Below are 57,671 nucleotides of genomic sequence, written 5' to 3'. Positions count from 1 at the left end.
GCGCTGAACCTCTGCCGCATGTCTGCCCGCGACATCGGCAAGTGGACCACCGGCGACGCCAGCGATCCGGCGATGCAAACCTTCAGCGAAGACCTCGGCATGACATCGCAGGCCACCATGGTCCTGCTGGAGGATCGCGACGGCCATGTGTGGGTCAGCACGAAGATGGGGCTGGATACCTTCCGCGACACATGGCTCTCGCGCATTCGTTTCCCCAAGCCCGAGGTGTACTTCGCCCTGGTCGAGGACGGCCAGGGACAAGTCTGGACCGGCACGGCCGCGCGCACCGCCTATCCCGACCTGCTGTGGAAGCTCACGCCCGACCCGGTCGCGCTGCCGGGCTTCGAAGGCGCGATCAACAGCGCCTACCGCGACACCGACGGATCGCTCTGGTTCGGTGGCAGCGGAACGCTGTGGCACAGGCACGGCGACACGATAGACACCATCGACCTTCCCGACGACGCGGCCGAGCGGCGGACGATCGTGCAGGCCATCGCGCGCGACGGCATGGGCCGCCTGTGGATTTCATTGCGGCTTCGCGGCGTGTACATGCGCACGGCCGGCGGCTGGTTGCCTGCGTCCACCATCGCGCCCTTCCCCGCCCTCGCGCCCGCCGTCATCCATGTCGATCCCGCCGGGAAGCCCTGGTTCGGCTACCTCGACGGCACGGTGGCCACGCTCGACGGCAACACGTTACGGCGATTCGACGCCGGCACCGGCATGGAACAAGGACCGGTGACCGCCATCGCCACCATCGGTGACCATCTCGTCGTGGGCTCGGAACACGGCCTGTCGTTCTTCGACGGCGACCGCTTCCGGCGCCTCACCGCGCAACCGGCGGACCGTTTCAATTCGATCACCGGCATCGTCCGCAGCAAGGACGGTTGCGTCTGGGCATATGGCATCGCGGGCGTGATCCGCTTCACTCCGCAGGCATGGAACGCCGCGCTCAGGCAGCCGAAGGTCCCCGTCGAAGTCCAGGTGCTGACGATGGAGGACGGTCTCGCCGGGCCGGCGCAGTTGGTGCGGCCGTTGCCGACCGCGCTCGCCGCCAGCGACGGACGCTTGTGGTTCGCCGGCTCGCAAGGCCTCGCATGGCTCGACCCTTCGGTACCGCCTTCCGTGCTCCCGCCACCACCGGTCGTCATCAAGTCGGTGGTCTCCGGTGCCACGACCTTCCAACCCGGCGAGACGGTGCGGCTGCACGACACTCGCGACCTCAGCGTCATGTACACGGCACTGGCCCCCGGGCGCCCACGCGGGCTGTCGTTCCGCTACAAGCTCGAAGATGCCGATGGATCGCCGCAGGATGCCGGCAACCGGCACGAGGCGTTGTACACCGACCTGCCGCCAGGCCAGTACCGCTTCTGGGCCGAGGCGTCCTATGACGGCCTGCACTGGTGCCGCTCGACACCGTTCGCGGTGATCGTGGCACCCCACCTGGTCGAGCGCACGCCGTTCAAGGTGCTCTGCCTGCTGGCCGCCGCGGGACTCGTGTGGCTCGCCCACCGCTGGCGCGTGCGCCTGCTGACGCAACGTCTGCGGCTGCGCCTGGACGAACGGCACGGCGAGCGCGAGCGCATCGCGCGGGAACTCCACGACACGCTGCTGCAAGGCGTGCAGGGCCTCATCCTGAAGTTCCAGGTGTTCGTCGACGGCCTGGCGAAGGAAAATCCGTCGCGCGCGGCGCTGGAGCACACCATCGACCGCGCCGAGGCGCTGCTGGTGGAAGGACGCGACCGGGTGAAGGGGCTACGCAGCCATGCTTCCGAGGAAGGCTCGCTCGAAGACCGCATCGCCGGCCTCGCCGATAACGTCGGCATTCCCGTGTACTTCGCCGTGCAGTACGGCGCACGGCGGCGCGCGGTGAATCCCGTGGCGATCGACGAGCTCTACAGCATCGTGCGCGAGGCCGTGATCAACGCCATGCAGCACAGCCATGCGCAGTCCATCCGCATCACCGTGGAGCATGCGCGGCGGGCGTTGAAGATCCACGTGAGCGACGACGGCGACGGCTTCACCGCCGTGCCGGACACACGCGATGACCGCAACGAGCACTTCGGGCTGGTCGGCATGCGCGAACGCGCGATGCGCATGGGCGGCAAGCTGAAGGTGCAGTCGGCACCACAGCGCGGAACACTCGTGACGGTGAGCATCCCGGCGCGGGTGGCTTACGCCGGCAACGGGCGAAAGAAGCGGTGAGGTCTAGGACTCGCGGGCCAGCCCGCTTCCCACCCGGTTTGCGTGAAGAAGCTCATTTGACCGGCTGGGTTTGCAGTACGGGGGCGTCGCCGATCACGTCGGTGCCCTGCGGCGGCACGAAGTTGAAGGTGTCGGCGGGCAAGGCGGCGTTACGCTGCCAACCCGCGAACTGGATCGTCGTGGTGTTGCCCAGCTGGTCCTTGAACACCATGCGGGCCAGGCCGCTGGCGTCGAAGCCGAGGTCGGCGTAGTCGAACTGCGGGTCCTTGCTGGTGGACTGCAGGCGCAGCCACTGCAAGCCATCGTGCTCGCCCATCTCGGCGACCTTGAAGTCCTTGTCCATCTGCGAGAGGTCGGTCAGCACGGTGAGCGGGCTCTGCGCTTCCTCGGTGCTCTGCTTGCGTACCGTGACCTGCTCGAGGTCGGGGTCGTACAGCCACACGCGGCTGCCGTCGGCGACGATCGTCTGCTTGTACGGCGCCGTGGTTTCCCAGCGGAACTGGCGCGGCGCCTGCAAGGCCATGGTGCCCGTGCTGGTCTTGCCCGGATCGCCATTGGCGTTGGCCATGGTCTGGCTGAAACGGCCGGACAACGAGTGCATGCCCTTGGCGAAGGCATCCAGTCGATCGCGCGCCGGGCCGGCGGCGAAGGTCGGCAGGCTCAGGAGGGACAGCGTCGCGGCGAGCAGCAGGCGTTTCATGGCGTGGTTTCCGTGGGTGGCGGCGCGATTGTCAGCGATCGGTCTCGAACAGCGACTTAAGCATGTCGATGGCTTCGCCCGGGGTGATTTCCCCGGCTTCCATCTTCTCGCTGATGTCGGCGATGGCCTTGCCGTCACGATGCCAGAACGGCGCGTCGCGCGTGGCCGTGTGCACCGGGCGGGCTTCCTGGCCCAGCACGGCGATCTCGGCGATCTCCGGCTGCTCGGCGAAGATGACTTCCAGGGCGTCGTCCACCCCGGCCGTGTGGCCTTGCGGGTAGTCGCGGGTCACGAAACAGGCGCGGCCGTCGTCGCTGCGCAGTTCCAGCCCCGGAATGGACGGGTTGAGTTCGAAGATGCCTTCGACCTCGTCGAGCACCTCGGCCGTGGGCACGAGGTCACCGGTGACGAGCAGGCCCCAGGGGCGCTGGCGAAGCGCGCCCGGCTTGATGGCGTTCATGCGGGATCAGTCCTTCGGAGGCGGCGGCGCGAGCACTTCACGGTTGCCGTTGTGCTGCGGCGCGCTGACGATGCCGTCCTGCTCCATCTGTTCGACGAGGCGGGCGGCGCGGTTGTATCCGATGCGCAGGTGGCGCTGTACGCCGGAGATCGAGGCGCGTCGCGTCTCGGTCACCACGCGCACCGCGCGGTCGTAGAGGGCGTTGTCGCTGTCGCTGTCGCCCTCCGCGTCCTGCGGCAGGCCGGAGTCGTTGATGATCTTGCCGTCGGAGGTCGACTGCACTTCCTCGAGCACGCCGTCGATGTAGTTCGGCGTGCCCTGCGCGCGCAACCATTCCACCACGTTGTGCACCTCGTGGTCGTCCACGAAGGCGCCGTGCACGCGTTCCGGCGTGGCCGTGCCCGGCGGCAGGTAGAGCATGTCGCCGTGGCCCAGCAGGGCTTCCGCGCCGGACTGGTCGAGGATGGTGCGCGAATCGATCTTCGAGGACACCTGGAAGGCGATGCGCGTGGGAATGTTCGCCTTGATCAGGCCGGTGATGACGTCGACCGAGGGACGCTGCGTGGCGAGGATCAGGTGCACGCCCGCGGCGCGCGCCTTCTGCGCCAGTCGCGCGATCAGTTCCTCGACCTTCTTGCCGACGATCATCATCATGTCGGCGAATTCGTCGATGATGATGACGATGTGCGGCAGCGGTTGCAGCGGTTCGGCCACCATGCCTGGCATGTCCGGGTTGGCGCGGAACAGCGGATCGAGCAGCGGCTGGCCGTTGTTCTCGGCGTCCTTCACCTTCTTGTTGAAACCGCCGAGGTTGCGCACGCCGACCGCGGCCATGAGCTTGTAGCGGCGCTCCATCTCGGCCACGCACCAGCGCAGCGCGTTGGCGGCTTCCTTCATGTCGGTGACGACCGGCGCCAGCAGGTGCGGGATACCCTCGTAGACGGAGAGTTCCAGCATCTTCGGATCGATCATGATCATCCGGACGTCCTTGGGGCTGGACTTGTACAACAAGCTCAGCACCATGGCGTTCACCGCCACCGACTTACCCGAACCGGTGGTACCGGCCACGAGCAGGTGGGGCATCTTGGCCAGGTCGGTGACCACGGCCTTGCCGCCGATGTCCTTGCCCAGGGCCAGCGCCAGGGGCGACTTCACCTGGTCGTAGCGTTCCGAACGCAGGATCTCGGACAGGTAAACGATCTGTTTCTTGGTGTTCGGGATTTCCAGGCCGATGACGTTCTTGCCCGGAATGACGTCGACCACGCGCACGCTGACCACGGAAAGGCCGCGCGCGATGTCCTTGTCCAGGCTGGACACCTGGCTGCCGCGCACGCCGGCCGCGGGCTCCAGTTCGAAACGGGTGATGACCGGGCCGGGATACACACCGACCACGCGGGCATCGACACGGAAATCCTTGAGCTTCAGTTCCACCTGGCGCGAGAGCACCTCGAGGGTTTCCTCGGAATAGCCCGGACCCTGCGGCGGCGCTTCGTCCAGCAGCGACAGCGGCGGGATCTCGCCGTCCATCGATGCGCCGGTGAACAGCGGAATCTGGTTCTCGCGGCTGGCACGCTCGCTCTTGACCACCATCGGCGCCGGCGTCTCGATGCGCACGGGCTCGCGTTTGGCCTGCTTCACCGCGTCGGCCTTCTTGACCACCTCGCGTTCGGCGCGGGCCGAACGGGCGGCCATCACGTCGGGCGCGCGGCGCATCTTGCCGCCGAACCAGCCGGCGACACGCATGACGATCTCGCCGGTGTTGTCCATCACGCGGAACCACGAGAGGCCGGTGGCGAGGGTCACGGCGATCAGGCACACGGCCAGCAGCAGCAAGGGCGCACCCTTGTCGCCGAAGGCGTTGTGCAGGCCATGCCCCACCCACTTGCCGACGATGCCGCCCGGGCCTTCCGGCAGCACGGTGGCATCCACGTTGAGGTAGACCAGAGCGGGCGCGGTGATGAAGAAAAAAACGAAGCCGATGAGCCGCAGCGACGGCTCCCAGGGCTGCACGTTGCGCTCACCGCGATGACGGATCACCTGGACCCCTAGCGCGAGGAGCAACAACGGAAAACCGTACGACACCAGGCCGAAGATGTACCGGAGCAGGTTGGCGATGTTCGCTCCGACCGCGCCACCGAAATTGGTGGCACGCTCGGCGACGCCCATGTGGCCCCAGCTCGGGTCCTGGTCGTTGTAGCTGAGCAAGCAGACGAGGAGGTAAAGGGCGAGCGGGACCAGGAGCAGTGCCCCGGCTTCGCGCAGGCGGCGCTTGAGCTCGTCGCTCAAGCCCTCCCGCTGGGCCTTGACCTGCGCCTTGGCCTGCTTCTTTACGACTTTCGCGCTACGCGCCACTAACGAACGACCTCGGTCCCGGTGTCCGGCATCATGCCATGCCCTGGAGGGCCGGATGCACGATCTTGCCGTTCTCGATGTTGATGCCCGCGGCCAGCGGGGCGTAGTCGCGCCACTCGTTGCCGGCGGCCAGGCGCTGCACGTACGGCAGGATGGCGGCCGAGATGGCGGTGGACGAGGTCTGCGGCACGGCGCCCGGCATGTTGGTCACGCAGAAGTGCGTCACGCCGTGGACGTCATAGGTGGGCTCCTTCCAGGTGGTCGGACGCGAGGTTTCGAAGCAGCCGCCCTGGTCGATCGAGATGTCGACGAGCACCGAGCCCTTCTCCATCGTCTTGACCATGTCTTCGGTGACCACGCGCGGCGCCTTGGCGCTGGGGATGAGCACGGCGCCGACGACGATGTCGGCGTTACGCACTTCCTCGGCCACCGACGACTCGTAGGCGTACAGGGCCGTGACATTCGGGCCCAGGGCCATCATCTCGGCCATGCGGTCCGGACGCTTGTCGAACACGACCACGTTGGCGCCCGCCGAGGCGGCCAGCGCCGCGGCGTTGCCACCGGCCGCGCCCGCGCCCAGCACCACGACCTTGCCGCGCGGCGTGGAAGCCATGCCGCCCAGCAGCTTGCCCTTGCCGCCGTTGGGCTGGTGCAGGAGGGTCGTGCCGATCTGGGTGGCGATGCGGCCGGCGATGACCGACATCGGCAGCAGCAGGGGCAGCACGCCGTTCTCGTCCACGGACTCGAAGGCGACGCCGGTCAGGCCGATGTCGAGCAGGCTGCGGGTGAGCGCCGGCTCGGCGGCCAGGTGCAGGTAGCAGAACAGCAGGTGGTGCTTCTTCAGCAGCTTGAGGTCGCCTTCGATCGGTTCCTTGACCTTGACGATCAGCTCGCCCTTCTCATAGACGGCGGCGGCGTCGGGCAGCACGGTGACGCCCAGTGCGGCGTAGTCGGCATCGGCGTAGCCGCTCTTGCTGCCGGCGCCGGCCTGGATGAATACCTCGTGGCCGCGACGGGCGAGGTCGGCGGCGGCGGCGGGAATGAGGGCCACGCGGCCTTCGAGGGTCTTGGTTTCGGAGGGGATACCGATGCGCATCGTATGGAGGATCCTGAATGAGCTGACTAAAGTCGGACAGAATAAGCAAATGTCTTGAATCGCACCCCCGTGTTCCCCATTCTTCCGGGTCGACAACGTGACTCGCGGACCTCGATACGGCCTTAGCATCCTGCCGCAAGAGGCGAGCGGTACGACTGAAACACGCTGCAGTAAACCTCAAGGATTATACATGAGCACCCCCAAGCACAGCCGCCTGCTGATCCTCGGCTCCGGCCCCGCCGGCTACACGGCCGCGGTTTACGCCGCCCGCGCCAACCTGAAGCCGACGATGATCACCGGCCTGCAGCAAGGTGGCCAGCTGATGACCACCACCGAGGTGGACAACTGGCCGGGTGACGAAAAGGGTGTTCAGGGTCCGGAACTGATGCGCCGCATGGCCGAGCACGCCGAGCGCTTCGAGACCGAGATGGTCTTCGACCACATCCACAGCGTCGACCTGGGCAACCGCCCCTTCCGCCTCAAGGGCGACAGCGGCGAGTACACCGCGGATGCGCTGATCATCACCACCGGCGCCACCGCCAAGTACCTGGGCATCGCCTCGGAAGAGAAGTTCAAGGGCCGTGGCGTCTCCGCCTGCGCCACCTGCGACGGCTTCTTCTTCCGCGACCAGGACGTGGTCGTGGTCGGCGGCGGCAACACGGCTGTCGAAGAGGCGCTTTACCTCGCCAACATCGCCCGCAAGGTCTACCTGGTCCACCGCCGCGACAAGCTGCGCGCCGAAAAGATCATGCAGGACAAGGTCTTCGAGAAAGCCGCCGCCGGCAAGATCGAGCTGCTCTGGAACCACCAGATCGACGAGATCCTGGGCGACGACTCGGGCGTGAACGGCGTCCGCGTGAAGGACGTGAACACCGGCGCCAAGCGCGACCTCGATGTCCAGGGCTTCTTCGTCGCCATCGGCCATACCCCGGCCACCGGCATCTTCGAAGGCCAGCTAGAGATGAAGGACGGCTACATCCAGATCCAGTCGGGCCTGCACGGCATGGCCACGGCCACCTCGGTGCCGGGCGTGTTCGCCGCTGGCGATGTCGCCGACCACGTCTACCGCCAGGCCATCACCTCGGCCGGCTTCGGCTGCATGGCCGCGCTGGACGCGGAACGCTGGCTCGACCAGCAGCACCTGCTGACCTAAAGGCCGCCACGATGTGGTCGCCCAAGGAGCGGTGGCCCAAGGTGTGGTGGCCCAGGGAAGGGGTGGCCCAAGGAGGGTGGCCCAGGGAGGGGTAGCTCAGGGAAGGGTGGGAAGCGCGCTGGCGCGCGAAGGACCTTGCCGCAAGCACCCATCGCGCGCCAGCGCGCTTCCCACCACCTTTGGGCTTCCAACCACCCTTGGGCTTCCAACCACCCTTGAGCTTCCAACCACCTTTGAGCTTCCCACTGATTAGAGGTAGAGGCTTCCCACCACCTTGCCGCTTCCTCCCACCACCCTGGCACTCGCAGAGGGTTGCATGACCGAAACGCGCTTCCTCGACGGCCTCGGCGGCATTCCAGCCGCCGACTGGGACGCGCTCGTGCCCGACGGTAACCCCTTCGTGTCGCACGCTTTCCTCAGCGGCATGGAGGCGAAGGGCTGCCTGCGCGAGGACTACGGCTGGCGGCCGTACCACCTGGGCATCTTCGAACACGGCCGGCTCGTGGCCGCGGCGCCCACCTATCTAAAGGGCAACTCGCACGGCGAGTTCGTCTTCGACTGGAGCTGGGCCTCGGCATGGGAACGCGCCGGCGGAAACTACTACCCAAAGCTGCTCGTCGCATCGCCCTACTCGCCCGTGCCCGGCCCACGCCTGCTCGTGCGCGACGGCCTGGACGCCGAGGTGTTGCGCAACCAGCTCACCGCCGCACTGGTGGATGAAGCCGATCGCCTCGGGCTCTCCTCGATCCACGCCAACTTCCTTGCCGACGCCGACCTCGACGCTTTCGACGACCGCTGGCTGGCACGCGCGGACTACCAGTTCCACTGGCACAACCATGGCTACGCCGACTTCGACGACTTCCTCGGCGCGCTCACCTCGAAGAAGCGCAAGAACATCCGTCAGGAACGCGCGCACGCACACGCGGCGGGGCTCACCCTGGAGATGCGTGGCGGCGACGAGTTCAGCGACGCGGAGTGGCGTCAGATCCACGCGCTCTACGAACTCACCTTCGACATGAAGGGGAACCACGCGGCACTCACCGCGCGGTTCTTTCAATACCTGGGCCGCAGCCTCGGTTCCAATGTGCAGGTGGCGCTTGCTCGCGACACGCACGACATCGTCGCCATGGCGCTGTTCCTGCGTGGCGGCGATGCGCTTTACGGGCGCTATTGGGGCGCCAGCGTCGAGGTATCCGGCCTGCATTTCGAACTCTGTTACTACCGCGGCATCGACTACGCCATCCGCCATGGCATCGAACGTTTCGAGCCCGGGGCGCAGGGCGAGCACAAGCTCGCGCGTGGATTCCTGCCCACGCTCACGCACTCGCGCCATTACATCGCCCATGAAGGCTTCCGCCGCGCGGTCGCCGATGCGCTGGCGCATGAAGCGAGCCACCGCGAGGCGTATCGCGAGGAACTGATGGCGCATTCGCCCTACGCCGCCCGATGATCCAGTTGCCGCAATTGCATCGCACGCGCCTGGGCGTGTTTCCCGACCCGGAGACCGCGCTGGCCGATCCGAACGGCCTGCTGGCGTGGGGCGGCGACCTGTCGCCCGACCGGCTGCTCGCCGCATACAGCCAGGGCATCTTCCCGTGGTTCAACGCGGACGAGCCGATCCTCTGGTGGTCGCCCGATCCGCGCTGCGTGTTCCGCACCGACGGCGTGCACATCAGCCGGAGCCTGCGGAAGCAATTGCGCCATTCGGCATGGCGCGTGACAGCCGACACATCGTTCAGCCGCGTGATGCGCGCGTGCGCCGCGCCACGCGATGGCCAGCCCGGCACCTGGATCGGCGACGACATGATCGCCGCCTACGAGGAACTGCACCGGCGTGGACATGCGCACAGCGTGGAGGTGTGGGACCGGGGCTCGCTGGTGGGTGGTATCTATGGCGTGGCGGTCGGCCGGCTGTTCTGTGGCGAGTCCATGTTCAGCGCCCGCACCGGCGGATCGAAGGTGGCCCTGGCGGCGCTATGCAACCTGCTGCATGGCTGGGGCTTCCCCCTGCTGGATGCGCAGGTCACCAACGACCACTTGCTGAGCATGGGCGCGATCGAGATCCCCCGCCGCGAGTTCGTCGTGCAGGCGCGGATGTTGTCGGCGTTACCGGGTGTTCCCGGGCCGTGGATAAAACAGCCTGTCGCCCTTCCATAGCACAGCCTCGCCCTGCCCTGACTCTTCTAGCCGCTGGTTATCGCCGACAGGGTCGGCTCCCACCAAAGCCACTGCTATCTGGCTTCGCTGCTGCTACCTTGCTCTGGTGGGAGCCGACCCTGTCGGCGATTACCTCGCGCGGTGCCCGCTCATCTCCGCCCCCGCATTCCTCGGCAGCAACGCGCACACCGGCGCGGCCACCAGCGACACGAAGGTCACCACGAGGAAGGCCACGCTGAAATCCGGCAGCTGCGCGTCTTCCCGCCCATGCCACGCCACCGAGGCATGCAGCGCCGCCGACGCCACGCAGATGCCCAGCGACAGCATCAACTGCTGGAACGTCGTATAGAAACTCGTCGCGGCGGAAAAACGCTCGCTCGGCACGTCCGCATAGGCCACCGTGTTATACGCGCTGAATTGCAACGACTGGAAGAAGCCGCTCAACAACAACACCGTATAGATCGTCCACAGCGGCCAGTCGGGCCGGAACGCCGCGCACAGCGCGACGCACAGCATCGACAGCACACCGTTCCACACCAGCGTGCTGCGAAAGCCCCACATGCGCAGCACGGGCGCCGCCGTCGCCTTCATCAACATCGCGCCCAGCGCGGATACGAAGGTGACCACGCCGCTATGCGCCGCCGACAAGCCGAAGCCCAACTGCATCATCAGGGGCAACAGGAAAGGCACCGAACCGGCCGTGATGCGCGTTAGCGACCCCGCCACCACGGACAGCCGGAACGTGGTGAATCGCATCAGCGAAAGGTCGAGGATCGGATGCTCCGCGCGGCGTGCGTGCCGCACGTAAAGGGTTCCCACCAACAACCCGGCGAGGATCAGGCCGGTCGATCCGTACAGCGAGGTCACGCCATGGCTGACCATCTCGAGCCCGAATACCAGGCACGACAGCGACACACCGGACAACACGAAGCCGAGCCGGTCGAAGCGCACCTTGTCCGGCAGGCGCACGTCGGGGATGTATTTCGTGGCCAGCCACATGCCGGCGAGGCCGATGGGCACGTTGATGTAGAAGATCCAGCGCCACGACGCCCAGGTGACGATGAAGCCGCCCAGTGGCGGCCCCACCACCGGCCCGATCAGCGCGGGCACCAACAGCCACGACATGGCGGAGACGAGTTCGGATTTCGGCACGGAACGAAGGAGCACCAGGCGGCCGACCGGCACCATCATGGCGCCGCCGATGCCTTGCAACAGGCGCGAAAGCACCAGCAGCGTGAGGTTACCCGATACCCCGCAAAGGATGGAGCCGAGGGTGAACAACGCGATGGCCGTGCGGAAGACGTTGCGCGAACCGTAACGGTCGGCGATTGCGCCGCTGGCGGGAATGAACACGGCGAGGCTCAGCATGTACGACGTGAGCGCCACGCTCATGTGCAGTGGCGATACCTCGAACGATTCCGCCATGGCCGGCAAGGCCGTGGCGAGGATCGTGCCGTCCAGTTGCTCCATGAACATCGCGCTGGCGATGATCAGGGCCACGGTGCGGAAGCCTGGGGCGGGAGTCATCCGGGAAGCGGCGGCGGGGGAGCGCATAGTTTGCGCCCGTCGCTGTGAAAGGTCGATATCCCGATGATGCGGCCCTGCCCCGCGCTGACGCGCGAGCGGGTGGGAAGCGCGCTGGCGCGCGATGGGTGCTTGCGGCAAGATTCCTCGCGCGCGAGCGCGCTTCCCACCTGATCCAGGTCCAGCTTTTAATCCAAGCCCTGCTGCTAATCCAGGCCCTGCTGCTAATCCAGGCAGCTGCTAATCCAGACCTAGCTGCCGTTCGCTACGAAAAACGCGCTCCACCCCGCTCAATGGATCGACGAAGCGCAGCTCCCGTGCCAGCAGGCGTAATGGTTCCGCGAAGCCGGGCGCTTCATCGCGTAGCGTGGGGTAGACCGGGTCGCCCACGATCGGGGCGCCAAGCGCGGACATCTGCACGCGCAGCTGGTGTTTGCGGCCGGTGATGGGTTCGAGGCGGTAGAGCCACTCGCGGTCCCCACGTTCGATCACGTCGACCTTCGTGCGGGCGTTCGGCGCGCCTGGCACCTCGCGCATGCGGAAGAACGGCTCCCCGCGTTCGAGGCGGCTCTCGTACACGAAGGGGAACGCACGCTCGGGCAGCGGCGGTGCCACGGCTTCGTAGATCTTTGCGATGGCGCGGTCGCGGAACAATCGCGTATAGGCATCGCGGCTCGTGGGCCGGGCCGAGAACACCACCAGACCCGCCGTGGCCCGGTCGAGGCGGTGCAAGGCAACGAGGTCGGGGTTGTCGAGCCGGCGCACGAGGCGGACCGAGAGCGTCTCCTCCACGTAGCGCCCCGCCGGCATCACCGGCAGGAAATGCGGCTTGTCCACGACCACCAGGTCGTCGTCCACGTGGAGGACGGTCTCCTCGAACGGGATGCGTGGTTCGTCCGGCACTTCGCGCCGATAAGTGACCACGGCGCCCGGCCGGTACGGCGCCAGCCGATGCACCTCGACGCCATCCGCGGTGACCGCGCCCCGCTCCATCCGTTCGATCCAGGCCTCGCGGTCGACGGCGGGAAATCGTTCGCAGAGGAAGTCCACGATCGAAGCCCACCCCCCGGGCGGAAGGACGATGCGGCTGCTGTGCTGATGCGGGTCCATGGCGGCATTGTAGGGGCATATACTTCCGCCATCGTCCCACCCCCAGCATCGGAGCTTCCCGTGATCGGCCGGTTCTTCAGGAAGTGGTTCGGCGGCGCCAGGGCGCCCGCCGCCATCGCGCAGGATCGCTCCCCTCCGTTGCCGCCCTTGCCGCCGCCCACGATCGATGGCGAGGCACCGCCCGGCGCGCTCGCCGCGGACGAGGTCGAGGACCGTTTCTACCGGCTCGTCTTCGCCATCGGCCCGTCGCGCGATCCCGGCTTGTCGCCGGCCGAACAAACGGTGCTACGGCGCGTGCGAGAGACCTTCGGCGGCGAACGTTTCGACGTCGGCACCTTGCCCCGCCTCCCGGCCGTCGTGCCGCAGCTGATGCGCTCGTTGCGCAACGACGACGCCGACAGCCGCACGCTCGCCGAGCAGATCGCGCGCGACACGGTGCTGGTCGGCGAGATCATCCGCGTGGCCAACAGCGCGTACTTCCGCACGGCGCGACCGGTCACCAGCCTGCCGCAGGCCATCACCCTGCTCGGCCAGGACGGCCTGCGCCGCGTGGTGATGCAGATGGTGATGCGGCCGATCCTTCGCAGCGACGAAAGCGTGGCAAGCCAGCATGCGGGCGAGCGCCTGTGGGAGCACGCCGAGCGTTGCGCCCGCGCGTGCATCTTCCTTGGCCGCGGGGCGTGCGATCCGTTCGAGGCGTTCCTCGCAGGGCTGGTCAGCCAGACCGGTGCGCAAGCGATCCTGCGTGAGGTGGAACGCCTGCCCGATGCCGCGTCGATCGCCTTCAGCCGTCCTTTCGTGGCGGCGCTCTCGCAGCAGGTGGAACGGCTTTCACTGCATGCCGCGCGGCACTGGAATTTCCCGCTGCGCGTGGTGCAGGCCCTGGCCGAACGCGCCGATCCCACCGACGCCGGCGCACGCACGCCGCTGGGGCGCGCATTGCTCGCCGCCAGCCGCGTGGCGATGCTCGACGTGCTCGCCGATCACGGCGTCGCGGAGGCGGACGCCGTGCTGCTGGCCACACCGGTGCAGGGTTTCAGCCAGGAGTTGCTGGTGGCCGCACGCGACGACCTGCACGCCTCGATCACGGCCGATGCCTGATCTCGGCCACGAGTTGATTTGCGGGAGGGCGCGCAAGGTGAACTCCTGACTTCGCCACGCGATTTCGGCAGACGCCATGCAGGTGCCTCTCCCGCCATACGTCGTGTGGACGACAGCCGCCGAACCACCCGTTTCCATTTCGCTAATTCTAACGAACAGGCAACGCGGTCCCGTCTAGCGTGCGTACCGTCAAGGGTTCAGGCGCGACCACCCGGTGCCACGAAACAGGGGGAAGGACCGACGGTCCGATCACAGGGATACATCGTCAATCGTCCAAGGAGGACAACCATGTCAACGCCACTCGCAAGCCGTCCGGCTCGTGGATCCTGTCTCACCCTCGCCGTTGTCGCCGCGCTGTCCGGCGTGACTTTCTTCACACCTGCTCCATCGAAGGCGAATGACAATCACGAGTCCGTCGCCTGTATCGCGGGCATGCACAACGCGACATGGTCGCCGGGCGTGACCCAGTCGGTCGCTCTCCACACCGTTACGGTGGATACGACCTGGACCTGTCAACGGCAAGGCGTACCTTCGAGCGACGTCACCACCAGCGCGACGTCCCATGCGACATTCTCGACCTCGTTCTCGTGCGATGGCATCTTTTCGACGGAACCGACGACGTGGACCATCGTGTGGTCGGACGACCGCCGGCCCAAGACCAGCACCTTCGTCTTCGTCGCCAAGGCCGCGCCCTCCAACGGCAACATGATCGTTTCCGCTGACGGCGAGATCACCAGTGGGCGTTACAGGGGCCAGAACGCGTTGGCGCAGTTCACGCTGGCCAACCTCGCCGCCACGCTGAGCAACCAGTGTGCGACGCCCACGGGCATCACGAGCGCCAGTGGCAACGCGTCGCTATCGATCTCTCGATAGCGCACGGGCCGACCGGCTCAGTGCCGCACGGCTGTCGCCGGCACATCCGCCCACAGCCTCTGCGCCAACTGCGCGGAAGCGCCGTCGAGCAGCTTCGGCACCAGGACATCGAGATGCGGCGCCGCGGGATCGACCGGCAGCGACTGCTGGATGCGATAGGCCTTCGATGCAACGGGGCCGCGTGCCACGATGCGGCAGTTCACCACCAGTTCCATGTTCGCGAATGGCGCCTCGCCTTCCTTCGTCACGACCGTGGCCGTGGCCGCTTCAAGGCCACGGCAATTGATGATCAGGTCGGTGATGTATTTCGGTTGCAGCGCGCTGCGCAGCCGCGCCTGCACCACCGAAGCGATGTCCGGCGAGACCTGCACCTTGGCGGACGTGTCCAGCCCCGTCACCGTCACGACAGCGTCGCCCCGGTTGTCGACGGTCAGCCACGGCGAAGCCGGACTGGCGGACACCACGCTGTTCATATCGCTTTCGATCATCGCCTTGCCGCCACAACCGGACAGCACCACGACCGCTGCGGCGGCCAGTACCTTGTTGATCACCTTCAATTCCCCAGAACCCCCGAAAACAACCTGCCAATGTAACCGCGGCCACAGGATTCGACAATCGTCACAAATGTGAAGGGTTCCGCGGTTTAATCACGTCATGCCCTCGCGACGGGTTATCATGGCTGCTTGACAGCCCTTGGCAGGGACACGAAGAACGATGTTTTCGGCGCGACACCCCGCGGCCGCCGGCACGGACGCATTGGCACGGCTCAGTTGGCACGATTTCGAACACCTGCTCGCCGAGCACTACCGCGACCAGGGCTGGCGGGTGGAATACCACGCGCCGCCGACGTCGCTGAAGCACCTGGGCAGCAGTCTCGACCTGCGCCTGCATCGCGGCAACGAGACGGTGATCGTGCAGTGCAGGCACTGGGACGCCGCGGAAGTGCAGTTGGCGGAAGTAAACGAACTGCTGAGCACGATGCTCAACGAAGCCGCCACGCGCTGCGTGCTGGTCACGCGGGGACGTTTCAGCGCCGAAGCGCGTGCCGTGCCCCGGCGCCAGCCACGACTGCAGCTCGTCGACGGCGACGTGTTGCGCGTCATGCTCAGACTCCCCGGCCACCTGAACGCCCCGGCGCCCGGCATCGCCTTGCCCGCGGTCGCCGCTCGCAACGCCGCGGTAAAACGTCGACGCGCCGAGGGTGCGCATTCCCGCTTGCTTCCGATCCTGCTCATCGTCGGCATCGCGCTATTGATCGGCATCTTCGTGTGGCGCGCCATGGCGCCGCGCCACGAAGGCGTCGTGCCCATGCCATCCGGCGACAACACGATGGCGACGCCACCCCCTGCCCCTCCGGCACCGCCCGCCGTCGCGGCTTCCGCCACGACGACACCGGTCGATACCACCCCTGTCGAACCACCGCTGTCGCGCGAACTGGCTGAACGTGCACGTCTGAATGAATCGCTCCATGACACGCTCGACGCGCATCGACCGCCGGAAGACGCCATAAAAGTGCTGGAAAAGAACACCCGTGAGGTGGGCTCGGCCGAATAAGCGGCTTTGCATGTCGCGAGGCGTCGGCGTATATGTCTGGCGTGGACAACGAGCGCTCGTTCGCCCCGCGTCTCCCACATGGAAGTGGAATCGCCATACAAGGAAGTACGACGATGCCGACTCTTTGCCGTCCCGCGATCGCCGTTCCCGAGCACGTCGTCACTCTGGATGACACGCTTCGCCTGGCCCGCAGCCTTCACGCAAGCCACGGTCAGCTTCCCCTCGTACTGCGACTGATCCGCAATACCCAGGTCGCGGAACGCCACCTCGTGCAGCCGGTCGAACAGACGCTCCGGCATCCCGGGTTCGAGGCACGCAATGCGATCTATGTCCGCGAAGCCAAGGCGCGCATTCCCGACGTCGTCGAACGCGCCCTGACCCATGCGAAGTTGAGGCCGGATCGCATCGACGCCATCGTCTTCGTGTCGTGCACGGGTTTCACGATGCCATCGCTCATCCCATGGATGATCAATGAGCTGGGGTTTCGCAGCGACACCCGGCAATTGCCCATCGCCCAGATGGGTTGTGCCGCCGGGGGCGCAGCCATCAACCGCGCACACGACTTCTGCCTGGCCTACCCGGGTTCGCATGTGCTTATCGTCGCCTGCGAATTCTGCTCGCTCTGCTACCAACCCACCGACCTCGATGTCGGCAATCTGCTTTCCAATGGCTTGTTCGGTGACGCCGTGGCCGCCGCGGTGGTGCGTGGCGACCGCGCCGAGGGTTTCGGACTGGCCGGCAACGGGTCGCGCCTGGTGCGCGACACGGAGGACTGGATCTCCTATGCGGTCAAGTCCACGGGGTTCCACTTCCGGCTGGACCGGCGCGTACCGGGAACCATGGAGCAGCTCGCGCCGGAACTGCGCTCGGTCGCCGCCGATTTCGGCTGGAACGCGAGCACCCTGGACTTCTACATCATTCATGCCGGCGGACCGCGGATACTCGACGATCTTTCGCACCATCTCGGCGTGGCGCCGGCGATGTTCCGCCACAGCCGCGCCACGCTGGGCGAATACGGCAACATCGCGTCGGCTGTCGTGCTTGACGCATTGCGCCGGCTCTTCGAGGAAGGCGGTTCATTTCATGGCGCGCGCGGCCTCATCGCCGGCTTCGGCCCCGGCATAACGGCCGAGATCACCGTCGGCACATGGAGCCGGCATCCAGCCCATCCGACGCGGGAACCTGACCTTTCCACCAGCAAGGAAGCCATCACATGACCCCGAACCAGTACACCTCCGACCGATTTCGCCTCGGTGGCGACCTATGGGTCAACCGTCTCGGCTACGGGGCGATGCACCTCACCGGATACGGCATGTGGGGTCCACCTCCCGACAAGCGAAACGCCATCCAGGTATTGCGTCACGCCGTGCATGAGCTTGGCATCAACTTCATCGACACGGCCGATTCCTATGGTCCCGGGGACAACGAGGAAATCATCCGCAAGGCGCTTCATCCCTACCCCGACGACCTGGTGATCTGCACCAAGGGCGGCATGTTGAGGTCGGGCGAGCTGGACTGGATCCACGACGCGCCCGGTGCACCTTACATCGAGCCCCTGGGCGATCCCCGATACCTGCGCCAGCAAGTGGAACTGAGCCTGCGCCGGCTGCGCGTGGATTGCATCGCGCTCTACCAGTTGCACAGCATCGATCCGAAGGTTCCGCTCGCAGACACACTCGGTGAACTGGTACGACTCCAGGATCAGGGAAAGATCCGCCACATCGGGCTGTCGAACCAGCCTGGCGTGAGTATCGCCCAGCTCAAGGATGCGCAGGAGACAGCGAGAATCGTCGCGATCGAGAACCTCTACAACCTTGCCGACCGTGCCGACGACGACGTGCTGACATATGCCACGGAAAACCACATCGCCTTCATCCCATGGTTTCCGCTCGGCCACGGTGGCCTGGTCGGCCCGGGCAGCGCGCTGGCACCGATCGCCGCGCAATGGGGGATCACGCCCTCGCAACTGGCGCTCGCATGGTTGCTGCACCGGTCGGAGGCGATCCTGTTGATTCCCGGCACCACGTCGGTCCCGCACCTGACGGAGAACGCGGGCGCTTCGCGAGTCCGGCTCAATCCGGCCGAGGTACGTGCCATCGCCGAAGCGGCCGATCGCGCGGGCCTGCCCAGTTGGCGCCCCGTGCGCGACGCGCAAGTTGCAGGAGCATAACCACGTGTCCATGTCCGCTCCACACCCAAATATCGCCGTGCTTGCCGCGATCTATGCCGACCTGTGCCGCATCGACCGGTATGCGGATGACGATATCGTCCTGCATACCGCGCAACGCGTTGCGGGCAGCGGCCCTGCCCTCATCCGCGGCAAGGCGGCCGTCACCGAGAAAATGCGTGCGTTGCGCGCCCAGAGCGGCGGCACGTTGGACATGGACGTGGAACGCACCGTCGCCAACGACTATTTCGGGGCCGTCCTCGGGAAGATCCGCGTCCGAAGCGACGACCGCGCGTTCACCATGCCCTTCTGTGGCCTGTGGCGATTCCGCGACGGGCGCGTCGTGGAGCATTGGGAGAACGCGTACGACATCGCCGCGCTCGATGCTTTCATGTCCGGGATCCCACAAGCGACGCTCCATTCTTTCACGCCGGCACAATCCGCCTCCACCTAAGCTGAAGGGAGACCCCGTCGCCTGGAAGCCCCCCATGACCGAGACGCTCTCGCCCGACCTTCTGCGCCGCATGCACGCGTACTGGCGTGCCGCCAACTACCTGTCCGTCGGCCAGATATACCTTCGCGACAATCCCCTGCTCGAGAAGCCACTGGGCAAGGAACACATCAAGCATCGCCTGCTCGGGCACTGGGGCACGACCACCGGCCTCAATTTCATCTATACCCATCTGAACCGCGCGATCGTCGAGCGCGATCTCGACATGATCTACGTGATCGGTCCGGGCCACGGCGGCCCCGGCCTCGTCGCGCATACCTATCTCGAAGGTTCCTACACCGAGGTGTATCCGCACATCGACCGCAGCGCGGCGGGCATGCGCGAACTGTTCCGGCAGTTCTCCTGGCCTTACGGCATCCCCAGCCACGTCGCCCCGGAAACGCCGGGATCCATCCACGAAGGCGGCGAGCTGGGCTACTCGCTCTCGCACGCGTTCGGCGCGGCCTTCGACAACCCCGACCTGGTCGTGGCGTGCATCGTCGGCGACGGCGAGGCGGAAACCGGTGCGCTGGCCACGAGCTGGCACTCCAACAAGTTCCTCAATCCGGCACGCGATGGCGCGGTGCTGCCCATCCTCCACCTCAACGGCTTCAAGATCGCCAACCCGACGGTGCTCGCGCGCATCGAGCCGGAAGAATTGCGCGACCTCATGCGCGGCTATGGCTACGAACCGCACTTCGTCGAAGGGCACGAGTTCGAGCCCATGCACCAGGCCTTCGCCACCGCGCTGGATCGTTGTCTCGACGAGATCCGGCGCATCCAGGACGAGGCGCGCGCCGGTGGTGCGGACACGGCGAAGCGGCCGCGCTGGCCGATGATCGTGTTGCGCAGCCCGAAGGGCTGGACCGGTCCCAAGGAAGTCGACGGCAAGCCGGTGGAGGGCACGTGGCGTTCGCACCAGGTGCCGATCTCGAAGTTCGAGACCGAAGACCACGTCCGCATCCTCGAGGACTGGATGAAGAGCTATCGTCCAGAGGAATTGTTCGACGAGCGCGGTCGCTTCCGCGAAGAGTTCGCCTCGCTGGCGCCGACCGGGCGCCGCCGCATGGGCATGAACCCGCATGCCAACGGAGGCTTGCTGCTGAAGCCCCTGCACATGCCGCACTTCCGTGAGTTCGCCGAGCAGGTGAAGACACCGGGCGATCACAAGGCCGAAGCCACGCGCGTGCTCGGCCGGTTCCTGCGCGAGGTGATGCGCCAGAACATGCAGACCTTCCGCCTGTTCGGCCCCGACGAATCGGCCTCGAACCGGCTCGAAGCCGTCTACGAAGCCAGCGGCAAGACGTGGCTGGCCGGGACCGAGGCTGTCGACGAGGATCTCTCGCCATCCGGCCGCGTCATGGAGGTACTGAGCGAACACCAGTGCCAGGGCTGGCTGGAGGGCTACCTGCTGACGGGGCGGCATGGTTTCTTCTCCTGTTACGAGGCCTTCATCCACATCATCGATTCGATGTTCAACCAGCACGCGAAGTGGTTGAAGGTCACCCGCACGATGGCATGGCGGCCACCGATCGCCTCGCTCAACTACCTGCTGAGTTCGCACGTGTGGCACCAGGACCACAACGGCTTCTCACACCAGGACCCGGGCTTCATCGACCACGTCGCCAACAAGAAGTCCGAGATCGTGCGGATCTACCTGCCGCCGGATGCCAACTGCCTGCTCTCGGTCACCGACCATTGCCTGCGCAGCCGTCATTACGTCAACGTGATCATCGCGGGCAAGCAACCCGACTGGCAGTGGCTCGACATGGAAAGCGCGGTTCGCCATTGCACCGCGGGTGCGGGCATCTGGGAATGGGCCGGCCGAGGCGGCGACGACCCCGACGTGGTGATGGCCTGCGCGGGCGACGCGCCGACGGTGGAAGTGTTGGCCGCGGTGATGCTGCTTCGCGAGTACGTTCCGGATATTCGCATCCGCGTGGTCAACGTCGTCGACCTGATGTCGCTGGAGACGCCCGACGAGCATCCGCACGGCATGGACGACGACCAGTTCGACGATCTATTCACGCGCGACAAACCGGTGATCTTCGCCTTCCATGGCTACCCGGGCATCGTGCACCGGCTGACCTATCGCCGGCACAACCACGACAACATCCACGTGCGCGGCTACAAGGAAGAAGGCACGACCACCACGGCGCTCGACATGATGGTGCTGAACAACATGGATCGCTTCCAGCTCGCCCTCGATGCGATCAACCGCATCCCGCGCCTGGAAAGCCAGCGCGAGAAGGCGGCGCAGCGCTACTGGGCGGATATCGAGCGGCACAAGCTCTACGTCAGCGAGCACGGCCAGGACCTGCCTGACGTGCGCGACTGGCAGTGGAAGGCCGAGGAAACCGCATGAGCCGCGTGGGCCATGTGCTGGCCCTCAATACGGGATCGTCGTCGCTGAAGTACGGCTTGTACCGTGTGTCCGGGGATGCGTGCGAGGCTCTGCTGGCCGAACAGACGGATGCTCCCGGCGGCGACGCCGATCCCGTGGCGGCGATCGTCGGCACGTTGAAACAGCGCGGCCTGCCGATGCCCGATGCGGTGGGCCATCGCATCGTCCACGGCGGCCCGAACATCCGCGATCACGCGCGAATCGACGACGCGTTGATGGCGCACCTGGAAGAAGCGAAGGCGTTCGCGCCGCTGCATGTGCCGGCCGCCGTGGAGATGGTGAAGCGCGCCGTCCGTGCCTTTCCGGATGCGCCGCAGGTAGCGTGTTTCGATACGGCGTTTCATGCGTCCATGCCGGCGGTGGCGAAGGCCCTGCCCTTGCCCGCGGACCTGCGTGAAGGCGGCATCGAGCGCTATGGTTTCCATGGCTTGTCGTACGAATCGATCGTGCGGCAACTGGGTGAGACGATTCCGTCGCGCGTCGTCATCGCGCATCTGGGCAACGGCGCGAGCCTGTGCGCCGTACGCGACGGACGGTCGGTCGATACGACGATGGGGCTGACGCCGACGGGAGGCATCGTGATGGGGACGCGCCCTGGGGACCTGGATCCCGGCGTGTTGCTTTACCTCATGCGCGAGCGTGGTTACGACGCTAAGCGGCTGGAGTTGCTCGTCGACAGGGAATCCGGATTGAAGGGGTTGTCCGGTGGTACGAGCGACATGCGCGAGTTGCATGCCATGGACAATGCGGCGTCGCGGCTGGCGCAGGACGTGTTCGTGCACGTGGCGCGCAAGCATGTCGCGGCGATGGCGGCGTCACTGGGCGGGATCGACCTGCTGGTGTTCACCGGAGGGATCGGTGAGAACGACGCCGTGACGCGCGAGGCGATCGTGGCGGGGGTGCGCTGGATGGGCGGGTTCGAGGTGCGCGTGATGGCGACCGAGGAAGACGAGCAGATCGCTAGGCATACCTGGCGATTCGCTTCGTAGCGATCGCCGCTTAAGCGGCTTCCCACCAAACATCACCGCTCAAACGGCTTCCCACCAAACATCGCCGCTTAAGGGGCTTCCCACCAAGCCATGCTGCCGTAGGACTGAATATGCCCTGCCTGGTGGGAGCCGACCCTGTCGGCGATGTGGGAGCCACTCAGTGGCAAAGGTGGGAAAACCGCTTGAGAGGGTGGAAAGCCACTTCAGCGGCGAGGGTGGAAAGCCGCTTAAGCGGTGGGGGTAGAAAGCCACTTCAGCGGTGAGGATGGGAAGCCACTTCAGTGGCGACGGTGGGAAGCCGCTTAAGCGGCGATCCGCGCAAAGCGCGGCCCACCGCCCCAGCCCCCAACCCCATCAAACAACCACCACCGGAATCTTCCCGATCTTCGACCGCCACTCCTTCGGCCCCGTCTCATGCACCGACGTACCGGCACTATCCACCGCCACGGTCACCGGCATGTCCTTCACCTCGAACTCGTAGATCGCCTCCATGCCCAGGTCCTCGAACGCCAGCACACGCGACGCCTTGATCGCCTTCGACACGAGGTACGCGGAACCACCCACGGCCATCAGGTACACCGCCTTGTTGTCGCGGATCGCCTCGATCGCCGCCGGACCACGCTCGGACTTGCCGACCATGCCCAGCAACCCCGTGGACTCCAGCATCTGCCGCGTGAACTTGTCCATGCGCGTGGCCGTGGTCGGGCCGGCAGGGCCGACGACTTCATCGCGCACGGGATCGACCGGGCCGACGTAATAGATGAAGCGATTGGTGAAATCGACCGGCAACGTCTCGCCACGGTTCAACATGTCGATCATGCGCTTGTGCGCGGCATCGCGGCCCGTGAGCAACTTGCCGTTGAGCAGGATCGTCTCACCCGGCTTCCAGCTCTGCACTTCCTCGCGGGTGATCGTGTCGAGGTTCACCCGGCGGCCCTTGGAGGCGTCGTAGGTGAGCGTCGGCCAGTCTTCCAGCGACGGCGGATCGAGCGCGACCGGACCGGAGCCGTCGAGCACGAAATGCGCATGACGCGTGGCGGCGCAGTTGGGAATCATCGCTACCGGCAGGTTCGCCGCGTGCGTCGGATAATCCTTCACCTTGATGTCGAGCACGGTGGTGAGACCGCCCAGGCCCTGCGCACCGATGCCCAGCGCGTTGACCTTCTCGTACAGCTCCAGGCGCAACTCCTCGGCGCGATTGGACGGCCCGCGTGCGATCAGGTCGACGATATCGATCGGCTCCATCAGCGCTTCCTTCGCCAGCAGCATCGCCTTCTCGGCGGTGCCACCGATGCCGATGCCGAGCATGCCCGGCGGGCACCAGCCGGCACCCATCGTCGGTACGGTCTTGAGCACCCAGTCGACGATCGAGTCGGACGGGTTGAGCATGGCGAACTTGGATTTCGCTTCCGACCCGCCGCCCTTCGCGGCGACGATCACGTCGACCTTGTCGCCCGGGACGATGGAGACATTCACCACGGCCGGCGTGTTGTCGCGCGTATTCATCCGCTTGCCTGCCGGGTCGGCCAGCACCGAGGCGCGCAGCTTGTTGTCCGGATGGTTGTAAGCGCGGCGCACGCCCTCGTTGACCATGTCCTCGACGCCCATGGTGGCATCGTCCCAGCGCACGTTCATGCCCACCTTGAGGAAGACGGTGACGATGCCGGTGTCCTGGCAGATCGGCCGGTGCCCCTCGGCGCACATGCGCGAGTTAATCAGGATCTGCGCGATGGCGTCCTTCGCCGCCGGGGATTCTTCGCGCTCGTAGGCGGCGGAGAGGTTCCGGATGTAGTCCACCGGGTGGTAGTACGAGATGTACTGGAGAGCGTCGGCGACGCTGGTGATGAGGTCGTCCTGCTTGATCGAGGTCATGGCGCTGCGGCTGGCTCGCGAGGCTGGCAAAAGAGCGATTTTAGCGCACCGGGCCGGTGTAAGGTGCCGGAGCCACGGCCGGTCTGTTCAAGGCACCCCCGAGAACCACGGAGTTTCCATGCGCCACCCGTTCCGCGTCGCCCTACTCGTCTGCGCCCTCGCCGCCACCGCGCTGGGCATCGCGCGGCCGGTGGCGGCCGCCCAGACCGCCCCTGAATTCGCCGGCATCGCCACCTGGCAGAACTCCAAGCCGCTGACCATGCGCCAGCTCCGCGGCAAGGTCGTGCTGATCGATTTCTGGGCCTACTCCTGCATCAACTGCCTGCGCACCCTGCCCCACGTCACCCGCTGGTACGACCAGTACAAGGACAAGGGCCTGGTGATCGTCGGCGTGCATTCGCCGGAGTTCCCGTTCGAGAAACAGGAAGGCAACGTGCGCGACGCCATCAAGCGCTACGGCATCCGCTACCCGGTGGCCCAGGACAACGACCTGGAGACCTGGGACGCGTGGGACAACCAGTACTGGCCGGCGGAATACCTTGTAGACCAGCGCGGCAACGTCGTCGCCCACCACTTCGGCGAGGGCAACTACCTCGAGATGGAAAACGCCATCCGCACCCTGCTCGGCTTGCCGCGCCTGGCGGACGACACGGCCGTCGGCAGCGACAAGGATGCCCCGGACTTCACCCGGCTGGGCTCGCCGGAGATGTACTTCGGCAGCGACCGCGGCAAGAACAACGCGAGCCCGGAAGGCTCGGATAAAGGCACGCGCGACTTCACGGCGCCGTCGCGGCTGGAGCTCAACCAGTTCGCCCTGGTGGGGCGCTGGGAGATCGGCCGAGACAACGCCAGCCTGGTCGGGCCCAGCGGCGAGATCCGCCTGCATTTCAAGGCGAAGAAGGTGCACATGGTGGCCAGCGCGAACGATCCGGTAACGGTCGAGGTGCTGGTCGACGGCAAGCCGCAGGCACCGGTTACGGTGCAGGCGTCCCAGCTGTACACGTTGTACAGCGCGGAGGATTACAAGGATCACGTGCTGACGATTCGGATTCCGAAGGGCAATTTCCACGCGTTTACTTTCACCTTCGGGTAAGAGCATCGCCGACAGGGTCGGCTCCCACCAGGGTGCGGTTGCCTTGTGGGAGCCGACCCTGTCGGCGATCTACTTACCTCAAGAATCGGCCTCGCCGCACCCCTGGTGGGAGCCGACCCTGTCGGCGATACGCCCTTGCAAGAGTGTTTCTTAAGATATATCGTACGACCACTACGTACGATATATCGGAGAACCCCATGCACCTTTTCCATCACGCCCGGCACCGTTTCCACGAGCACATGGCCGCCATCGGACGGGGCGGTGGCGGCCGTTTCGGCGGCGGTCCCTTCGGTTTCGACGACCGTGACGGCATGCGCGGCGGACGCGGCGGCGGGCGCTTTGGCGGTCGCATGTTCGGCACCGGCGACCTGCGCTTGCTCCTGCTCGCCCTGATCGAGGAACAGCCCCGCCACGGCTATGAACTGATCCGTACCATCGAGGAAATGTTCGACGGCCAGTACAGCCCCAGCCCGGGTGCGATCTACCCGACCCTCACCATGCTCGAGGAACTGGGCTACGCCCGCGTCGAAGCCGAGACCGGCGGCAAGAAGCTCTACGCCATCACCGACGCCGGCCGCGCCTTCCTCGCCGAGAACCGCGACAGCCTGGACGCCCTCACCGAGCGCCTGCAGGTGATGTCCCGGCACATGCGCCGGATGACCGTGCCCAATCCCGTGCGCGAGGCCATGCATGTGCTCAAGCATCAGTTGATGAACCACCACAAGGCCTGGGACGACGCCGAGATGAAGCGCGTCGCCAAGGTGATCGAAGCCGCCGCGAAGGCGGTCGCGGAGCGCCAGGAATGAGCGAACGCCATGCGATCACGCGCGTACGCCACGCGCTGAAGATGCGCCGGCTCGAAGTGAACCATGTACGGCGCCTCACGCCGCACATGGTTCGCGTGACACTCGCCGGCGCGGATCTGGAAGGCTTCGTTTCCGCCTCGCCCGACGACCACGTCAAGCTGTTCTTCCCGATGTCCGACGGCTCGATCAACCCGCCCACGCTCGGCCCCGACGGCCCCGTCTACCCCGAAGGCGTCGAGGCCTCGCCCGCCCGCGACTACACGCCGCGCCGCTACGACGCCACGCGCAACGAGCTCGACATCGACTTCGTCCTGCACGGCGAAGGCCCCGCCTCCACCTGGGCGGAAAACGTCAAGATCGGCGACAGCCTCTGCGTCGGCGGTCCACGCGGCTCGATGGTCGTGCCAGACGACTTCGATCACTACGTGCTCGTCGGCGATGCCACCGCCCTGCCCGCGATCGGCCGTTGGCTCGAGGAAATGCCGGAGACCACGCCGGTGACGGTGCTCGTCGAGATCGTTTCGGACGAGGAGCGGCAGGCGTTGAAGCGCGATGTCCGCTGGTTCGTCGCGGGTGAATCGCCAGGTCTCGACGAGGCGTTGGCCGCGCTGCCCGTCCCCGCGGGCGACACCTTCTGGTGGGTGGCGACGGAGTCGAAACGCGCCCGCGCGTTACGCTCGCTGCTGGTCGAGGAGCGGCGCATCGACAAGGACCGGGTCAAGGCCACGGGCTACTGGCAGGCCGATTGATCGCACCGGATACTCACGCCAGCTCCACCTCGCTTAATCTTCACCTCCCAAGAACACATAACCTTGTCGGGCTTCAGGTTAACTCTGGACCCGTTGCAGGAGCGGAGGCGGCACGATGCGGCGAGGCAGGAAAATACTGGCGTGGGTACTCGGGATCCTGATCCTGCTCATCGTGGCGGTCGTGCTGTTCATCGCCTTCTTCGACTGGAACCGGTTGAAGCCCACGATCAACGAGAAGGTCTCCGAGGCGATCGGCCGCCCGTTCGCGATCAATGGCGACCTTTCCGCGCATTGGTCGCGCGAGCCCGGTGAAGGTGGTCTGGCCGGACTCATGCCCTGGCCGCACTTCACCGCGCGCGACATCACCGTCGCCAATCCGGATTGGGCGAAGTCGAAGCAATTCGCCACGCTGGCCACGGTGGACTTCCGTCTTTCGCCCTTCTCCCTCATCGCCCATCGCATCGTCGTGCCGGAGATCCGCCTCGGCCAACCGCAGATCGCCCTTCAGCGCGTGAAGAACGGCGACAACACGTGGACTTTCAAGCTACCGGAAAGCACCGGTCCCTCGGAATGGCAGCTCGAACTGAATGCCATCGCCTTCGACAAGGGCCACATCGATTTTTCCGACGCGATGAACCAGATCGTCATGGGTATCGACGTGACGCCGCTCGGCAAGGGCATTCCCTTCGACGAGATCATGGCGCAGCAGGAGAAGGATTCGCGCGCGCAAGCCAACAAGATCACCGGTGCCAGCGCCAAGGCGATGTCCAGGAGCGACGCCGACGAAAAGGACCGCCAGGACGAGACGAAGAAGAAGCAGGTCTACTACTTCGCCTGGGACGCCAAGGGCACGTACAAGAAGTCGACGGTGTCGGCCAAGGCGCGCACCGGCGGCGTATTGGCGCTTCGCGATGCCAACCGGCCCTTTCCCGTGCAGGCGGATGCGCGCTTCGGGGATACCCGCATCGCCTTCGTCGGCACGCTCACCGACCCGTTGAACATGGGTGCGCTCGACGTACGCCTGTGGTTCTCCGGCACGAGCATGTCCCACCTCTACGACCTCACCGGCATCACCTTGCCGGACACGCCGCCGTTCGCCACCGAAGGCCACCTCAAGGCGAACCTGAAGAAAGGCGCGAGCGTCTACACGTACGAGAACTTCACCGGGCGCGTCGGCGGCAGCGATCTCGGTGGCAGCCTCGTGTTCAACACCGGCGGCCAGCGTCCGAGCCTCACCGGCACGCTGAAGTCCAACCAGCTGCTCTTCAGCGACCTGGCGCCGCTGATCGGCGGCGGCTCGAACGAGGAGAAGGCACAACGCGGTGACGCGGTGAAGCAGCCGGCCGACAAGGTCTTGCCCGTGGAGCCGTTCAAGACCGACCGCTGGAACGCGATGGACGCCGATGTGCAGTTCACCGGGGTGAAGATCGTCCACGGCGAGCGTCTGCCGATCGACAACCTCTCGACCCATCTGGTGCTGAAGGATTCCGTGCTGGTCCTCGACCCGCTGAAGTTCGGCGTCGCGGGCGGCACCGTGGGCAGCAACATCCGCCTGGACGGATCGAAGACGCCGATGCGCGGCGGCTTCAACCTGGGCGCGCGCCACCTCAAGCTGAAGGAGCTTTTCCCGTCCTTCGCGCCGATGCAGACCAGCTTCGGCGAGATGAACGGCGACGCCTCCCTGACCGCCACCGGCAACTCCCCGGCAGCCTTGCTAGGCAGCTCGAACGGCGAGGTGAAGCTGCTCATCAACGACGGCGCGATCAGCAGCTCGCTGCTGGAACTGGCGGGCTTGAATGTCGGTAGCTACGCGGTCAACAGATTGTTCGGCGACGAGGTGGTGAAGATCAATTGCATGGCCGCGGATCTCGTCGCCACCAATGGCGTGATGGAGTCGCGGCTGTTCGCCTTCGATACCGAGAAAGCGCTGATCAACGTCACCGGCGATATCAATTTCCGCGACGAGAAGATCAACCTCGACATCGTGCCGCACACGAAGGGCTTCCGGCTGTTCTCGCTGCGCTCGCCGCTGTACGTGCACGGCACGTTCAAGGATCCCGCCCCGGGCGTGCATGCCGGCCCGTTGATCCTTCGCGGTGGCGGCGCCGTGGCACTGGCGGTGTTCGCCGCACCGGTGGCGGCACTCGCCGCCCTCGTGGTACCGGAGAGCGGCAAGGCGGACGCGACGCAGTGCAAGCCGTTGCTGGACGACCTGCGCAGGAATCCACCGAAGGCTCCGCCGGCCGGCAAGACGCAGCCCGCCGGGAAAGCGCGCGGCAACTGAAGGCCCGCGGCTGATCTAGCGCAACCGTGAGCACCCATCGCCGACAAGGTCGGCTCCCACCAGAGCCAGCCATCCCCCAGTACAGCGAGAACTGCTCTGGTGGGAGCCGACCCTGTCGGCGATGCTCTTGCCCTATCGACAATGCCTCCCGGTGTCGGCAATACCCTTACCGGCTCCTGTAAAACACCCCCGCCTTCGGGCAAGCTCTACCGATGTCTCCCTACCGCAAAGCCCACCTGCAGATCCACTTCTGCGTCCTGCTCTGGGGCTTTACCGCCATCCTCGGCAAGTTGATCACCCTGCCCGCGTTGCCCTTGGTGTGGTGGCGCATGCTCCTGGTGTCCGCAACCCTGCTTTGCGTGCCGAAGGTCTGGCGCGAACTGCGCGCGATGCCGCCACGCCTGCTGCTTTCCTATGCCGGCGTCGGTGTGATCGTCGCGCTGCACTGGCTCACCTTCTACGGCGCCATCAAGCTCGCCAACGCGTCCGTCGCCGCCACCTGCATTGCCTTGTGCCCGGTGTTCCTAGCGATCGTCGAACCGTGGGTGGCGGGGCGCCGATTCGATCCGCGCGAATTGCTGATCGGCGCGGCCGTGGTGCCGGGCGTGGCGTTGGTCGCCGGTGGGCTCCCCGGCGACATGCGGCTGGGTCTGGCCATCGGCGTGCTCTCCGCCTTATTCGTGGCCTTCTTCAGCGCGATGAACAAGCGCCTGGTCGACAAGGCCGACGCCCTGACCGTGACCTGCGTCGAACTCGGCACCGGCACGCTGTTCCTCACGGCGTTGGCTCCCTTCCTCGCCTCGCCCGCGTTCGTCCTGCCCGATGCGCACGATGGCGCGCTGATGCTCGTGCTCGCCTATGGCTGCACGCTGCTGCCCTTCGCGCTGGCGCTGGCCGCGCTGCGCCATCTCTCCGCGTTCGCGACGCAGATGGTGACGAACCTTGAACCGGTGTACGCCATCGTCCTGGCGATTCCACTGCTGGGCGAGCAGCGCGAGCTGGGCTGGACGTTCTACGCCGGCGTGGCGGTCATTCTGACCGCCGTGTTCGCGCATCCGTGGCTGCACCGCGGGGAGAAGGCGGAAGCGGCGGATCTCGTGACGCCGTGACGTTCGCTTGGGAGCATCAGCTCCGAGTGGGAGCCGACCTTGTCGGCGATGGGTGCTCGCCACAATCTGGCCCGCTGCCGCGGGATCGCCGACAGGGTCGGCTCCCACCAGGTCTATTCCTACCTGGCCTGCTCGATGCTGTCGTGGGAAGCCGCTTCAGCGGCGATGGGTGCTCGCCGCAATCTGGCCCGCTGCCGCGGGATCGCCGACAGGGTCGGCTCCCACCGGAGCCACCGGAGCTGGAGCCACCTCTGTCTCTCGGGGCGTCAGGCGCGGCCGCGGGCGCGCACGGTGCGCTGGCGGCGCGTGCGTTGGGCCGCCGAGCGGACGGCGGATTTTTTACGGGGCGACGAGCGTTTGGCTCGCGAAAGCGGGCGTGAGGGTGTCACTGGTGACTCCGGAAACGGAACCGGGAGGGTGGATGCTCTCCCCCTCCCGGTGAAAAACCCGCTAAGACGCGGTCAGATCAGCTTGATCTCCCGCAGACGTTCCTGAAGGTACTCGTGCGCCGTGATCGGCTCGGGGTAGCGCTTCGGGTTGTCGGGCGTGACGCAGGACGGCAGCACGTCGAGCACCACGTCGGGATTCGGGTGCAGGAAGAACGGCACGGAATAGCGCGGCTTGCGCGCGTTCTCGTTCGGCGGATTGGTCACGCGGTGGGTGGTGGACGGGTACACGTGGTTGGTCAGGCGCTGGAGCATGTCGCCGATGTTGACCACGATGGCGTCACCCTCCGTGGTGATTGGCAGCCAGTCGCCCTCGCGCGTGAGCACTTCCAGGCCTTCGGCGCTCGCGCCGACCAGCAGCGTGATGAAGTTGATGTCCTCGTGCGCGCCCGCGCGCACGTTCGGCACGTCGGCCTGTTCGATCGGCGGGTAATGGATCGGGCGCAGGATCGAGTTGCCCGAATCGATCTTGTCGTCGAAGAAATGCTCCGGCAATTCGATGTGCAGGGCCAGGGCGCGCAGCACGCGGGCGCCGAGCTGGTCCAGCGCCTCGTACAGCCCGTAACCGTGCTCCTTGAAGTCCGGCACTTCGGCCGGCCACACGTTGGGCGGCATCACGTCGGCGAACTTCGAATCGCGCGGGATCTCGCGGCCGATATGCCAGAACTCCTTCAGGTCGGCGAACTTGCTGTCCTTGGCGGTTTCCACCTTGAACGGCGTGTAGCCGCGCGCGCCACCGCCACCGGGGATGTGGTACTTCCGCTTGGTCTCGTCCGGCAGGGCGAAAAAGCGCTTGAAGGCGTCATACGCGCCGTCGATGGCCTCTTTCGCGATGCCGTGTCCGCTGATGCAGCAGAAACCGAATTCTCGGTACGCCGCGCCCAGCTCGGCCACGAAGGCTTCGCGGTCGGTCTCGTAGCGACGGATATCGAGGGTGGGAACCTTCTTCATGCTGTTTCCGCTGGTCGGAGGATCAGGCCGTGGCCTGGGCCGCCGATTTTACGGCGTCGGCCAGCTGCGCCGCCAGCCGTTCCACCTCGGCCGCGTCAGCCGCCTCGATCGTCACGCGCACGAGCGGTTCCGTGCCGGAAGCACGCAGGACCACGCGGCCGCGGCCTTCCAGCGCCGCCTCCACCTCGGCCAGCGCCTGTTTCACCGTGGGCGTGCCCAGCGCCGCCTTGGCGCCCTCGACACGCACGTTGACCATCGTCTGCGGCAACTTGACCAGTCCGGCGCGGGCCTCGGCGAAGGTCTCCCCGGCGTCGGCCAGGGCTTCGAGCAAGGCCAGCGCCGCGACGATGCCGTCGCCCGTGGTGAAACGGTCCAGGCACAGCACATGGCCGGAGGTCTCGCCACCGAGCACGCCGCCGTATTCCTTCAGCTGCTGCAACACGTAGCGATCGCCCACGTTCGCACGGACGAAGGGAATGTCCATGGCCTTGAGCGCGCGCTGCAAGCCATAGTTGCTCATCAGCGTGCCGACCACCGGGCCGGGCAAGGCGGCGCGGCGCTTCCAGTGCCGGGCGATGACGTAGAGCATGTCGTCGCCATCGGTCACCGTGCCGTCGGCGTCGACCACGCGCACGCGATCGCCGTCGCCGTCGAAGGCGATGCCCAGATCGGCGCCACGCGCGACCACGGCCGCGGCGAGCGCGGCGGGATCGGTGGAGCCCACGCCGCGATTGATGTTGAGGCCGTCAGGTTCGGTGCCGATGGTGGTGACCTCGGCGCCCAGTTCGCGGAACACCTTCGGCGCCACCTGGTAGGTCGCACCGTGCGCGCAGTCGAGCACGACGCTCAGCCCGCGCAGCGAGAACTCGTCGGCCACGGTGGATTTGCAGAATTCGGCGTAGCGGGTCACGGCATCGTCGATGCGGCTGGCCTTGCCCAGGGCGTCCGAGGCCACCGTCACGAAATCGGCCTCGATCTCGGCCTCGATCTCGGCTTCCAGCTCGTCGTCGAGCTTTTCGCCCTGGCCGGAGAAGAACTTGATGCCGTTGTCCTGGTGCGGATTGTGCGACGCGCTGATGACGATGCCCGCATCGGCGCGCAACGAGCGCGTGAGGAAGGCGACCGCCGGGGTCGGCATCGGGCCGAGCAGGCGCACGTCGGCGCCCGAGGCGACCAGGCCGGCTTCCAGGGCGGATTCGAACATGTAGCCGGACACGCGGGTGTCCTTGCCGATCACCACGGTGACCTTGCGGCTGTGGTCGCGGCGGTCCGGGCCGGCCGTGGCGCCACGACGGTCGGCGGCGCGGCGGCGCGCCAGCACGGCTCCGGCGGCGCGGCCCAGGCGGAGGATGAAGTCGGCGCTGATCGGGTAGGTACCGACGTGGCCTCGGATGCCGTCGGTGCCGAAATACTTGCGTTCACTCATGGTCTTATCGTCCTTGCGGGATCGGCAAAGGATACTCCGGCGGGGTGAAAGTGCCGGATATCTCGGAAGGGCTAGCCGGCTGGTGGGGCTATCGCCGAATCGCCGACAGGGTCGGCTCCCACCAGGGCGCGGTACCACCAGGGCGCGGTACCACCGGGGAGTGGGACCACCGGGGTGCGGGGCCATCGGGGGTGCGCACCGGGGCGTCAGTCGTCGTCGGGCCAGCGGGGCATCGACGGCTTGTCGTGGCGGGGGGCGGTGTCGCCGGCCTTCACGGCGGCCCAGACCGCCAGGGCGTCGACCGTGGGCGCCACGTCGTGGACGCGGACCATCACGGCGCCGCGCTGGACGGCGATCAACGCCGCGGCGACCGAGCCGTGCAACCGGGCGGAAGGGTCCTGCCGGCCGGTCATGGCACCGATCATCCCCTTGCGCGAGACACCGGCGTATGCGCCCGCGCCGAGTTCGGCGAACCGGCCCATTGCCCGTAGCAGGGCGAGGTTGTGCTCGAGGTTCTTGCCGAATCCGAAACCGGGGTCGACCAGCACCCTGCGCCGCTCGATGCCCGCCAGCTCGCAGGAGAACAGCCGGTCGGTCAGGAAGCGATGGACGTCGCCGACCACGTCGTCGTAGTCCGGGGCGTCCTGCATCGTGCGCGGCTCGCCCTGCATGTGCATGAGGCAGACCGGCACGCGCAGTTCGGCGGCGGTATCCAGCGCGCCCTCGCGGCGAAGCGCGTACACGTCGTTGATCATGCCCGCGCCCGCGCCGACGGCGGCACGCATCACCTCGGGCTTCGAGGTATCGATGGACAACGGCAACGTGGTGCCTGCCGCGAGGCGTTCGATCAGTGGCACGACGCGGCGGATCTCTTCCTCCACCGGCACCTCGTCGGCGCCCGGGCGGGTGGACTCGCCGCCGATGTCGAGCATGTCCGCGCCCTCTTCCGCCAGCTTCATCGCATGCGCGTAGGCGGCTTCGAGGGTGTCGTGCCGGCCACCGTCCGAAAACGAGTCGGGAGTGACGTTGACGATGCCGACCACGCGGGGGCGATCGAGGACCAGGGCGCGGCCGTTGCAGTCGAGCACGGTGGCGAAGGGATCGGTATTCATGGGCTCAACCCGGCTGCTGGCCGCCGAGCGCGCCCATGAAATGGCGGTAATAGCGCAGCTCGTCGATGGAATCGCGGATGTCCGACAGCGCGGTGTGCGCCGAGTCCTTGGCGAAGCCGCGGACGATCTCCGGCGACCAGCGCCGAGACAGTTCCTTGAGGGTGGACACGTCGAGGTTGCGATAGTGGAAGTAGCGTTCCAGCTTCGGCATTTCGCGGTGCAGGAAGCGGCGGTCCTGGCAGATGGAGTTGCCGCACATCGGCGACTTGCCGGCGGGCACCCACTGGCGCAGGAAAGCGATGGTCGCTTCCTCGGCCTGCTCCGGCGAGGTATCCGATTCCACCGAACGTCCCCACAGGCCGGAGCGCATGTGCTGGTTGCGATTCCAGGCGTCCATCTGTTGCAGGCGGGCATCCGCATGCGAGATGGCGAAGACCGGTCCCTCGGCGAGCACGTTCAGATCCTTGTCCGTCACGATGGTGGCGATTTCCAGGATGGAATCGTTATCCGTATCCAGGCCGGTCATTTCCAGATCGATCCAGATGAGGTTGTCTTCGTTCGCTGGCGTCATGGGCGCTCCTTTGGTACTGCGGAGTCTAACCCGCGGGGCCCCTGGCCTGCAGGAGCACCGGAACGTGAGATCATCTCGGGATGGCCGAACCGACCTTCTTCTGGCACGACTACGAAACCTTTGGCACCGATCCGCGGCGGGACCGTCCCAGCCAGTTCGCCGGCATCCGCACCGATGCCAACCTGGAGGTGGTCGGCGAACCGCTGATGATCTACTGCAAGCCGCCGCGCGACATGCCTCCGCAACCGGCCGCCTGCCTCGTCACCGGCATCGCCCCCCAGTTGGCCGAGCGCGAGGGCCTGAAGGAAGCCATCTTCGCGGCTGCGATCCACGAGCAGCTCGCCCTGCCCGGCACCTGCACCGTCGGCTACAACTCGCTGCGGTTCGACGATGAATTCACCCGCCACCTCCTGTACCGGAACTTCTACGATCCCTATGGCCGTGAATGGGAAAACGGCAACTCGCGCTGGGACCTGATCGACCTGGTGCGCATGTGCCAGGCGCTGCGTCCGGAAGGCATCGTATGGCCTACCCGCGAGGACGGCACACCGAGTTTCAAGCTGGAGCACCTCGCCACGGCGAACGGGCTGAAGCAGGCCCGCGCGCACGACGCGCTCTCGGATGTCGAGGCGCTGATCGCCCTGGCCCGGCTCATCCGGCAAAAACAGCCGAAATTGTGGGACTGGTATTTCGCCCTGCGGCGCAAGCAGCGTGTTTTCGAATTACTGGACGTCGCCGCGATGACGCCCGTGGTCCACGTGTCGTCGCGCTACCCCGCCAGCCGGCAGTGCCTGACCGTGGTCGCGCCCCTGGCGGCGCATCCCTCGCGCGCCGGCGAGATCATCGTCTACGACCTCACCGCCGATCCCGCCGACCTGCTCGCGCTGGACGAGGGCGACATCGCCGATCGCGTGTTCACCTCGCGCGCGGATCTGCCGGAAGGCGTGGAACGAATCGCGCTACGTACCATCCGCGCGAACCACGCTCCGGCGCTGGCACCGCTGTCGGTGCTGAAAGGCATCGACCACGCTCGCCTGGGGCTCGACATGGATGCCGTGGAGCGCCATCTCGGCGCCTTGCGCCATGCGAGCGGACTCGCCGAGAAGCTGCGCCGCGTCTATGGCCATGCGGCCGCGCTGCCTCCGGCCGAAGATCCGGAGCTGGCGCTGTACGGTGGCTTCCTGCCGGACGCCGACCGCCGCCTGCTGGCCGAGGTGCGCGCCACGCCACCGGAGCAACTGGGCACGCATCGTTTCAATTTTCGCGATCCCCGTTACCCGGAACTGCTGTTCCGTTATCGCGCGCGGAACTGGCCGGAGACGCTCAGCCTCGAGGAACACGAGCGCTGGGAGGCTTTCCGCGCCGACCGCCTCACCCGCCACGGCCCTCTCACCACGCTCACCCTCGACGACTACGACGCCGAACTTGCCACCCTGCGCGCCCTGCCCGGCGCGCCCCTCGCCCTGCTCGACGAGCTGGAAGCCTGGGGCCAGGAACTCCGCTGAAGACCCCCATGCCAAAGACCTATTTCACGCCTGCCACGTTTCGCTTCTTCAAATCACTGGTCCGCAACAACAACCGCGAGTGGTTCCAGAATCACAAGGACGACTATGAACGTCACGTGCGCGAGCCCTTCCTCGCGTTGATCGGCGACCTCGCCGCGCCGCTGGCCAGGATCAGTCCACATTTCAGGGCCGATCCGCGCAAGGTGGGCGGTTCGTTGTACCGGCTGCATCGCGATACGCGTTTCGCCAACGACAAGCAGCCTTACAAAGGCTGGCAGGGAGCGCGGTTCTTTCATGAGCGCCGCCACGAGATTCAGGCGCCGGGGTTCTACCTGCACATCCAGCCGGGTGAGTGCTTCGTCGGTGGGGGCATGTGGCACCCGGAGCCGCCGGTGTTGAAGAAGCTGCGTGAGTTCCTAGCCGATAACCCGGGGGCATGGAAGCGTGCCACGCATGGCAAGGCGTTCCAGGAGCGCTTCGCGTTCTGGGGCGAGAGCCTGTCGCGGCCCCCGCGCGGATTCGATGCGAACCACGAACTGATCGAGGACCTGAAGCGGAAGAACTTCGCCGCGGGGCGCGATTTCGACGAGGCGATGGCGTGCTCGCCGGAGTTGCTGCCGTTCGTGGTGGACCACTTCAAGCGGCTGGCGCCGATGGTGGATTATCTGTGCGCGGCGCAGGACTTGGAGTTTTGAGGTGGGTTGGCGGTCGCTGCCGCGACCATCGCCGCTGAAGCGGCTCCCACATGGAGCATCCGCTGCCGCGGATCGCCGACAAGGTCGGCTCCCACCAGGTTGGCGCCAGTCTGGTGGGCCGCTCGGGCTGCTGTGGTGGGAGCCGACCCTGTCGGCGATGCTCTTGTGGGAGCCGCTTCAGCGGTGATGCTCTATGTGGGAGCCGCTTCAGCGGCGATCCCGCGGCAGCGGGCCCGGCCTCTCAGCGATTCAGCGGCCCCTCCCCTCAACGCTCGTAAAGTTCGATCGGCAGCTCGTCGGGATCGGCAAAGAACGTAAACCGTCGCCCCGTGTATTCATCGACACGAATCGGCTCGCACACCACGCCGCGCTCACTGAGCGTCGCCACCACCGTATCGATATCGCTCACCGAGAACGCAAGATGGCGCAACCCTTGCGCCTCCGGCCGCGAAGGCCGTTTCGCCGGCGAGGGGAACGAAAACAATTCCAACTGCACCCCCGGGCTCACCTCCAGGTCCAGCTTCCACGAATCGCGCGCTTCGCGATACGCCTCATGGACCACCTTCAACCCGAGCACCTCGGTATAGAAGGCCTTCGAGCGCGCGTAATCCGAACAGATCAGCGCCACGTGATGAATCGCTTCGAGCATCGCCGGTCAGGCCTCCGAGAAAGGAAACGCGAGCACGTCGGCGATCGCGTCGGTGCGCGCCAGCACCATCAGCAGCCGCTCGACGCCGAGGGCCACGCCGGCGCAATCGGGCATGCGCCCCAGCACCGCGAGCAGGTTCTCGTCGATCGGCACCTCGTCCAGCCCACGCGCGCGCCGCTTCGCGTTGTCGCGTTCGAAACGGGCACGCTGCTCCACGGGATCGTTGAGTTCGTGGTAGCCATTCGCCACCTCGTACGGTCCCACGTATGCCTCGAACCGCTTCGCCACGGGCGGATCGTCCTGGCGGATGCGCGCCAGCGCGCACTGGCTGGCTGGATAATCGGAAACCACCGTGATCCGGTCGCGCGGGAACGCCGGCTGGATCTTGTGCGTCATCAGCAGATCGAGCCAGTCGTCGCGCTCCAGACCCTCCGGATCGATGCCGGAACTGGCGAGAGGCACCTGCAAGCGCTCCACCGGGTCCGTGAGCGGGTCGATGCCGAGCGCGTCGCGGAACAGGCTGCGATACGTCGTTTCCACGATGTCGAAAGTGTGCCCCGCCTGCACCAGCACGCGTTCCAACAGATCGATCACCTCGCGGGCGAGCTTCGCTTCATCCCAGCCCACGCGGTACCACTCGAGCATGGTGAACTCGGGGTTGTGCCGGCCACCGGCCTCGCCGTCGCGGAACACCCTGCCCAACTCATAGCAATCGCCCAGCCCGGCGGCGAGCAGGCGCTTCAACGGAAACTCCGGCGACGTGCGCAACCAGCGTTCGGGCGCGCCGGCGTCGACGTGCCCGCTGAATCGCGTGCGAAAACTCTGGATGTTGGGGTCGGTATTGCCTGCCGCGGAGAGGATCGGCGTTTCCACCTCCAGCACGTCGCGTCCGGCGAAGAAGGCGCGGATGTGCGCGTATGTCTCCGCGCGCAGGCGCAGGTTGCCGAGGTCCTTCACGGCGCCACTCCATGTTCCTGCAACAAGGCGATGAGATCGGCCTCCGTGTACACCGGCACGCCGAGCTCGTTCGCCTTGTCGAGCTTCGAGCCCGCCGCCTCGCCGGCGAACACGCCCGTGGTCTTCTTCGACACCGAACCCGCCACCTTGGCGCCGAGCGACTCCAGGCGCTCGGTGGCATCGTCGCGCTTGAGCGTTTCCATCGTGCCGGTGATCACGTAGGTCATGCCTTCCAGCGGAAGCGTGGAGGCTGCCCGGGCAGGCAGCGCCTCGGCCAGCCTGCGCATGGCCTCGTCGGCACGGCGTAGCGCCGCCAGCCGGTCTTCGTCGGCGAGGCAGGCAGTGAGATTGGTAGCCGCGGCCTGCGGTACACCGGCGACGATCCACTGGTGCTCGCCGGCCTTCGCCAGGGCGTCGAAGCTGGCGTAATGCTTCGCGAGAAGAGCGGTGCTCTTCGGGCCCAGCTTCGGCACCTTCGCGGCGTCCAGGAGCACGTCCAGTCCCAGGCGATCGCGCAGCTTCGGCGATGGCGCGCCTTCGTCGGCGAAGGTGATGCCCGCCGCCAGCAATGCATCCACCACCCGCTGGTTGCCTTCCTGCTCGAAGAACGCGGCGATGGAGGTCGCCACTTCGTCGCCAATATCGGGCAGCACGCGCAGCACCGGCGCAGGCGTGTGCCGGACGTGCTCCAGCGATCCCAGCCAGTTGGCCAGCGTCTTCGCCGTGCTTTCGCCGATGTGCATGATGCCCAGCGCGAACAGGAAGCGCGGCAAGGTGGAGCGCTTGCTCGCCTCGATGGCTTGGACCAGGTTCTCGGCCCACTTAGTGGCGACCTTGCCCTGCTTCACCGTCTCCGGCGTGGAACCATCGCGTTCGTCGGCGAACGTCTTCATCCGCACGAAGCTCTCGACGGTGAGCCCGTAAAGGTCGGCCGGCGTGTGCACCATGTCGAACTCGACCAGTGCGTCGACGAAGCGATCGCCGAGGCCGTCGATGTCCATGGCCCGGCGCGAGGCGAAATGGATCAGTGCCTCTTTCCGCTGCGCGGCACAGATGAGCCCACCCGAGCAGCGGTAAGCGGCCGCACCTTCCTCGCGCAGCAATTCGGAACCGCAGACCGGGCACGTCTCCGGCATCTTCCATGGCACGGTCTTCGCGGGGCGGCGCTCTTCCACCACGCGGGCCACTTCGGGAATGACATCGCCCGCGCGGCGCACGATCACGGTGTCGCCGATGCGCACGTCGAGCCGCGCGACCTGGTCGGCGTTGTGCAGCGTGGCGTTGGTCACGGTGACGCCACCGACCTGCACCGGCGTGAGCCGGGCCACCGGCGTCGCCGCGCCGGTGCGGCCGATCTGGATCTCGATCGCCTCCACCGTGGTCATCTGCTCCTGCGCGGGGTACTTGTGCGCGATGGCCCAGCGCGGCGCGCGCGAGACGAAGCCCATCTCGCGCTGGCCTTCGTAATCGTCCAGTTTGTACACCACGCCGTCGATGTCGTACGGCAGGCTGTCGCGCTTCGCGCCGATCCTGTGGAAGTACGTGATGAGGCCGTCGAATCCCTTCGCGGTGGAGACCTCCGGCGACACGGGAAAGCCCCACTCGCGAAGCTTCTTCAGCGTGGCCGAATGCGTGTCCGGCAATTCCCCGCCCTCGACCCGGCCCACCGCGTAAGCGAAGAACGCCAGCGGCCGCTTGGCCGTGATGGCGGGATCGAGCTGGCGCAGCGAGCCCGCCGCGCCATTGCGAGGGTTCGCCAGCGGACGCTCGCCCGCGGCGCGGGCACGCTCGTTGAAGGCCTCGAACGCGGCGCGCGGCATGATCACCTCGCCGCGTACTTCGAGCACACGCGGCCACCCTTCGCCGCGCAGGCGCAGGGGAATGGCCTTCACCGTTCGGAGGTTGGCCGTGACGTCCTCGCCGACCGCGCCGTCGCCTCGCGTGGCGCCTTGCACGAACACGCCGTTCTCGTAGCGCAGGCTGATCGCCAGGCCGTCGAGCTTGGGCTCCACGGAGAACACGGGGTTCTTGCGGCCGAGGGTCTGCTCGATGCGCCGCTCGAAGTCCGCGACCTCGCGGTACTTCTCGCGATCGTTATCGCCTTCCTGCTCGAACGCGTTGCCCAGCGAAAGCATCGGCACCGCGTGGACGACCTCGGCGAAGCCACCTTTCGCACGGGCACCGACCCGGCGTGTAGGCGAATCGTCGCCGGCGAGGTCGGCATACTCCGCCTCCAGCGCTTCCAGCTCCCGCATGAGCCGGTCGTATTCGGCGTCGGCGATATCGGGATCGTCGAGCACGTGGTAACGGTAGTTCGCGTCCTCGATGAGGCGGCGCAGGGTCTGCGCGCGTTCGATGGCTTCGGCGGGGGCGGTGGCGGAGGCTTGTGGCATGTGCAGGATCCGTGATGGCGCGCGCGTCACCGACGCGACCCTGAACTGTCGGCCGATGCCGCGGCAAAAGCAAGAATGCCATCGGCTATAATCGATCGGCCATGCCCCCTCACGACGTCATCGCCACCCCAGAATCGACCGACGTCCACGCCCTCCCCACCGATCGACCGGCCCTCGCCCCGGCGGAGCCCTCCAGCAAGGCGCGTTATCGCGGCCTGATCTGGCTCGTTTCGGCTGCGTTTTTCATGCAGGCGCTGGACTCGACGATCGTCAACACGGCCGTTCCCGCCATCGCGGGGGCGCTCGCGGTGACGCCGCTGAGCATGCGCACGGCCCTGACCAGCTATGTGCTGACCCTGGCCATCTTCATCCCGATGAGCCCGTGGCTGTGCGACCGGTTCGGCACGCGCCGCGTGTTCGGCGGCGCGATCCTGGTGTTCGCCCTCGGCTCGCTGCTGTGCGGCGTGGCGCAGAGCCTGCCGCAGCTGGTGGCCTCGCGGATCATCCAGGGCCTGGGCGGCGCGGCGCTGATGCCGGTGGGCCGCTACGTGTTGGTGCGCAGCATCGATCGTCGCGAGTTCGTCAGCTCGATGACCACCGTGGCCACCTTCGGCCTGCTCGGCTCGGTCTTCGGCCCCTTGCTCGGCGGCGCCCTGGTGGAATTCACCAACTGGCGCCTGATCTTCCTCATCAACGTGCCCGTGGGCATTGTCGGCCTGGTGCTCAACCGCCGCGAGATGCCGGACTACCGGCTCGACCGCGCGCACCGTTTCGACACCGCGGGTTTCCTTCTCTTCGCCGGCGCCTCGGCGCTGTGCCTGATGGCGGCGGAAACCCTGGGCAGCGAGGGTGGCGGTCACGGTGCCGCCGTCGCCGGCTACGCGCTCGGCGGCGTCGCGCTGGCGTCGCTCTACGTGCGCCATAGCCGGCGCACCGAATTCCCGGTGAGTGATCTTTCGCTGTTGAAGGTGCGAAGCGTGTGGGTATCGCTGGCCGGCAACCTGTTCACGCGCCTGGGCGTGTCGGGCATGTACCTGCTGCTGGTGCTGTTCCTGCAGATCGGCTGTGGCTGGTCGCCGCTCGCCGCCGGCCTGATGATGGTGCCGCAGGCCATCGGCTCGATCAGCGTCAAGCCTTTCATCGACCGCCTGCTCACGTACTTCGGCTACCGCCGCCTGTTGCTGGGCAACACCATCGCCGTGTCGATCGTGCTGTGTTCGTTCGCCCTGCTCACGCCGCAGTCGCCGCCCTGGGTCATCGTCGCCTTCGTCTACGTTTACGGCGCGGTGATGTCGTTGCAGTACACCTCGATGAACACCCTGGCCTACGTCGATCTCGACGTGAAGTACGCCTCCATGGCCTCGTCCATGGCCTCGACCGCCCAATACCTGTCGATGAGCTTCGGCATCGCCCTGGCATCGTTGCTGATGGGTGGGTTCCTCGCCTCCCATAACGCCCAGGGTTACGTGTGGGCGTTCCGTTGGTCGGTCATCGTGCTCGGCTTGATCACCCTCGCCGCGAGCTGGATCTTCGGCCAGTTGCGCGACACGCGATCGGCGAAAGCTGCGGAAACGGCTTCATAGAGGTTACCCTCAAGGACACCGCGCCTTCCTTCGCGGCTTCGATCTGGACCGATCCCATGCATGACTCCGCCGGCATCCTGCTGACCCTGTTCATCATCTTCGTCGCCGCGCAGATAGGTGGCGAGATCGCGCAACGCCTGCGCCTGCCCTCCGTGGTGGGCGAAATCGCCGCCGGCTGCGCCGTCGGGCCCTCGGCCCTGGGCTGGGTGACCCTCCCCGACATCGCCACCGGCACCCCATTGGACGTGCTCGCCGAGATCGGCGTCATCCTGCTGCTGTTCTCGGTGGGCCTGGAAACGCGGCTCGACGACCTGAAGAAGGTCGGCACCAGCGCCTTCCTCGTCGGCGTGCTGGGGGTGATCATCCCCTTCGTGCTCGGCTCGCTCTGGGCACACGGCTCCGGCTTCGACTGGATCCGCTCCATGTTCGTCGCCGCCGCCTTCGTCGCCACGTCGGCAGGCATCACCGCGCGTGTGCTTCAGGAACTGGGCGTGCTGCAACGGCGCGAGGCACGGATCATCCTCGGCGCGGCGGTGATCGACGATATCCTCGCGATGCTCCTGCTCGGCGTGGTGTCGTCGCTGCAAGGCGGCGGCGCCGTGGATGTCGGCAGCCTGGTCGGCACCTTGCTCGGTGCGATCGGTTTCGTGGCGGTGATCGGCTGGGGCGGCGCGCGCGTGATGCGCCGCGGCTCGGGCTGGCTCGACAAGCCCAGCAATCCGATGTCGCCTCTGGCGATCGTGCTCGCGTTGTGCCTGGGGCTGGCTTTCCTCTCGATGAAGTTCCACCTCGCGGCCATCATCGGCGCCTTCCTCGCCGGCATGATCGCGTCGGAGACCAGCCAGCGGCACCAGCTGGAGGAACAGACCGCGCCGCTGCTCGCCTTCCTCACGCCCTTCTTCTTCGTCGTCACCGGCGCGAAAGTGAACCTCGCCGAGCTGGGCAACGCCAGCGCTCTGTGGATGCTCACCGTCGTCACCGTCATCGCCATCGTCTCCAAGCTGGCCGGCGGCTTCCTCGGTGCGATCACGCTGGGCAAGCGCGGCGCGACCATCGTGGGGTTCGGCATGGTTCCACGTGGCGAGGTGGGCGTGGTGATCGCCAGCCTCGGCCTCGCCGCCGGTGTCTTCGACGAACGGATCTACGCCGTGATCGTGGCGATGTCGCTGCTGACTGCCATGGTCACGCCACCGGTGCTGGCCCTGCTCCTGCGCGACCGCCACGCATCGACTGGTAAGCCGTGAGCGCACTCTCGCGCGACACCTTGAGGTCGACGATCGGGGGCGGATAGCCTGAACTTCTCAGGAAGGCTTCGTCTTCCCACGGCGCATGCACGAGCCGCCCCGGCGCCTTCGCCAGTTCAGGCACCCAGCGCCGGATGTAGGCGCCGTCGGGATCGAATTTCTCGGACTGGGTCACCGGATTGAAGATGCGGAAGTACGGCGCGGCGTCCGCGCCGCTGCCGGCCACCCACTGCCAGCCCATGGCGTTGTTGGCCAGGTCCGCGTCGACCAGTGTGTCCCAGAACCACTTCTCGCCCAGCACCCAGTGCTGGCGAAGGTTCTTCGTCAGCAGGCTCGCGACCAGCATGCGCACGCGATTGTGCATCCATCCCGTGGCCCATAGCTCGCGCATGCCGGCGTCGACGATGGGAATGCCCGTTCGGCCTTGCTTCCAGCGGCGTAGTGCATGCGCATCGGGCTTGGCCCAGCGGAAGGCGTCGAACGCCGGGTTGAAGTTTTCCTTCGGTGTTTTCGGGAAGTGGTAGAGCAGGTGATGGGCGAACTCACGCCAGCCGAGCTGTCGCAGATAGGGCTCGATGTCGGTCGTCTTGCCGTTTTTGGCGGTATGCGACCGCAGTCCGGCGGCCACCTGAGCCGGCGAGATCTCTCCCCAGTGCAGATGCGGCGACAGGCGCGACGTGCCATGCCGGGCCGGCAGGTCGCGGCCTTCGACGTAGTGGCCGACCGCGTCATCGGCGAAGAGCGCGAGCATCTCGTGCGCGCCGCTCTCGCCCGGCGTCCATTCGGCGAAGCCGCTGGCCCAGTCGCGTTCCGGCAGCAAGCCGAGATCCGCCACTTCCAGCGCCCCGCCCTGTTCTCGCAGGCCGCCCTGCTCTTGTGGGAGCCGCTTCAGCGGCGATGGGCGCTCGCGGAGACTTTGCCCGCTGCCGCGGGATCGCCGCTGAAGCGGCTCCCACAAGGGTGGCTCCCACAGGGGTGGCTCGGGCAAGACCTCCACCTCGTCGATCCGTGTGCGTATGTTCCGCCAGAACGGCGTGAATACCCGATACGGCTCGCCCTGCTTCGTGGCTACGTCCCATGGCTCGACCCAAAGCGCGGCATTGAAGGACTTCACCTCGATGCCATCGCCCTCCAGGGCCCGCCTCACCGCCTTGTCCCGACGTATCGCTCTGGGCTCGTACAGCCGGTTGAAGTACACGGCGGCGGCGCCGGTGGCTTCGATGGCGGCGCGAAGCGCGTCGATACTGGTCCCCCTGAGGATGTCGAGCCCCCCGCCCTTCCTGGCCAGCGAGGCATCCAGCGCTTCGAGGGAGTGGTGCAGCCACCAGCGGCTGGCCGCACCCGGCGCCCATTCGCCCTCCTCCTCCGGCGCATGCACGTATAAGGCAACGATGTGTTCGTGACGCCTCGCGGCTTCGGTCAGGGCGGGGTTATCGGCGAGGCGGAGGTCGCGGCGAAACCAGACGATGGCGGTACTCATCGGCGTAGTATCCATGCGACGCGTGAAATGAGAATTGCGCTCGATCTCCGTTCAGTCGACATGCTTAGACTGGTGTCGCTGACGGCCAACTCCCATCCGGTCGTCCCTAAGGAGCTTCCATGAACATCAAGACCGTCCTCGGCCTTCCCCTGGCCGCCCTGCTCGCCAGCGCCGTCGTCGCCCCCGTTTCGGCCGCCACGCTGACCCGCAGCGACGGCATCTACGTGCGTTGCGATCAGTGCGGCGTGGTCCAGAGCATCGAACACAACGTCACCGCCGGCCGCGAGCACGGCACCGCGGGCGCGGTGATCGGCGCCATCGCCGGCGGCGTGCTCGGCAATCAGGTCGGCAAGGGCAAGGGCAAGACCCTCGCCACCGTCGGCGGCGCGGTCGGTGGCGGCTTCGCCGGTAACGCGATCGGAAAGGGCGGCGGCAGCGATACCTACACCCTGCGCCTGAAGATGGGCACCGGCGGCTACACCAACGTGCAGGTCAAGGACGCCTCGGCGATCCGCGAGGGCGACATCGTCGTCGTCGACGAACAGGGCAATGTCTCGCGCGTGCAGTAAGCGCCGCCTTCGAGCCATCTGGTGCGATGAGAAGCCGGCCGCAAGGGCCGGCTTTTTTTTCATGTCAGCTAAGGGAGCCCTTGGCGGGTCGACCTTATGGAAGCCGACCTTGGCGGGAGTCGACCCTTGTGGGAGCCGACCTTGTCGGCGATCCCGCGGCAGCGGGCCAGCTTAAGGCGTGAGTCCCCTCACCCGGGTGGGAAGCGGGCTGGCCCGCGATTCGCCACGCCAGCACGAAGATAGAAGCATCGCGGGCCAGCCCGCTTCCCACCCGGGTGCGGCATTCGGCAGCTTGCCGCGATGCCTACGAAGCGCGGGAGTGGATGCGCTCCGCCACCGCGTCGTAGAACGACTCCGGCAGCACGGCGTGCACGGGCACGCGCCACCAGTTGTCGCGGGCGAAGCGGCGGCATTTCACGGCGTCCTTGTCGGTCATCAGCACGGGACACCCGTCGGCGAAGGTGAAGTCGTTGCGGGTGAAAGCATGATGGTCGGCGAAGGGATGGCCGTGCACGGCGATGCCTTGCGCGGCGAGACTGGCGAAGAAACGCGCGGGATTGCCGATACCGGCCACGGCGTGCGCCGGCCGCCCCGCGAAATCCGCGAGCGGCGCCGTGAGCGAGGATTCGCGCATGTTCACCGCGACGCCTCCCTCCAATCGCATCGCGATTTCACCACTCGTGGGTACGCCGCCGTTGATGACGACGAAATCCACCTCGGCGAGCCGGCTGGACGGTTCGCGCAGCGGCCCCGCCGGCAGCAGGTGTCCGTTGCCGAGGCGGCGTTCCCCGTCGATGACGCAGATCTCGACATCGCGGCCCAGCCGGTAGTGCTGTAAGCCATCGTCGGCGAGGATCAGATCGCAACCGGCATCGACCAGCAGGCGGGCCGCTTCAGGACGCTCCCGTCCGATCGCGACCGGGACGCCGCTCTGGCGGATGAGGCAGGGCTCGTCTCCCACCTTTGCCGGATCGTCGTCGCCGGTCAACAGATACGGCCCACGCTCACTACCGCCATAGCCACGGCTGACGATACCCGGCATGAAGCCGCGCTCCTCCATCGCCTTCGCCAGCGCGACGATCAGAGGTGTCTTGCCCGTCCCGCCGACGGTGATGTTGCCGACGACGATCACGGGCACCGACAGACGAACGACCGAGGAAGGATCGTTGCGAAAGCGCTCGGCGCGGCGATGCGTCACACGGCGATAGAGCGCTTCGAAAGGAAGCGTCCACCATGGCGGCGAACCTCCGCCATACCAACGCCGTTGCAACGACGTAGCGAGGGGCACCGGGTCAGCCCGCCGTGACCTGCTCGTGGAACTGCATGCGATGCAAGGCCGCGTACTGTCCGCCCTTGTCGATGAGTTCGCGATGCGTGCCCAGTTCGATGATCCGGCCTTGCTCCATTACGGCGATCTGGTCGGCGTGCTCGATGGTCGACAGGCGGTGCGCGATCACCAGCGTGGTGCGGTCGCGCATCAAGCGGGTCAAGGCGTCCTGGATCAGGCGCTCGGACTCGGTATCGAGGGCGCTGGTGGCTTCGTCGAGCACGAGGATCGGCGCGTTCTTCAGGATCGCGCGCGCGATGGCGATGCGCTGGCGCTGGCCGCCCGAAAGCGAGTTGCCGCCCTGCCCGATCCGCGTGTTCAGGCCTTCCGGCAGGCGCTCGATGAACTCCATCGCGTTGGCGGCCTGCGCGGCCGCCGTGATCTCCGCTTCGGACGCACCCGCCATTTCGCCATAGGCGATGTTCGCGGCGACGGTATCGTCGAAAAGCACAACGTGCTGGCCCACCCAGGCGATCTGCTTGCGCAGCGAAGGAAGTTTGTACTGCCGGTAATCGCGTCCGTCGACCAGGATGCGGCCGCCGGTGGGCTCATAGAAACGCGGCAACAGGCTGACGAGGCTCGACTTGCCACTGCCCGAGCGGCCGACCAGCGCGGTGACGGTGCCCGGTGCGCAGGCGAGGTCGACGCCGCGCAGGGCCTCGTGCTTGTTGCGCTCGTAGACGAGCTTGACGTCTTCGAAGCGGATGTCGCCCTTCGTGCGGACCAGTTCTTCGGTGCCCGTGTCCACTTCGGCGGGCTCGTCGATGATCTCGAAGAGGTCTTCCGCGGCGGTGACGCCCTTCTGCAGGCTGGCCTGGATGCCGGCGAGGCGCTTGAGCGACGGCAGCATGGCGCCCATCGCGGTGAGCACCGAGGTGAAGACGCCGGGCGTCATGCTGTCGAGGACGTGCGGGCGCGTGCCCAGGAACACGAGCGTGGCGAGGGCGACGGCGCCGGTGGTCTGGATCGTGGCGCTGGACATCGCGCTGGTCGACGACACCTTGAGGTTCAACCGGCGCTGGCGCTCGGCGACGTCGCCGAACCGCGCCGTCTCGCGGACCTGCCCACCATAGATGCGTACTTCTCGATTGGCGGCGACGGCTTCTTCCACGGCGCTGGTCACCGTGCCCATGTTGCCCTGGATACGCTTGCTGATCTTGCGGTAGCGCCGGCTGATCACCGTGACGATGGCGACCACGCAAGGCACCAGGACCAGCAAGGCCATGGTGAGGTAAGGGCTGTGATACAGCATGACGCAGAGCATGCCGACGACGGTGAGGCCTTCGGTCACGGCGACCTTGAGCGAATCCGCCGACGCCGATGCCACTTGCTCACTGGTATACGTGATGCGAGAGATCTGCTGGCCCGACGGTTCGCGCGCGAAGAAGGCGGCCGGCAGCCGCAGGTACGCGGCGAACACGTCCACGCGGATCGCCTGCACCACGTTGCGGCCGACGTAGGCGATACCGTAGTCGGTGGCATAGGAGGCCACGCCACGAACGAGGAAGATGCCCACGATCCAGATCGGCATCCAGAAGATCGTGTACGGGTCCTTCTCGACGAACAGGTTGTCGATCAGCGGCTTGAGCATGCCGGTGAACACCGACAGGCAGACCGGATCGACGATCATGCCGACGATCGCGATGTATCCCGCCGTACGGAACCGCCGCGTGTAGCCGAGCAGGCGCTTGTACGTCTGCCAGGTGCGGACGTCCCAGACGGAAACCTTTTGCGTGCTCACTTGCCTGCCGCCGCCTCGGCGGGCGTGGTGGCGATCGAGAGCCGGGTGAAGCCGAGCTGGCCCAGCGCGTCCATCGCGCGCACCACGTTCTGGTGCGCCGTCATCGCGTCGGCGCGGATCACCACCAGGCGGCCGCGGTCGGGACCGGCCACGCGTTCGATGGTGGACTTCAGCGGGTCGATGCCCTCACCCATCACTTCGTCGCTGCCGACGGAGTAATGGCCGTCGCGGTCGACCACGAGGGTGAGCGCGTTGTCCGTGGCCTCGCGCGCCTCGCTGTCGGCCTTGGGCAGGTTGACCTTGAGGCGCGAGTGCTCGATGAAGGTCGTGCTGAGCACGAAGAACATCAGCAGGGTGAGCAGCACGTCGATCAGCGAGATCACGTTGATCTCGAAATCGTCTTCGCGACGGGAACCGATGCGCATGGATCAACCGGCCTGCGTGGCGGCGGCTTCCGGCGCGGCGGTCCGGCGACGCGGCGCGGCCGGACGCGGCGCCGAGAGGTCGTCGAGCAGGGCCGTCGCTTCCTTTTCCATTTGCACCACGTAGCCGCCCACTTTCGAACGGAAGTAGCGGTGCAGCACATAGGCGGGAATGGAAACCACCAGGCCGAAGGCCGTACAGATGAGGGCCTCGCCGATGCCGCCGGCCATCTTGGTCGGATCGCCGATGCCGCCGGCCATCACGTTGAGGAACATGCGGATCAGGCCGATCACCGTGCCCAGCAGGCCCAGCAACGGACCGATCAGGGCGATGGTGCCGAGCGTGTTCAGGTAGCGCTCCATGCGGTGGACCACATGGCGGCCGGTGTCCTCGATGCGCTCCTTGATCAGTTCACGCGGACGGTCGCGCACGGCCAGCGCGCCGGCGAACAACTCACCCAGTGGCGAGCCCTTTTCCAGCGCGGCGAGATGGGTGGCGTCGAGCTTGGATGAACGGGCCCATTCGCGGACCTCGGCACCCAGCCCCGGCGGCAGCACGGCCGCGCGGCGCAGGGCCCAGAAGCGTTCCAGCACGATCGCCAGCGCCGCCAGCGAACAGATGAGGATCGGCAGCAATGCCCAGCCGCCAGCCAGAAGGATCTCGAGCACGTGAACCCCGGGAGTACCAAAAAGTCAGGCGGGCATCATAGCAGGGCCCGCGATCCGGACTGAGGCGGCCTTGGCAGTCCGGATGCGAGCCCGTCCTATCCGGTCGTCACGGCGCCAACAATTCCAGCTCGGCGACGCCACCCGGGCCCGTGCCTTCGAAGTTCAGGCGATAGCGGCTGTACGCGGCCGGCTGGGCCACGGTGAAAGCGCGCGTCTGCCGATGCCACGGGAAACGCTCGTCGCGGCGTTCGTCCAGGGTGGCCCAGTGCTTGCCGTCGGCCGAACCCTGCAAGGTCCATCGGGTGGGCGCCTCGGCGGTGGCCGGCGACGTCACCGTGTAGACCGTGACGCCCACCGGCTTGTCCAGGCGATAGGCGACGGTGGCCTTGCCCGCGCGCAGCGCGAACTCCGTGGCCGAGTCGTTATCCGCCAGCGCGGCGAGCTTCGCGTCCTTCTTGCCGTCGAGGGTGACCGCGTCCGCACGCGTCACGTCGTGCAAGGGCGCCGGACGGGAGCCTTCCGCCGTCAACGAAGCGGGCAAGGCGTCGGCACCGGTGCCCCAGGTCGAAGGCTTGGGACCCATCTCGAACTCCAGCGTCGCGCCTTTCGCGAGCAAGGCGTGCGGCAGGCTGAGCGTGTTCCACGGCTGCCCGTTGACCTTGAGCGACTGCACGTAACGGTTGGTATCGCTCACGCCCGGTGCGCGGATGTCAATCTTCGCCCCGCCTTCCAGGGTGATGACCATGTGCGGGAAGTGCGGTGCGCCGATCACGTACTCGGGCGTGCCCATGCGCAAGGGGTAGAAGCCCGCCGCGCCGAACAGCCACCACGCCGACATCTCGCCGTTGTCCTCGTCACCGGGATAACCCTGGCCGATCTCGCTGCCCACGTAGAGCCGGGAGACCGCGTCGCGCAATTTGTCCTGCGTCTTCCACGGCTGGCCGGCCTCGTCGTACATCCAGATGATGTGGTGCGACGGCTGGTTCGAATGACCGTACTGGCCCATGCGCACGTCGCGCGCCTCGAGCATCTCGTGGATCACGTCGCCGTAGTCGCCCACGTCGAACTTGCCCGGGGTGGAGAAGAACTCGTCCAGCTTGGCGCCGAGTCCCGCGCGTCCGCCGTAGAGCGCTGCCAGGCCGGCGCCGTCCTGCGGCGCGTGGAACGCCATGTTCCAGGCATCGGTCTCGGTGTAGTCGCCGCCCCAACGGATGGGGCTGAAGTCCTTCGCATCCCAGCGCCACTTGCCGGCGGGATCGCGCGCGACGAAGAAACCGACGGCGGGGTTGAAGAGGTTCGCATAGCCGAGGGCGCGCGAGCGGTACCACACAGCATCGTCCGCGTAGGAGCGGTAGCTGTCGCCGGCGGGCGGCGCCTTCGCCAACGCGGCGGCCAGGTTGCCGATGGCGAAGTCGTTGATGTATCCGTCCATCGACCAGGACAGGCCTTCCGCGACCTTGTCGTCGGTGTAGCCGTTGAACAGGGAGCGCTCGATGCCCTTGCGCCCGGCGCCCTTCACGTCGCTGACGCTAGAGGCGTTGCGGATCGCCGACTGGTAGAACGACGCGACGTCGAAGTTGCGCACGCCCTTCAGCCACGCGTCCGCGAAGGCGACGTCGGAACTGGTGCCGACCATCAGATCCGCGTATCCGGGCGACGACCAGCGTGCGATCCACCCGCCATCGCGGTACTGCTGCACGAAGCCGTCGATCATCCGGCCCGCTTCCGTCGGCGTGAACAGCACGTACGCAGGCCACGCCGTGCGATAGGTATCCCAGAACCCGTTATTGACGTACGGCTGGCCATCGACGGTGCGCGCGCCGGTATGCGTGGGCGTGTTTTCGCCGGCGGGCGCGGAGAACGGGCTCGCGTAGCGCCACACGGGCTTTTCCTTGCTGCCGGTGTTCTCGTATGCCTGGTTGGGGTAGAGAAAGAGGCGGTAAAGGTTCGAATAGAGGATTGTGCGCTCGTCACGCGTCGCGCCTTCCACGGCGACCATGCCGAGGCGTTCGTCCCACGCCTTGCGGGCGCGCTCACGGACACGGTCGAAGTCGTCGGCGGCGGCGATTTCCTGGGCGAGGTTGGCCTTGGCCTGGTCGACGCCGATGAGCGAGGTGGCGATGCGCATCGTCACCGTCTTGCCACCCTTCTTTGCCGTGTCGAAGCCGAACCAGGCCGAGGCGGCATCGCGCTTCTCGCCGGTCAGGCGGCCGCTTTCGGTCACCGGCTTGTCGAACTCCGCGTAGAAGAACAGTCGGGTGGCGCCCGTGGACAGGCGACTCTTCACGTCGGACCAGCCCTGGATCGAGCGGTGCTCCGGATCGAGCGTCACTGACGCATCGTCGTTGAGGTTGTCGAAGATCAGCTGCGAGCGCTTTTCCGTGAACGTGAACCGGAACATGGCCGCATGATCGGTCGGCGTGATCTCCGTGACCACGCCATTGTCGAAGCGCACGCGGTAGTAATCGGGATGCGCCACTTCGGCATCGTGGCCGAAGGAAAGCGCGCGCGTCTCGCGCTTCAAGGGCGGCGCACCCGAGGCCACCTGGGCGGGCATCACCTGGAAGGTCTGCCGCTCACCCATCCACGGGCTGGGCTCGTGCGAAAGACCGAAGGCCTCGATACGCGGGCGGTTGTCGTCGCCGTTGCGCTCCTGATACTGGTAGATCCAGTTCGAGCCGGCGTTCGTGGTGGGCGTCCAGAAGTTGAAGCCGTGTGGCATCGCCACGGCGGGAAAGTTGTTGCCGCGCGAGAAATTGGCGTTGGCGTTCGAGCCACGGCGGGTATCGACGTAGTCGGTGGGATGGGAGCTGGCCATATCCTTGACCACGCCGACGCGGACGTCGTCTACATAGCCCTCGAAGGCCTTGCCCGCCGGTGCATCCGCCGTCAGTTCGATCGCACGCACGCGGCGCCCCTTGGCGACCGCGCCGAGATCGACGCTCACGTAATTCCATTGGTCCGGATAGAGCACACGTCCTTCGCCCTGCCCCTTCGCGGTGGCGGGCACGCGATGCTGGTCGCGCGCACCGGTCGCGGAAAGCCGCGAACCGTCGTCGAAGACGAGATCCACGCTCACGTAGTTGGCCGGGTTCACCAGGTCGTCCTTGTTGGAACGCGGGAACACCAGCCAGGAGAGCGTCGTGCTGTCGACTATTTGAACGTCCGTATCGAACAGCTTCGCGGTGACGGCCGATCCGGCCGACGTACCGGCGTAACGCAGCGAATGGGTGCCGGTGAAACCGACGTTCGCCTTGGCGGTGAGCACCGCCTCGGCGGGTGGTCCTCCCACGATCCGGATATCGAGGCTGCCCTGCGGGCTGGCGGCAAGCGCGGGATTTCCTTTCTCGAACGAACTGTCGAAACCCCGGGTTGCCGCAAGGGCTCCCACAGGCACGACCACAGACGCCGTCGCCAGGGCGAGCACCGCCCTCCCCCAACCGTGCTTGGATACCGTCACGCGTCGATCCCCTCGTTTGCGGAAGCGGCATTTAAATCGTTCTAAATTGAAAATGTCAAACGGCGGTGCAACACGGCGTGGCGAATCAGCCCATCAGGTCCAGCCAGCCGGAATCAGGTTCACGTAAGGATCGGACATGTCGCGCCATCGTTCAGGAAGGCCTCGTCACTTCGGGTCATCGTGTAGCCCTCGGGTCAGCCAGGTGCGATTGCCTCCTCTAACCGCATCGGCTATTCCCATGACCCCGGGCCACCACAACCAGAGGCGAAACGACCGGCCAACGGTGGATGACACTATCGCGTCTCTCCAGTCCTGCGCACACGGGTTCGCTGAGCGACCGACGTGCAGCATCGCAACGAGCAGGTAAAGCACCGTCTGTGCCGCGAACAGAACGATCGTTTCAGTGGGTATCCAACACAGCGCAAGCAGGTTGAATGGTGCGAATCCCAGCGTCGTATGCCTGATCACATGCCATGCGAGGAAGGGAAACATCAGGACAGCCACCATGGGAGAAGTCCGCAATAGCTCTCCATATGCCTCGATATGCCCACGCGACCAACGTCGCCGCTGACGGTTTAACTCCTCCACCGACTCGGGACAACGGGTGAGAGCCACTGCCTCGACGACATACCGGGACCCGTAACCGAACGCCAACGCTTTCCACGTCCACGCCATGTCCTCCACGGACCATCTACCCCACCCGCCGATGTGTTCGATGACCTTGCGGCGATGCGCAGAAAAAGCGCCAGCCATCGTGGGTACCCGGCCGATGTGGTTCTGGACCAGCTTCGTAGCGCTAAGCGGCCCGGTGTATTCTCGGTATTGCATCCTCGTTATGGCGGAAACATGCGGATTGCAAGGGACAAGATAGCCACACGCAACAGCGCAGCCAGGATCGGACCACAAATGCTCCACGAGTCTTTGCATGGCGCCGTTGAATGGAATCGTGTCGCTATCGACGATCACCACCACTTCCGTATCCTCAGGAAGACATGCGAGCGCTTCGTCCAACGCCTTGCCTTTGCGTCCCGTATTTCTATCGAGAACGATGGATTTCACCGCGTGTGCTCGCGTGCCACCTACCCACGAGGCAAGGCTTGATTGAATTTGATTGGTCGAGCCATCGTCGACAAGGAGGATATCCATCCTCCCCGTGTAACGTTGTGTGTCTATGGCCTCCAACGTTCCGAGGAGCCGGCCTATATCCTCGTTGTAATGGGGAATCATCACTGTAACGTTAGGCATACGGTCGGGCGCGGCGATGCCACGCGACTTGGCGGGCCTGATCAACAGGCCCACCACGAGGACGACCAGCCAGGCGATGCTCACGAACATCGGCAACAACAGAGCCATCACGGCGCTCATTGCAGGTCCAGTCGCGTTCCTGTTCGGGAACCAGGCACACCTTCCGTGGTAAACATGACCGCCTCCTTCCATTGGTCCGCCCCCGCAGGCTAGCACCCGAACCAGGCGTCATTGGACAGGTGGCCCTGAATTCCACACGTCTTCGCGGCTCCGTTTCGGCAGCCACGCCAGAAGTCGTTGGTTCCGGAGTACATAACGGCCTGAGCGAATCAGCTCACCAGGTCCAGCCAGCCGAACATCGAGGCTCCCTCGACGGCACGAACGACCTCCAGGCCTCCCGATGAAGTCGATTGATACTGGATGATGTCCTTCTCGATGTACTTTTCCATATAGATGCCCGTGCGGTCGAAGCGGTTGTGCTCGCCGAGTTCGGGGCGAAGGCGATGTGAATCGATGTCTCGCTGCAGCGACATGAAGCGGGTGGTCCTTCCCACTGAGCCAGCGAGGCCGGAATAGTCGCGATTCCAGCCATTGTCGCCGTATCCATCGTCGATACGGCGAAACACGCCCTGCTCGTCCCAGTTGCCGCGCTCCGTATCGAATGTCCTGACCACCTGCTCGTTGAAGGCCGCCGCCATACGTACAAGTTCACGATCGCCGTTCAATGACTCTTCCAGCCAAACGATGGATCGTTCGTCGAGCGTGCTGTCGACCACTTTCAGGCGACCTTCGTCATGGATGACCTCGTAATTGCCGTCGACGATATCCGGCCGGATCGTTCGCATCGTCTCGAACAGGCCATTCAACCGGTTCGCGAAGCGTTCGAGGTCGACGCCTAGCTGTTGGTAATTTCGCATGACGGGGTCCCGGCACGGTGCCGGGTCAGTACGTACGGCTGGGGGGCCGTCTGCCTTGCTGGCAGCCGAGGAACGTGATGAGCCGCCTCCAACGATCCGTTGTAACCCGGCTTGCTGCACGCCTGCGGGGGAGACGATCATGGCCGCGTCCCTCGATAAACTTCCCTGCACACATGGACGAAAGACGCTGTTTCGAATCTGCCTGCGGCAGCGACACGAATTTGTGCCGAAGGAACGTAGGTGATATCCCAGTACTCGGGGCGATTGGATGTGCGGTGTACCCGGACGGGTCCAGCGATTCCAGTTCTCCAGCAGGTGCCCAGGGGCAGACGTACACGTCCTTGTCCAAGCCCGTTGGATACGGTGGTGGCTCGCCCAACCATGGGCGAACCGTTCAGGCTGTTGCCGTCGTATGCCTCGACGGTGAATGGAACGCCTGGTAACGCAACCGCTCGGCCCGCACCGTCGAACAAGGCGACCGACACTTCGACCTCCCGCGCCGCGTTCGCACCGCCCGGGGCCAGATGAGTAATACGTTCATTGCTATGGAAGCCGGTAATTTGCGGCTTCAATTGACTCTCCGTTGCAGAGGCGTCGCCAATTGCACAGATCAAGGCTAAGGCAGTGACGATGGTGCGAAGGATATGAATCATAAGAGGGCTCGCTCATGAGTGGGTCCTAGAGCGTAGATGTCACTGGGGCGACGGCCTGCCGGTGGCGGCCATCGCTTCGTGTAAGTCGATATGGGAGACTCGAATCAGCCCATCAGGTCCAGCCAGCCGAACATCGAGGCCCCTTCAATGGAGCGAACGACTTCCAGACCACCCGATGAAGTCGACTGGTACTGGATGATGTCCTTCTCGATGTACTTTTCCATGTAAATGCCCGTGCGATCGAAGCGGTTGCGCTCCCCGAGTTCCGGACGAAGGCGATGTGAATCGATGTCTCGCTGCAACGACATGAAGCGGGTCGTGCGACCGACGGTCGCTTCCAGTCCCGAATAGTCGCGCGACCAGCCGTTATCTCCGTAGCCGTCGCCAATGCGACGGAAGATGCCTTCCTCGTCCATCCGTCCCCGTTCCGTGTCGAAGGTCTTGACCACTCGATCGTTGAAAGCAGCGGCCCGCTCGACCAGGACCTTGTCGCCATTGAACGATTCCTCGAGCCAGATGACGGAGCGGTCATCCAGTTTGGCATCCACCACCTTGAGCCGCCCCTGATCATGGATCAGATCGTAGCTACCCTCCGCGATATCCGGACGAAGGAGCTTCATTCTTTCCAGCACGTCATCGAGTCGCTCGGAGAAGCGCTCGAAGTCCTTGCCGAGATTGCCATAGTTCCACATGAGCGGTTCGGTACGTGGCGATGGTTCGACGCGCCAGGGAAGCGGGTATCGGCTTTCCTCGACAACCGGTGCGGGAGTCCGTGGCACGGATGCCAACTGGCCTGCGCCGATCGGGGACGAGCCTGCCGATGAAATGATCATGGCCGGGTTCCCCGGTAAGACTCCTTGCATACATGAACGAAATCGGCCGTAGCTATGCGTCCTGCGGCGGCGACTCTCACCTTCGCATGAGGCACGAAGGTAACATCCCAATACTCGGGACGGTTCGACGTACGGTGAACCAGCAGAGGCCCTTGTATTCCCCTGCCGCGACATGCCGAGAGAGGAAGTCGAATTCGGGCCTGGCCGAGACCATTGGACGTTATTTCGGTGCGCCCGATTCGTAACGCCGAATCGGGCGTGGCGCCGTCGTATGCTTCGATGACGAAAGGTATGCCGGGCAAGGACACCTGTTTTCCGGAACCGTCGTACAGGGCCACCGACACTTCCATCTCACGCGCGGCATTCGCGCCTCCGGGCACAAGATGGGTGATGCGCTCGTTGCTGATGAAGCCGGTGATTTGCGGCTGCATTTGAACCTCGGTTGCCGAGGCACTACCAACAGCACAGATCGCGACGAAAACGCCGACGCTAACGCGGTGGACATGATTCATACGAAGGCTCGCCCATGAGTGGGTCCTAGAGCCTAGTTGCCGCTGGGGAGACGATCTGCCAGTGGC

Annotated in this window: 47 protein-coding genes (1 of these 47 only partly in view); 22 read left to right on the top strand and 25 right to left on the bottom strand. The window is 66.2% G+C overall.

Annotated features, from left to right (window positions below):
- On the top strand, window positions 1-2,202 hold the 3' portion of the coding sequence (locus QFZ41_RS18415; protein ID WP_429200060.1) for an ATP-binding protein. 819 nt of this gene lie to the left of the window's left edge; only the last 2,202 of its 3,021 coding nucleotides appear in the window; the start codon falls outside the window, past its left edge; its stop codon occupies window positions 2,200-2,202.
- Window positions 2,203-2,254: 52 nt separating this feature from the next.
- Here the strand turns inward: QFZ41_RS18415 and lolA are convergent, their stop codons facing one another.
- The 4 genes from lolA to QFZ41_RS18395 are packed head-to-tail and all read right to left on the bottom strand — an operon-like array spanning window position 2,255 to window position 6,810.
- Complete coding sequence (lolA, locus tag QFZ41_RS18410; RefSeq protein WP_429200059.1) at window positions 2,255-2,902, bottom strand: outer membrane lipoprotein chaperone LolA; 648 nt, start codon at window positions 2,900-2,902, stop codon at window positions 2,255-2,257.
- 31 nt (window positions 2,903-2,933) lie between these two features.
- A complete protein-coding gene (locus tag QFZ41_RS18405; RefSeq protein ID WP_371022841.1) occupies window positions 2,934-3,362 on the bottom strand; it encodes a hypothetical protein in 429 nt (142 codons plus the stop codon).
- 6 nt (window positions 3,363-3,368) lie between these two features.
- Window positions 3,369-5,714 (bottom strand): DNA translocase FtsK, encoded by a 2,346-nt coding sequence (locus QFZ41_RS18400; RefSeq protein ID WP_429200058.1) that lies wholly within the window; start codon window positions 5,712-5,714, stop codon window positions 3,369-3,371.
- A 31-nt stretch (window positions 5,715-5,745) separates the two neighbouring features.
- Window positions 5,746-6,810 (bottom strand): alanine dehydrogenase, encoded by a 1,065-nt coding sequence (locus QFZ41_RS18395; protein ID WP_429200057.1) that lies wholly within the window; start codon window positions 6,808-6,810, stop codon window positions 5,746-5,748.
- A gap of 190 nt (window positions 6,811-7,000) precedes the next feature.
- On the opposite strand from QFZ41_RS18395, the gene trxB reads away from it, so the two are divergent.
- The 3 genes from trxB (at window position 7,001) to aat (ending at window position 10,120) form a co-directional block, all read left to right on the top strand.
- Window positions 7,001-7,963, top strand: a complete 963-nt coding sequence (gene trxB / locus QFZ41_RS18390; protein WP_429200056.1) for a thioredoxin-disulfide reductase — start codon at window positions 7,001-7,003, stop codon at window positions 7,961-7,963.
- Window positions 7,964-8,279: 316 nt separating this feature from the next.
- Complete coding sequence (locus QFZ41_RS18385) at window positions 8,280-9,413, top strand: GNAT family N-acetyltransferase (RefSeq protein WP_429200055.1); 1,134 nt, start codon at window positions 8,280-8,282, stop codon at window positions 9,411-9,413.
- The gene (aat, locus tag QFZ41_RS18380) at window positions 9,410-10,120 is read left to right on the top strand and encodes a leucyl/phenylalanyl-tRNA--protein transferase (protein WP_429200054.1); all 711 of its coding nucleotides are present in this window, start codon (window positions 9,410-9,412) and stop codon (window positions 10,118-10,120) included. Before QFZ41_RS18385 ends, aat begins: the two co-directional genes overlap by 4 nt.
- 129 nt (window positions 10,121-10,249) lie before the next feature.
- Here aat and QFZ41_RS18375 read toward each other — a convergent pair whose 3' ends face one another.
- On the bottom strand, window positions 10,250-11,674 hold the full coding sequence (locus QFZ41_RS18375; RefSeq protein WP_429200053.1) for an MFS transporter: 1,425 nt from the start codon (window positions 11,672-11,674) through the stop codon (window positions 10,250-10,252).
- Between the two features lie 210 nt (window positions 11,675-11,884).
- Complete coding sequence (locus QFZ41_RS18370) at window positions 11,885-12,754, bottom strand: pseudouridine synthase (protein WP_429200052.1); 870 nt, start codon at window positions 12,752-12,754, stop codon at window positions 11,885-11,887.
- Between the two features lie 60 nt (window positions 12,755-12,814).
- On the opposite strand from QFZ41_RS18370, the gene QFZ41_RS18365 reads away from it, so the two are divergent.
- Window positions 12,815-13,855, top strand: coding sequence for an HDOD domain-containing protein (locus QFZ41_RS18365; RefSeq protein ID WP_429200051.1), 1,041 nt, complete (start codon window positions 12,815-12,817; stop codon window positions 13,853-13,855).
- 288 nt (window positions 13,856-14,143) lie between these two features.
- Window positions 14,144-14,728, top strand: coding sequence for a hypothetical protein (locus QFZ41_RS18360; protein WP_429200050.1), 585 nt, complete (start codon window positions 14,144-14,146; stop codon window positions 14,726-14,728).
- 17 nt (window positions 14,729-14,745) lie between these two features.
- On the opposite strand, the gene QFZ41_RS18355 is transcribed toward QFZ41_RS18360, so the two are convergent.
- Window positions 14,746-15,279: a hypothetical protein gene (locus tag QFZ41_RS18355; protein WP_429200049.1), complete on the bottom strand. Its 534-nt coding sequence runs from the start codon at window positions 15,277-15,279 to the stop codon at window positions 14,746-14,748.
- 163 nt (window positions 15,280-15,442) lie between these two features.
- Here QFZ41_RS18355 and QFZ41_RS18350 point away from each other — a divergent pair, with 163 nt between their 5' ends.
- The 6 genes from QFZ41_RS18350 to QFZ41_RS18325 all read left to right on the top strand — a co-directional run bounded on the left by QFZ41_RS18350 (window position 15,443) and on the right by QFZ41_RS18325 (window position 22,332).
- Window positions 15,443-16,282, top strand: coding sequence for a restriction endonuclease (locus QFZ41_RS18350; RefSeq protein WP_429200048.1), 840 nt, complete (start codon window positions 15,443-15,445; stop codon window positions 16,280-16,282).
- A gap of 113 nt (window positions 16,283-16,395) precedes the next feature.
- The gene (locus QFZ41_RS18345) at window positions 16,396-17,499 is read left to right on the top strand and encodes a type III polyketide synthase (protein WP_429200047.1); all 1,104 of its coding nucleotides are present in this window, start codon (window positions 16,396-16,398) and stop codon (window positions 17,497-17,499) included.
- The gene (locus QFZ41_RS18340) at window positions 17,496-18,452 is read left to right on the top strand and encodes an aldo/keto reductase (RefSeq protein ID WP_429200046.1); all 957 of its coding nucleotides are present in this window, start codon (window positions 17,496-17,498) and stop codon (window positions 18,450-18,452) included. The genes QFZ41_RS18345 and QFZ41_RS18340 overlap by 4 nt, the downstream gene beginning before the upstream one ends.
- A 10-nt stretch (window positions 18,453-18,462) precedes the next feature.
- Window positions 18,463-18,903 (top strand): nuclear transport factor 2 family protein, encoded by a 441-nt coding sequence (locus QFZ41_RS18335; protein ID WP_429200293.1) that lies wholly within the window; start codon window positions 18,463-18,465, stop codon window positions 18,901-18,903.
- Window positions 18,904-18,937: 34 nt separating this feature from the next.
- Entirely contained in the window at window positions 18,938-21,304 is a 2,367-nt protein-coding gene (locus tag QFZ41_RS18330) for a phosphoketolase family protein (protein WP_429200045.1), read from the top strand.
- Entirely contained in the window at window positions 21,301-22,332 is a 1,032-nt protein-coding gene (locus QFZ41_RS18325; RefSeq protein WP_429200044.1) for an acetate/propionate family kinase, read from the top strand. Before QFZ41_RS18330 ends, QFZ41_RS18325 begins: the two co-directional genes overlap by 4 nt.
- Window positions 22,333-22,686: 354 nt before the next feature.
- On the opposite strand, the gene QFZ41_RS18320 is transcribed toward QFZ41_RS18325, so the two are convergent.
- The gene (locus QFZ41_RS18320; protein WP_429200043.1) at window positions 22,687-24,204 is read right to left on the bottom strand and encodes a fumarate hydratase; all 1,518 of its coding nucleotides are present in this window, start codon (window positions 24,202-24,204) and stop codon (window positions 22,687-22,689) included.
- A 118-nt stretch (window positions 24,205-24,322) separates the two neighbouring features.
- On the opposite strand from QFZ41_RS18320, the gene QFZ41_RS18315 reads away from it, so the two are divergent.
- The 5 genes from QFZ41_RS18315 to QFZ41_RS18295 all read left to right on the top strand — a co-directional run bounded on the left by QFZ41_RS18315 (window position 24,323) and on the right by QFZ41_RS18295 (window position 30,245).
- Complete coding sequence (locus QFZ41_RS18315) at window positions 24,323-25,297, top strand: thioredoxin family protein (RefSeq protein WP_429200042.1); 975 nt, start codon at window positions 24,323-24,325, stop codon at window positions 25,295-25,297.
- Window positions 25,298-25,494: 197 nt separating this feature from the next.
- Window positions 25,495-26,103, top strand: coding sequence for a PadR family transcriptional regulator (locus QFZ41_RS18310; protein ID WP_429200041.1), 609 nt, complete (start codon window positions 25,495-25,497; stop codon window positions 26,101-26,103).
- Window positions 26,100-26,852 (top strand): siderophore-interacting protein, encoded by a 753-nt coding sequence (locus tag QFZ41_RS18305; protein ID WP_429200040.1) that lies wholly within the window; start codon window positions 26,100-26,102, stop codon window positions 26,850-26,852. The genes QFZ41_RS18310 and QFZ41_RS18305 overlap by 4 nt, the downstream gene beginning before the upstream one ends.
- 115 nt (window positions 26,853-26,967) lie before the next feature.
- Entirely contained in the window at window positions 26,968-29,136 is a 2,169-nt protein-coding gene (locus QFZ41_RS18300) for an AsmA family protein (RefSeq protein WP_429200039.1), read from the top strand.
- Window positions 29,137-29,348: 212 nt separating this feature from the next.
- Complete coding sequence (locus QFZ41_RS18295) at window positions 29,349-30,245, top strand: DMT family transporter (protein ID WP_429200038.1); 897 nt, start codon at window positions 29,349-29,351, stop codon at window positions 30,243-30,245.
- A 461-nt stretch (window positions 30,246-30,706) separates the two neighbouring features.
- Here QFZ41_RS18295 and QFZ41_RS18290 read toward each other — a convergent pair whose 3' ends face one another.
- From QFZ41_RS18290 to orn, 4 genes are all read right to left on the bottom strand, one after another.
- Window positions 30,707-31,642 carry an isopenicillin N synthase family dioxygenase gene (locus QFZ41_RS18290; protein ID WP_429200037.1) on the bottom strand — a complete coding sequence of 312 codons (936 nt, stop codon included), beginning with the start codon at window positions 31,640-31,642 and terminating at the stop codon, window positions 30,707-30,709.
- 22 nt (window positions 31,643-31,664) lie between these two features.
- The gene (glmM, locus tag QFZ41_RS18285) at window positions 31,665-33,068 is read right to left on the bottom strand and encodes a phosphoglucosamine mutase (protein ID WP_429200036.1); all 1,404 of its coding nucleotides are present in this window, start codon (window positions 33,066-33,068) and stop codon (window positions 31,665-31,667) included.
- Window positions 33,069-33,274: 206 nt separating this feature from the next.
- Window positions 33,275-34,180 carry a dihydropteroate synthase gene (gene folP / locus QFZ41_RS18280; RefSeq protein WP_429200035.1) on the bottom strand — a complete coding sequence of 302 codons (906 nt, stop codon included), beginning with the start codon at window positions 34,178-34,180 and terminating at the stop codon, window positions 33,275-33,277.
- A gap of 4 nt (window positions 34,181-34,184) precedes the next feature.
- Entirely contained in the window at window positions 34,185-34,751 is a 567-nt protein-coding gene (gene orn / locus QFZ41_RS18275) for an oligoribonuclease (protein WP_429200034.1), read from the bottom strand.
- Window positions 34,752-34,831: 80 nt separating this feature from the next.
- Between orn and sbcB the strand changes: the two genes are divergently transcribed.
- Both sbcB and QFZ41_RS18265 read left to right on the top strand, forming a co-directional pair.
- Window positions 34,832-36,256 (top strand): exodeoxyribonuclease I, encoded by a 1,425-nt coding sequence (sbcB, locus tag QFZ41_RS18270; RefSeq protein ID WP_429200033.1) that lies wholly within the window; start codon window positions 34,832-34,834, stop codon window positions 36,254-36,256.
- Between the two features lie 8 nt (window positions 36,257-36,264).
- Window positions 36,265-36,951: a DUF2461 domain-containing protein gene (locus QFZ41_RS18265; protein ID WP_429200032.1), complete on the top strand. Its 687-nt coding sequence runs from the start codon at window positions 36,265-36,267 to the stop codon at window positions 36,949-36,951.
- 265 nt (window positions 36,952-37,216) lie between these two features.
- Here the strand turns inward: QFZ41_RS18265 and gloA2 are convergent, their stop codons facing one another.
- Genes gloA2 through ligA form a run of 3 tightly spaced genes read right to left on the bottom strand, consistent with a single transcriptional unit; the run spans window position 37,217 to window position 40,950 of the window.
- On the bottom strand, window positions 37,217-37,600 hold the full coding sequence (gloA2, locus tag QFZ41_RS18260; RefSeq protein ID WP_429200031.1) for an SMU1112c/YaeR family gloxylase I-like metalloprotein: 384 nt from the start codon (window positions 37,598-37,600) through the stop codon (window positions 37,217-37,219).
- A 6-nt stretch (window positions 37,601-37,606) separates the two neighbouring features.
- A complete protein-coding gene (gene epmA / locus QFZ41_RS18255; protein WP_429200030.1) occupies window positions 37,607-38,557 on the bottom strand; it encodes an EF-P lysine aminoacylase EpmA in 951 nt (316 codons plus the stop codon).
- Window positions 38,554-40,950 (bottom strand): NAD-dependent DNA ligase LigA, encoded by a 2,397-nt coding sequence (gene ligA / locus QFZ41_RS18250; protein ID WP_429200029.1) that lies wholly within the window; start codon window positions 40,948-40,950, stop codon window positions 38,554-38,556. The genes epmA and ligA overlap by 4 nt, the downstream gene beginning before the upstream one ends.
- Window positions 40,951-41,051: 101 nt before the next feature.
- Between ligA and QFZ41_RS18245 the strand changes: the two genes are divergently transcribed.
- Both QFZ41_RS18245 and QFZ41_RS18240 read left to right on the top strand, forming a co-directional pair.
- The gene (locus tag QFZ41_RS18245; protein ID WP_429200028.1) at window positions 41,052-42,533 is read left to right on the top strand and encodes an MFS transporter; all 1,482 of its coding nucleotides are present in this window, start codon (window positions 41,052-41,054) and stop codon (window positions 42,531-42,533) included.
- Window positions 42,534-42,589: 56 nt separating this feature from the next.
- The gene (locus QFZ41_RS18240) at window positions 42,590-43,777 is read left to right on the top strand and encodes a cation:proton antiporter (protein ID WP_429200027.1); all 1,188 of its coding nucleotides are present in this window, start codon (window positions 42,590-42,592) and stop codon (window positions 43,775-43,777) included.
- On the opposite strand, the gene QFZ41_RS18235 is transcribed toward QFZ41_RS18240, so the two are convergent.
- The gene (locus tag QFZ41_RS18235; RefSeq protein WP_429200026.1) at window positions 43,716-45,257 is read right to left on the bottom strand and encodes a cryptochrome/photolyase family protein; all 1,542 of its coding nucleotides are present in this window, start codon (window positions 45,255-45,257) and stop codon (window positions 43,716-43,718) included. The genes QFZ41_RS18240 and QFZ41_RS18235 overlap by 62 nt on opposite strands.
- A gap of 119 nt (window positions 45,258-45,376) precedes the next feature.
- Here QFZ41_RS18235 and QFZ41_RS18230 point away from each other — a divergent pair, with 119 nt between their 5' ends.
- Window positions 45,377-45,826: a glycine zipper 2TM domain-containing protein gene (locus tag QFZ41_RS18230; protein ID WP_429200025.1), complete on the top strand. Its 450-nt coding sequence runs from the start codon at window positions 45,377-45,379 to the stop codon at window positions 45,824-45,826.
- 304 nt (window positions 45,827-46,130) lie between these two features.
- Here QFZ41_RS18230 and lpxK read toward each other — a convergent pair whose 3' ends face one another.
- The 9 genes from lpxK to QFZ41_RS18185 all read right to left on the bottom strand — a co-directional run bounded on the left by lpxK (window position 46,131) and on the right by QFZ41_RS18185 (window position 57,605).
- Window positions 46,131-47,114, bottom strand: a complete 984-nt coding sequence (lpxK, locus tag QFZ41_RS18225) for a tetraacyldisaccharide 4'-kinase (protein ID WP_429200024.1) — start codon at window positions 47,112-47,114, stop codon at window positions 46,131-46,133.
- A 4-nt stretch (window positions 47,115-47,118) separates the two neighbouring features.
- The gene (msbA, locus tag QFZ41_RS18220; protein WP_429200023.1) at window positions 47,119-48,894 is read right to left on the bottom strand and encodes a lipid A export permease/ATP-binding protein MsbA; all 1,776 of its coding nucleotides are present in this window, start codon (window positions 48,892-48,894) and stop codon (window positions 47,119-47,121) included.
- Window positions 48,891-49,319, bottom strand: a complete 429-nt coding sequence (locus QFZ41_RS18215; protein ID WP_429200022.1) for an ExbD/TolR family protein — start codon at window positions 49,317-49,319, stop codon at window positions 48,891-48,893. Before QFZ41_RS18215 ends, msbA begins: the two co-directional genes overlap by 4 nt.
- Window positions 49,320-49,322: 3 nt before the next feature.
- On the bottom strand, window positions 49,323-49,985 hold the full coding sequence (locus QFZ41_RS18210) for a MotA/TolQ/ExbB proton channel family protein (protein ID WP_371022876.1): 663 nt from the start codon (window positions 49,983-49,985) through the stop codon (window positions 49,323-49,325).
- A 106-nt stretch (window positions 49,986-50,091) separates the two neighbouring features.
- Window positions 50,092-53,445 carry a GH92 family glycosyl hydrolase gene (locus tag QFZ41_RS18205; protein WP_429200021.1) on the bottom strand — a complete coding sequence of 1,118 codons (3,354 nt, stop codon included), beginning with the start codon at window positions 53,443-53,445 and terminating at the stop codon, window positions 50,092-50,094.
- Between the two features lie 165 nt (window positions 53,446-53,610).
- Window positions 53,611-54,810 carry a glycosyltransferase gene (locus QFZ41_RS18200; protein WP_429200020.1) on the bottom strand — a complete coding sequence of 400 codons (1,200 nt, stop codon included), beginning with the start codon at window positions 54,808-54,810 and terminating at the stop codon, window positions 53,611-53,613.
- A 209-nt stretch (window positions 54,811-55,019) separates the two neighbouring features.
- Window positions 55,020-55,748, bottom strand: coding sequence for a hypothetical protein (locus QFZ41_RS18195; protein ID WP_429200019.1), 729 nt, complete (start codon window positions 55,746-55,748; stop codon window positions 55,020-55,022).
- 616 nt (window positions 55,749-56,364) lie between these two features.
- Window positions 56,365-57,093, bottom strand: coding sequence for a hypothetical protein (locus QFZ41_RS18190; protein WP_429200018.1), 729 nt, complete (start codon window positions 57,091-57,093; stop codon window positions 56,365-56,367).
- Window positions 57,090-57,605 (bottom strand): hypothetical protein, encoded by a 516-nt coding sequence (locus QFZ41_RS18185; protein WP_429200017.1) that lies wholly within the window; start codon window positions 57,603-57,605, stop codon window positions 57,090-57,092. Before QFZ41_RS18185 ends, QFZ41_RS18190 begins: the two co-directional genes overlap by 4 nt.
- Window positions 57,606-57,671 lie beyond the last annotated feature (66 nt).

Source organism: Luteibacter sp. W1I16 (genome assembly GCF_050434905.1).
Classification (GTDB): domain Bacteria; phylum Pseudomonadota; class Gammaproteobacteria; order Xanthomonadales; family Rhodanobacteraceae; genus Luteibacter.
This window is presented reverse-complemented; position numbering and strand designations above follow the sequence as displayed.

Bases quoted from the DNA above. Each gene is read 5' to 3' on its own strand.
- QFZ41_RS18190 (WP_429200018.1), bottom strand. From the start codon at position 57,093: ATGATCATTTCATCGGCAGGCTCGTCCCCGATCGGCGCAGGCCAGTTG.
- QFZ41_RS18185 (WP_429200017.1), bottom strand. From the start codon at position 57,605: ATGAATCATGTCCACCGCGTTAGCGTCGGCGTTTTCGTCGCGATCTGT.
- QFZ41_RS18335 (WP_429200293.1), top strand. From the start codon at position 18,463: ATGTCCGCTCCACACCCAAATATCGCCGTGCTTGCCGCGATCTATGCC.
- QFZ41_RS18290 (WP_429200037.1), bottom strand. From the start codon at position 31,642: ATGAAGAAGGTTCCCACCCTCGATATCCGTCGCTACGAGACCGACCGC.
- gloA2 (WP_429200031.1), bottom strand. From the start codon at position 37,600: ATGCTCGAAGCGATTCATCACGTGGCGCTGATCTGTTCGGATTACGCG.
- QFZ41_RS18310 (WP_429200041.1), top strand. From the start codon at position 25,495: ATGCACCTTTTCCATCACGCCCGGCACCGTTTCCACGAGCACATGGCC.
- QFZ41_RS18320 (WP_429200043.1), bottom strand. From the start codon at position 24,204: ATGACCTCGATCAAGCAGGACGACCTCATCACCAGCGTCGCCGACGCT.
- QFZ41_RS18375 (WP_429200053.1), bottom strand. From the start codon at position 11,674: ATGCGCTCCCCCGCCGCCGCTTCCCGGATGACTCCCGCCCCAGGCTTC.
- QFZ41_RS18200 (WP_429200020.1), bottom strand. From the start codon at position 54,810: ATGAGCGCCGTGATGGCTCTGTTGTTGCCGATGTTCGTGAGCATCGCC.
- trxB (WP_429200056.1), top strand. From the start codon at position 7,001: ATGAGCACCCCCAAGCACAGCCGCCTGCTGATCCTCGGCTCCGGCCCC.
- QFZ41_RS18230 (WP_429200025.1), top strand. From the start codon at position 45,377: ATGAACATCAAGACCGTCCTCGGCCTTCCCCTGGCCGCCCTGCTCGCC.
- QFZ41_RS18395 (WP_429200057.1), bottom strand. From the start codon at position 6,810: ATGCGCATCGGTATCCCCTCCGAAACCAAGACCCTCGAAGGCCGCGTG.
- sbcB (WP_429200033.1), top strand. From the start codon at position 34,832: ATGGCCGAACCGACCTTCTTCTGGCACGACTACGAAACCTTTGGCACC.
- ligA (WP_429200029.1), bottom strand. From the start codon at position 40,950: ATGCCACAAGCCTCCGCCACCGCCCCCGCCGAAGCCATCGAACGCGCG.
- QFZ41_RS18345 (WP_429200047.1), top strand. From the start codon at position 16,396: ATGCCGACTCTTTGCCGTCCCGCGATCGCCGTTCCCGAGCACGTCGTC.
- QFZ41_RS18235 (WP_429200026.1), bottom strand. From the start codon at position 45,257: ATGAGTACCGCCATCGTCTGGTTTCGCCGCGACCTCCGCCTCGCCGAT.
- aat (WP_429200054.1), top strand. From the start codon at position 9,410: ATGATCCAGTTGCCGCAATTGCATCGCACGCGCCTGGGCGTGTTTCCC.
- QFZ41_RS18265 (WP_429200032.1), top strand. From the start codon at position 36,265: ATGCCAAAGACCTATTTCACGCCTGCCACGTTTCGCTTCTTCAAATCA.
- QFZ41_RS18330 (WP_429200045.1), top strand. From the start codon at position 18,938: ATGACCGAGACGCTCTCGCCCGACCTTCTGCGCCGCATGCACGCGTAC.
- QFZ41_RS18340 (WP_429200046.1), top strand. From the start codon at position 17,496: ATGACCCCGAACCAGTACACCTCCGACCGATTTCGCCTCGGTGGCGAC.
- folP (WP_429200035.1), bottom strand. From the start codon at position 34,180: ATGAATACCGATCCCTTCGCCACCGTGCTCGACTGCAACGGCCGCGCC.
- QFZ41_RS18370 (WP_429200052.1), bottom strand. From the start codon at position 12,754: ATGGACCCGCATCAGCACAGCAGCCGCATCGTCCTTCCGCCCGGGGGG.
- QFZ41_RS18195 (WP_429200019.1), bottom strand. From the start codon at position 55,748: ATGATCGTCTCCCCCGCAGGCGTGCAGCAAGCCGGGTTACAACGGATC.
- orn (WP_429200034.1), bottom strand. From the start codon at position 34,751: ATGACGCCAGCGAACGAAGACAACCTCATCTGGATCGATCTGGAAATG.
- QFZ41_RS18295 (WP_429200038.1), top strand. From the start codon at position 29,349: ATGTCTCCCTACCGCAAAGCCCACCTGCAGATCCACTTCTGCGTCCTG.
- QFZ41_RS18385 (WP_429200055.1), top strand. From the start codon at position 8,280: ATGACCGAAACGCGCTTCCTCGACGGCCTCGGCGGCATTCCAGCCGCC.
- QFZ41_RS18240 (WP_429200027.1), top strand. From the start codon at position 42,590: ATGCATGACTCCGCCGGCATCCTGCTGACCCTGTTCATCATCTTCGTC.
- QFZ41_RS18305 (WP_429200040.1), top strand. From the start codon at position 26,100: ATGAGCGAACGCCATGCGATCACGCGCGTACGCCACGCGCTGAAGATG.
- QFZ41_RS18315 (WP_429200042.1), top strand. From the start codon at position 24,323: ATGCGCCACCCGTTCCGCGTCGCCCTACTCGTCTGCGCCCTCGCCGCC.
- QFZ41_RS18325 (WP_429200044.1), top strand. From the start codon at position 21,301: ATGAGCCGCGTGGGCCATGTGCTGGCCCTCAATACGGGATCGTCGTCG.
- QFZ41_RS18245 (WP_429200028.1), top strand. From the start codon at position 41,052: ATGCCCCCTCACGACGTCATCGCCACCCCAGAATCGACCGACGTCCAC.
- QFZ41_RS18350 (WP_429200048.1), top strand. From the start codon at position 15,443: ATGTTTTCGGCGCGACACCCCGCGGCCGCCGGCACGGACGCATTGGCA.
- QFZ41_RS18215 (WP_429200022.1), bottom strand. From the start codon at position 49,319: ATGCGCATCGGTTCCCGTCGCGAAGACGATTTCGAGATCAACGTGATC.
- QFZ41_RS18405 (WP_371022841.1), bottom strand. From the start codon at position 3,362: ATGAACGCCATCAAGCCGGGCGCGCTTCGCCAGCGCCCCTGGGGCCTG.
- lolA (WP_429200059.1), bottom strand. From the start codon at position 2,902: ATGAAACGCCTGCTGCTCGCCGCGACGCTGTCCCTCCTGAGCCTGCCG.
- QFZ41_RS18360 (WP_429200050.1), top strand. From the start codon at position 14,144: ATGTCAACGCCACTCGCAAGCCGTCCGGCTCGTGGATCCTGTCTCACC.
- QFZ41_RS18300 (WP_429200039.1), top strand. From the start codon at position 26,968: ATGCGGCGAGGCAGGAAAATACTGGCGTGGGTACTCGGGATCCTGATC.
- glmM (WP_429200036.1), bottom strand. From the start codon at position 33,068: ATGAGTGAACGCAAGTATTTCGGCACCGACGGCATCCGAGGCCACGTC.